The sequence below is a fragment of the Paenibacillus glycanilyticus NBRC 16618 genome, assembly GCF_004000805.1.
Taxonomy (GTDB): domain Bacteria; phylum Bacillota; class Bacilli; order Paenibacillales; family Paenibacillaceae; genus Pristimantibacillus; species Pristimantibacillus glycanilyticus.
On sequence record NZ_BILY01000045.1, the window covers coordinates 1 to 55,648 of the forward strand.

Here is a 55,648-nt window from a genome sequence, read left to right on the forward strand (position 1 = left end):
AAGCGCACATGCACCGCACGCCTTGCGCAGCGTGCGGGCGCATGTGCGCCTATTGCTCGGCATGCCTCACCATGGGGCGCAGCCGCGAATGCGAGCTGCTGGTGCTTGGCATGCCGGCGCCTCTATTAGAGGCCGACGGCTCCATCCCGGCCGACCTGCACAAGTGGCAGCTAAGCCCCGCGCAAGCGGCCGCCACGGAATCAGCGCTTCAGTTCATCGAAGCGCCAACTTTGCCCTACCAGCCGCATCAGAACAAGGAGTTCCTCCTCTGGGCCGTCACGGGGGCCGGCAAGACGGAGATGATATTCCCGCTGGTCGAGTCGGTCCTCTCACGCGGCGGGCGGGCGCTGATCGCCACTCCGCGCCGCGATGTTGTCATTGAGCTGGATCCCCGCATCCGCAGGGCGTTTCCGCAGGCACGGGTCGTTACTTTATACGGAGGCAGCGAGCAGCGCTGGGAAGCGGGAGACATTACGCTGGCAACTACGCATCAATTGATGCGGTTCCATCAAGCTTTTGATCTCGTCATTATCGACGAGCTTGATGCGTTTCCCTACCACGGCGATCCGATTTTGCATTACGCGGCGGATAAAAGCCGTGCGCCGCATGCTCCCAAGCTGCTGCTTTCGGCGACGCCACCCACCGAGCTGCAGCGGCGGGTGAAATCCGGCCAATTGCCCCATGCCAGAGTGCCTGTCCGCTACCATCGCCATCCGCTGCCCGTTCCGGTCCTGCTTCGCACGCCGTCCGTCGCTAAGCTCCTTCAGACGAGAAAAATACCGAGAGCGCTGCTCGCAGCCCTTAGTCATTCCCTAAACCGCGGCGCTCAGCTCTTTATATTCGTCCAGCGGATCTCGCAGGTTGAGCCGATGGCCAAGCTGCTGAGCGTTCTGCTTAAGCAATCCGCGGTCGAAGGGACCTCGTCCCAGGATCCGGACCGGGCTGACAAAGTAAGCCGATTCCGCAAAAGCGAAATTCGAGTATTGGTCACCACAACCATCCTGGAGCGGGGAGTAACCATTCCGCGAAGCGATGTATATATTCTAGACGCAGACGGGCGGTTGTTTGACGAGGCCTCGCTGGTTCAGATGGCGGGGAGGGCCGGTCGTTCGGGAGATGATCCGAATGGATTTGTCTATTTTTGCGGCAGGGAGCGAACGGGCGCTCAAGCTGCAGCCGTCAGCCAAATTCGCGGAATGAACCGGATTGCCCGCAAACGGGGATACCTGCTCCCGGAGGAGCAGGCTAATTCATGGCGGTGGAGCAAATTATTCAAGCGTTCCAACTAACCTTCTTTTGACCGTCAAGCAGAAGCGCTTATTTTCTCCTCATAGCTCGTTGCCTTACGCCTATCCACTAGCTGCACTTTCATCAAATTGCTAAAACAACACCGGCAAAGGAGACCACTCATGCATGCGCCAATTCATCAAGCAACTATTTCAACGTTCTACCTCCGAGCTGCGTCACTCTTTTCATTTTCTGAATCCCAGTTCGGGAGAATGCCCTTTTTGCGGAAAAGGGTTAAAGCAGAATCCGCCAAGCCTGTCATCACCTCATTCCGATAGCAGGAAAACGTATCTCTCGTATCTCCCGCCTGCTTTTGCCCGTTCCGTCTGCTCCTCTTGCCTTGCGGCCATCCCCTGGCTTACTCCAATCAAATGCCGCGTTTGCGGCAGGGGGATCACTTGCCCCGACTGCATCCGCCGGACGGACGCCATGTTTATCGCGAACCGAAGCGCCGTCCAGTACAGCAGCGAGATGAGAGAGTGGCTGGCTCAATATAAATACCGCGGCAATGAGAGGCTGGAGCCGCTGCTCGCCCAAATGATGTTCCCGGCATTTATAGCCGTCACGAAGGAAGCGGAAAAACAAAGCTTTTTAACTCAACTCTCCCCAATCCCGATCTGGGATGCCGTTACTTTCGTGCCGGTCAGCTCGGAGCGGGCAGAGGAGCGGGGGTTTAACCAAGCCGAGCGATTCGCTTCTATTTTGGCCAATCAGCATCAGCTCCCATTGTATGATCTGCTCGTCCGGGAACGGCATACCGGGAAACAAAGCTTCAAGACCCGCCTGGAGCGAATGAAGGATACACAGCGTTTGTTCCATGCCAACCCGCATGCGATGGCGCTTTTACAGAACGATGTCCTAAGTTCCCCTATGAACGCTCAATCGCGGTCTATACGAATTCTTCTCGTTGACGACATCTACACAACCGGCAGTACGATTGGTGCCTGCGCTGCAGCGCTGCATCAGCATTCGGAGGTCCCGCTCGACATTTATTCGCTTACGTGGGCCAGATCCTAGCAGCAGAAAGACCTTTTGCAAGATTACTAGTGAAAAAACTCCCAATATCCGTTAAAATAACCGTAACAACCTTTTGATTGCTGGAATGGGGAATCGATGATGAATGTAGAAAACTGCCCTCGGTGCGGTAAGATTTTCGCGAAAAACTTCCGTGATGTCTGCCCTGCATGTATCCGTGAAATTGATAAAGAATACGAATTGTGCTCCACGTACTTGCGTGAACAAAAAGGTGCGGTCATAACGGAACTGCACGAAGCGACCGGCGTTTCGATTAAACAAATTACGAAGTTTATCAAAGAGGGCCGGATTTCGCTTCTGAACGCCCCTAATTTGATGTATCCTTGCGAAGTTTGTGGTACGCTCATCCGTGAAAATAACATTTGCACCAATTGCCGCGCGCGTCTGCTCAAGGACACTCAGCACATGCACGAGGATGAGGCAAGGAATGCCGCGCTTCGGGCGGAAGAGAGAGTTTCGTACAAAGGTATCGATAAATATAAAAACAGGCAAAATTAATGTTAGTCCCATAACTTGGCCTATTCATTTTCCAACTAGCTGAACCGATAATACTGTTAAAGGTTATCGGTTTTTTCTATTGTGGAACCAAAGAGGTGATTATTCATGAAGATAAATGAAACGAATCGGATCGGCGCATACAACCCCTACCAGAAGCAAATGGAACAGCGGATAGATGGTGCAAATAAGAAGAAACAGAAGGATATCGTAGAGATCTCCGCGGAGGCAAAGGAAATGCTCTCTACCAGTCAAACGAATAGTCCTGAACGGCAGAAGCGTCTTGAGGAATTGAAGCAATCCATTTCGGCGGGAACTTACAAGGTAGATGCCGGCAAAATCGCAGACAAGCTGCTTCCATACCTGAAGGGATGATCCTTAAATGAACGAACATATCAGGCAGATTTTAATCACCCTGCAGGAGCTGCTGGATGCGCATCGTGAGCTTATCGGGCATGCCAACGAGAAGACGGAAGCCATCCGCTCGGAAAACGTGGAAGCGGTATCCCTTATTACGAGCCGCGAGAAAAAAAGCGTGCAGCGTATCGTTGACCTGGAACAGACCCGTCTGCTTCAGGTTGGACGGTTTACGGTTGAACAAGGCCTTCGCAATATGCGCTCCCTGAAGATGGAGAAGCTGATTCAGATGGTCTACCATGCAGAGCAGAAGCTGGAGCTTCAGCAGATGTGGCGGGAGCTGTCCGCCGCGATCAAGGAGCTTCAGGATGTCAATACGTTTAATCAGCAGTTGATCCGGATGAACCTGGACTATCTGCAATTTACGCAGGACCTGCTGCTTGGTGCCCCTGAGGACGAGGTTACCTATCACCGCGCCGTACAAGGAATGAATGTGCAGCGTGCTAGTCGCTATAATCTCAAGACTTAAGAGAGAGGACAAGATACGATGACATCAACATTTCATGGTCTGGAGACCGCGAAGCGGAGTATTTTCACGACGCAGACGGCGCTGAACACGACGGGTCACAATATATCCAATGCGAATACGGCCGGCTATTCCCGTCAGCGGGTTAATTTTTCGGCTACTCGTCCAATTGAAGCTTACGGTCTTACGCATTCTACAGCAGCTGGCCAACTGGGAACCGGTGTAGAAGCGGCTTCCATAACGCGGGTAAGAGACAAGTTCCTCGACAGCCAGTTTTACAGCGAGTATAAATGGCTCGGGAATTATACAGTTCAGTCAGATACGCTCGAGAAACTGGAGACCATCGTGAATGAACCGAGCGATACCGGCCTACAGACCGTGATCTCGAACTTCTGGAATAGCTGGTCGGACCTCAGCAAGACGCCTGAGAGCGCGGATGGCCGCGCCGTACTGGTTGAACAGACGAAAGCGATGATGGACGCTTTTAACTATACATACAAACAGCTTAACGATTTGAAATCCGACTTGACGGAAAACGCTCAAATCAACCTCGACAACCTTAAGTCGGTTTCTAGCACCATTGCCAACCTGAACGGACAAATTCAGCGTATTGAAGGCATTGGCGATGACGCTAACGATTTGAGGGACCAGCGTGACAAGCTTGTGGACGAGTTGTCCGGTCTGGCGAATATTAAGGTGTCTGATTTATCTGACGGTTACACGATCACAATGGGCAATGTCACTTTGGTTGCTGGTAAATCCGCGGCAGGGTCGCAGGGATTAACGCTGGACGATATGACGGCGGCAATCGAGAATGGCGATCTGAATAACGGAGCCATCTACGGCACGATGCAGTCGCGCGATAAATATGTTCAAGGCTATGTTGACCAGCTGAACCAAATGGCCAATACCATTGCCAATGGAGATATTGAAGTAACGATTCCTAAAGGCTCGGTCCTTCCTGAAGGTACCGTACTTAACGGAGTTACGTATGCAGGAGCAAACCGTACGCTTACGGAAGACCTGAAAGTAACGGTTCAAGGTCTTAACGGCTTGCATCAGCTCGGCTATACGATGAACGGGGAACAAGGCGAGCCGCTGTTCACCGACGCGGATGGCAATACCGATAATTTAACCGCGGAAAATATTCAGCTCAATCCAAAGATCGCAGCAGACCCTACTCTACTTGCAACCTCTATGAAAGTGACCTTCAACGCCGATGGCACGGAGACGGTTGTATCGGGTAACAACTCGATGGCCGTTCTGATGTCGCAGGCCCGGGACACGAAGTTTGCGTTTGATGCTACGGACAAAAATACGATTAACGGATTCTTCCGCGCCGTAGTTGGCCAATTAGGCGTGCAGTCCAAGGAAATGCAACGGCTGCAAACGAATCAGCAAACGATCGTAGATCAGGTGGATTCCCGCCGTATGTCGGTCAGCGGGGTCTCCCTTGACGAAGAAATGTCCGATCTCGTGAAGTTCCAGCACGCCTATAACGCATCCGCGCGCGTGATGACCGTTATTGACGAGACGCTGGACCGCATTATTAACAGCATGGGCCGCGTCGGCCTGTAATCGACTAGATAAAGCCGGAGGTGCAGCCACATGGCATTACGCGTAACGCAAAGAATGATGTCTTCCCAAATGCTTGGCAACATAACGAACAATCTTAACAGTATGAATAAGCTGCAAAACCAGCTCGCTACAGGTAAAGCGATTAATAAGCCTTCCGATGACCCAATCGGGATTACTTTCGCTTTGCGTTATCGCGGCGAGATTTCTTCAAATGATCAGTACACATCCAATGCAGATGCCGCACTATCGTCCCTGGAATATATGGATACAACGATTGGACAGGCTACGGACATTGTTCAACGTTTCCGTGAGTTAATCGTAAAAGGTGCAAATGGTGCTTTGGAACAAACCAGCATGACTGCCATTCAAACAGAGGTATCTCAACTGTATAACCAAATGGTGGAGATTGGTAATGGACAATTCAACGGGAAACAAATGTTTAACGGCGAGCAGACAGGCATTAAACCTTATTCTACCCTTGGACTAGCCCAGCAGTCTGATCCATCAGCAGATCCTCCGGTATTGAAAGCCTTCAGCAACCAGACCGACACCGGAAGCATTCAATACGAGTTGTCTCCGGGAATGACTATGGATGTAAATATTACAGGCAATGATGTGTTTGGTGCTCCGGTTACGGATGAATCCGATACGACAAGCGATAACTTGTTCCAGCTTATGCACCGTGCTTACGATATGCTGGGATCTGGTGATCAAGAAGGTTTGACGAGTCTGCTTGGCCAGATTGATACGCGAATGAACACGATGCTGACGGCAAGAGCTCAGATTGGAGCACGTGTTAATCGTGTGGAAATCGTACAAGGAAGGCTTTCTGGCGTGGACATTAATCTCCAGCAGATGCAGCAAAAGGTGGAGGACGTGGATATGGCCGCTGCTATTACAAACATGACCACATTGGAAAACGTATATCAAGCCTCCTTGTCTGCAGGAGCTAAGATCATTCAACCGAGTCTTGTTGATTTCCTAAGATAGGGTGGTTAAATGGCTATTGGACAAATTCAAATTCACCAGCAGCCTGCCCTTATTGGGATTCAAGTAAGGCCGGCAGAGCAACATATTGAGCAGCCACAGGCTACGATCGACATGCGTCAGATTCAGGCGAAGTTGTCTATTGAACAACCTATGGGTGTACTGGAAGTTAACCAGGAGCGGGCATGGGATGCGCTTGGACTAGCAAATAATCTGGAAGTATCCAGCAGAATCTACTCACAGGCTAAAGAGATTGCGCTGCAAGGTATTTCGCGTCGCATGGAAGAGGGGCGGCAACTAGCAGATATTGCGCATGTGAAGAGTAACCCTGTAGCAAGTCTGTCTAAAGACTGGCGGATCGAAGGACCACCGATGCCTGTTACAGGGCAGGCTTCAGTGGATAACGTGGATGTATCCTTTACGCCGGGCAAGGTACAGATATCGGTTGAGCAGGGCGGTGTCGAATTAAACGTCACGCCTAATCGCCCCATTCATGAATATACGCCGGGGAAAGCGGAAATTTACATGAGGCAGTACGCCTCCGTGCAGATAACTCCGCCAAGCATCGACACCGTTTTATAGGATTTTACATTGCTCATAGAATTAGGTTTAATAACTATAGGCCTCTTATGCGTATCTTTATACGGGGCCTGTAGTTTTCTTTTTTATATATTGGAGACGAAGAGGGGATTCGATTGACTACATACCAGTTCGATAACGGAATACCGGGCTTTGAACATCTGCGGCAATTTGTGTTGTCCGAGGTTGAAGGAGAATTGCCGGTCAGGCTGATGCAATCCGTGGAGGACGAGAATATCGCGTTTCTTATTGCCAGTCCCTTTTTCTTTTATAACGATTACGAATGGGATTTGCCGGACTCTGTTGTGCAAGAGCTGAAGCTGGATGACGAGAAGGATGTTGAGGTCTGGTCCGTTGTGACTCTCAATAAAGATCCGAATAAATCCACGATAAATTTGCTGGCGCCGATTGTATTAAACAAGACGACGAAACGCGGCAAGCAGCATATCATTCACGATCATGCTTATAGCTCAAGAGCGCCTTTATATCAAGCCTAAGGAGGAGTGTTATGCTCGTATTATCTCGTAAGACGGATGAATCGATTATGATTGGCGGCAATATTGAGATTGTCGTGCTTGGAGTCGAGGGCGAGACGGTAAAGCTGGGTATTCGCGCGCCAAAGGATATTGAAATATTTCGCAAGGAACTGTACATGAACATTCAAGCTTCTAACCGGGAAGCGGCAAGCAGTCTGCTTGCTATTAACGATGTTGTTCAGCTGTTAAAACAAAATCGCTCAGACAAATAAAAAAGAACAAATAAAAATAGAAAATTTTGTTTTTCCTCTATAAAAAATCCCGAATGCTGTCGATATAAATAATAAGCGCGGGGGAGGGGCGGCCGACCCTTTCACCGTAAGCTTCCGCAAGGATGCGGAACTAACAGACATTCAGGGAGGAAATAACAATGCGTATTAATCACAATATTGCAGCTCTTAACACTCTGAGCCAGCTGAACAACGCTTCTAGCGCTCAAAGTAAATCGATGGAAAAACTGTCTTCCGGTCTTCGTATCAACCGTGCAGGTGACGATGCAGCTGGTCTGGCAATTTCCGAAAAAATGCGTGGCCAAATCCGCGGTCTGGACATGGCTGCTAAAAACTCGCAAGACGGTATTTCCCTTATCCAAACAGCTGAGGGCGCACTGAGCGAAACTCACAGCATTCTGCAACGTATGCGCGAGCTGGCTAACCAATCCGCAAACGGTACAAACACAGATGCTGACCGTGGTGCATTGCAAGACGAAATGAACCAATTGACTTCCGAAATCAACCGTATCGGCAATACAACTGAGTTCAATACTCAAAAATTGCTTCAAGGTGATGGAAAAGCTAACCTGGCTAAAACAGGCCTTGCTGCAACAACATCTACTGCTGGTGCAACTACTTACAATCAAGCTTCGCAATCGACAACCCTGGGAGCATTAGTAGCTGCTACCGATACTGGGAAATCCGCAACGTTTACATTGAATGGCCAACAAATTAAAGTGAACTTTGTACAAGATACATCAATTACAAATAACTCTGCTTCGGTAGATACTACCAATGCGACTGCAAATGAAATTACAATTAAGCTTAATGGTACTGTTACTGCAGCTAATAGCGGAACTGCATTGAGCTCTGCTTTAAATGCTGTTATCGGGAAAAATAGTGAATTAGCAGGTAATTTCTCCGCATCTGATGCAGCAGGTGTACTTACAGTAGCTGCAACTTCGACAGGAAATGCAAAAGGTGATGCAGGTAAAATTGCTGCTATTAGTTTCTCGGCTGCATTAACTAACGCCCCTACAGCCGGTGGACTTGCTGCGGTTGGTACAACTGTTAATACTCAAGAAGTTCAAACAATTGACTTCGCATCTTTAAATGGTGCAGGTGTTGGTGCAGCTGATACTACAACGGATGCAGCTCTTAAAGCTCTTGTAGGTAAAGGCATGACTATCGCTGGACAACAAATCGAATTCTACAACGCTAACGATGGCGAATATAAAGGCAGTGCAATTGGCGTTAACATCAGCACTGCTTTAGCAAATGCTGAAGCAGCTGACGGCGACAAAGTTAAAGAACTTGTTAAAAACATTGCAGCTCAAATCGGCTCGAAAGTTCCTGGCGTTACAATTGCTCAAGACGCAACAACTGCAACTAAACTGAACATCACTGATGCTACTTATGTAGGTGCAGACGGCAAAGGTAAAATTGCAATCACTGACGGTGGAGTACAAAAAGATTTCGCTACTTCCTTCCAAATTGGAGCTAACACTGGCCAATCCATGAGCCTTGAAATCTCCGATATGCGTTCCAATGCCCTGGGCATCACTGGTAAAGCTGGAGATGCAGGCTTCACAAAAGCTAACTCCGTTACTAACGGTACAGATGACGTTAAGAACGAAGCTGCACTGAATATCTCCACTAAAGAAGATGCTGCAAAATCTATCGCGATTCTTGACAAAGCAACTGCTTCCGTATCCAGCGAACGTTCCAAACTGGGTGCTGTTCAAAACCGTCTGGAGCACACGATCAACAACCTGGGTACAGCTTCCGAGAACCTGACTGCTGCTGAATCCCGTATCCGTGACGTTGATATGGCGAAAGAAATGATGGAGCAAACGAAGAACTCGATCCTTGCACAAGCTGCTCAAGCTATGCTTGCTCAAGCGAACCAACAGCCGCAAGGCGTACTTCAACTTCTCCGTTAATTTTTAACCATAACGGAATTAAGAGAGACCTTAGGCGACTAAGGTCTCTTTTTTATAGGGCTTACTTGCAAAATACCTATAATAATCGCTTTTTCATATGCCGATATAATAGGTAACCTCAATCTGGCAGGAGGAAAATTCGGATGAGTTCAAATTTCTCTATCTCAGGATCGAATTTTCCATCGGAACGAATTTCAGCATCTGAAGCACCAAAGAGTATTCCAAGCAAAGAAGATTATGCGGAAACTTCGGTACAGATGGAAGCAGCTGCTCAAGGGGCGCCCACCTATAACAGCTTTGAAGATGTTAAGATGGCGGAGTTGCGCGGTGAAAAGATAAGCATCGGTGAGCAGCAGTTATTCAAAAATATTGAGCAGGCTGTTAAGGCTATGCGCGGAAGGCCAACGGAACTGCAATTCGATGTACACAAAAAAACCCATCTTGTCGCAGTAAAGGTGAAGGATAAAGAAACGGGCGAAGTGTTAAGAGAAATCCCGCCGGAGAAATCGCTGGACTTTATCGCAAAGCTATGGGAAATGGCAGGCTTAATTGTTGACGAGAAACGGTAACGATCAGGAGGGATAAGAGTGAGTACTTTACGTGTAACCGGATTAGCATCGGGTATGGATTATGAAAGCATGATTAAACAGATCATGGATGCCCAGCGCGTCCCACTAGACAAGCTCAACCAGAAGAAGCAGATTAACCAGTGGAAGCAGGACGATTATCGGGCGATCAATAACAAGATTCTGGATTTTAAAAATGCTGCATTCGATATGAAGCTGCAATCCGCTTATTTGACGAAAACTGCTTCTTCCTCAAATACAAATGTCGCTACGGTAACAGGAACGGCGACAGCGATTGAAGGTTCATACACCTTGCAAGTTGAACAACTGGCCAAATCAGCTACGCTTAAGAGCGGAACTTTAACGGGCGCAACCATTGGTAAGGATACAACGATTACCGTCAATGGCGTTAATGTTGAAGTTAAGAGCGCAGATACCTATCAGGATCTGGCCAATAAGATCAATGCGGAGTCCGTAAAAACAGGGGTAAAGGTTGCTTACGATTCTACTTTAAAAACAATGTTCTTCTCCTCTACCAAAACAGGTGCGGCTGCGGACATTGATCTAAGAGGCGCGGATGTAACCTCCATCTTAGGCGTATCCACCAACGGTACGGCAACAACGACAACGGGAAATGTTAAGTTGGCTGCAGATACTTCGTTGGCCTCTTTAGCTGGCAAATCCATCTCTCTAACAATTGATGGTCAAGCCGCACCATTCAAGTTCGACATTACTTCCACCACAACGGTTGGAGATCTGATGACCAAGATGAATGACTCGTTAAAGAATACGGGCGTCTCCGTATCTTTGAACTCGGATGGCAACCTGGTTGTTGATAACCCGGTTAAAAGCAAAGCGATTGATTTCACTACAGGTTCGGATACAACAGTTTTGGATGCTTTAGGCTTAACGGGAGCAACAAACAAGGATACGGCATCCGTTTATCAAACGGGCCAAAACGCTAAAGTGAAGTTTAACGGCGTAGAAGGCGAATACGACTCAAACACTTTCACAATCGCCGGCCTGAGCATTACGGCGAAGTCGGAAGGGTCTGACGTAACAAACATTGGTGTTACACAGGACGTTGATTCTGTTTTTAACAAAATCAAATCCTTCGTAGATAAGTATAATGATCTGATCAGCTCGATCAACTCGGAATTATCTGAAGAGAAGTATCGCGATTATTCTCCGCTGACCGACGCTCAGAAGAAAGAAATGACCGATGATCAGATTAAGCAATGGGAAGACAAAGCAAAAAGTGGTATGCTGGCTAATGATTCCGTTCTTACATCAAGCCTGTATTCGATGAGACAAGCTTTTTCTTCTTCTATTAGCGGTATGGCGTCCGGGCAATTAAAGAACTTATCCGATATTGGTATTTCAAGCTCATTAATTAGTGGGACGGCTGTTAGCGGCAGCTACATGGACAAAGGTAAGTTGTACATTGACGAGACGAAGTTAAAACAAATGATTGCAGAGAAACCGGATGAAGTCATGGCTTTGTTCACCGCAGACGATAAAGATAGTAAATCTACTGCCGGAGACGGTGTCGCAACAAGGCTGTACAATCAAACAAGCGCCATATTTAGCCAGATTGTTGATAAAGCTGGGACAAGCACTTCCGTTAAGAATACATTTGTCCTTGGTAAAGAATCACTTGACCTGGATAAGCAGATTTCAGCTTTATCCACCAAGTTGGCTGATATGGAAGACAGGTACTACAACCAATTTACCGCAATGGAAAAATACATCAGTCAGATGAACGCTCGCAGTAGTAGCTTAGCATCATTGTTAGGAGGCTAATAACCTATGCAATACCAACCGCGCAATCCATACATGCAGACATCGGTTCAGACGGCTAATCCGGCTGCTTTGCTTATCATGCTTTATGACGGGGCGATTCGTTTCTGCCGTCAGGGCATTGAAGCTCTCAAAGAGCGGCGGAATGCGGATGCGCATACGAGTCTCATGAAGACGCAGGAAATCATTAGCGAGTTCATTATTACCCTGGACCGTTCGAATCCGGTATCGGAAAGCTTGCTGCTGCTTTACGATTATTTCAACCACCGGTTAATCGAAGCCAATACCCGGAAGGATGCCGCACCGGCCGAAGAGGTGCTTGGGCACCTGATCGACCTGAAGGCAACGTGGGTGGAAGCGGCCAAGCAAGTCAATCAAATGGCGGGACAAGCTAATGGAAGCTCTTTTACAGCGACTCATTCTACTGTCGTCTAATTTGGTTGAGCGGTTGGACAGCGCCGATCTGGAACAGTTCGACGAGTACATGCGGCAGCGAGAAGAACTGTTCCTGGAGCTGGAGCAGCTGGTTGTCCCGGCGGAGCAAATGGCCGTGCTCCGGCTGGAAGCCGACCGGTTAATTTCCATCGAGTCCGTGATCGTGGCGAGGATGGTTACGCTTCGTGACGAAGCGAGGCAGCAATGGGACAAAATCCAGCAGGGACGCCGTTCCCAGGCTAGATACGACTCTGCTTACGGCGGCGGAGACAGCCTTTTTTTTGACGCCAGAAGGTAGAAAATGGGGCTGTCTAAAAAAAATGTATTCGCTTACAAGGAAATATTGACAATAGTGTGTCAATGGTGGTATATTCGACTTGTGGGCCATAACATAACTAAGACGCCTCACAGTATTTGAAGATGAAGGGACTGTTTATGTATGCAAGGTAAAGTTAAATGGTTTAACGCAGAGAAAGGTTATGGATTTATCGAGACTGAACAAGGCGGCGACGTATTCGTTCATTTCTCCGCAATCCAAGCTGAAGGCTTCAAAACGCTCGAAGAAGGCCAAGCGGTTGAATTCGACATCGTAGAAGGCGCTCGCGGTCCACAAGCTGCAAACGTAGTCAAACTGTAATCATCTAGGCTGACTCATTCAGCCACATTATATGGTTCGATTGACAAGTGCCTATTCTAAGCTCCGGGAAACCGGGGCTTTTCATTTTTTGTAGCCCCTTTTTAACTGTCATGATCCATAGCTTATCCACATATTAATGAAGAAACAGATTCAGGCCGATCCTTCGAATATATTATCTGAAAATTCATAATAAATAAAAAACTATTTTGAAATAGGCTACAGCCTATGTTATAATAAGAATACGTAAAGGAGGAATGCCCCATGAAATACATCATTCGAGGTCATCGTATTCAAGTGACAGAAGCTTTACGAGAGTATGCTGTGAAGAAGATCAGTCGATTGGAAAAGTATTTTGAAGCTCCTGCCTCCGAAACAACCGTCACGTTGTCTGTTACCAAAGGCAAACACGCGGTGGAAGTAACCATCCCGCTGGTCGGCGTCATGCTGAGGGCGGAAGACAAGAGCGAGGATATGTACTCCTCCATTGATGTTGTGGTGGACAAACTGGAACGTCAAATTCGCAAACATAAGACTAAGATGAACCGTAAGTTCAGGCAAGAAAGTGGCGTCAAGGCTCTGTTCAAGGAAGGCATCAGCCAGACAGCCGTATCCGTTATGGATGAGGAAGACGAACTTGAGCTCGTCCGGACGAAGCGCTTTATGCTGAAGCCGATGGACGTTGAAGAAGCCATTTTACAAATGAACATGGTTGGACATAACTTCTTTGTATTCTCCAATATCGATAATAAGGAAGTGAACGTTGTTTATAAACGAAGCGACGGGAAATACGGCCTGATCGAGCAAGTATAAATCTGAACCCAGCCATTATTTCACCATTCTTACTTATTAAATTGCCAATCACGGCCTTTTCTCCGACGGGGAAGAGGCCTTTTATATGGATGTATACCTGCTTATTGCTGGAAATGAACGCGATGCGTTGCGGGCGTCACGACAAACTGTTACAATTTAAGGCAAACAGGCGTATTTATGAAAGGGGAAGACCATGCTCGGACTAGTGAAAAAAATATTCGGTGATGCGAACGAGCGCGAGGTCAAGCGTCTCACGCGTACGGTAGAAGAAATTAACGGACTTGAGTCCAAGATATCGCCGCTGTCAGACGATGAGCTGCGTAATAAAACGGAAGAGTTCAAGGGGCGTCTTGAAAAAGGCGAGGATATTGACTCGATTCTGCCGGAAGCTTTCGCGGTTGTGCGCGAAGCATCGAAGCGTACGCTTGGCATGCGCCATTTCGACGTACAGCTGATGGGTGGTATGGTGCTGCACGAAGGCAAGATCGCAGAGATGAGAACCGGTGAAGGTAAAACGCTCGTTGCGACGCTTCCTACTTATCTGAACGCGCTGCAAGGCAAAGGCGTACACGTTATTACGGTCAATGATTACCTTGCATCTCGCGACAGCCAGATCATGGCTGAACTTTATAATTTCCTCGGACTGACTGTCGGCTGTAACCTGCATGGCTTGACGCATGAAGAGAAGCAAGAAGCTTATGCCTGCGATATTACTTACGGAACCAATAATGAGTTCGGCTTTGACTATTTGCGCGATAACATGGTGCTGTACAAAGAGCAAATGGTTCAACGCCCGCTTTATTATGCAATCATAGACGAAGTGGACTCCATCCTGGTCGACGAGGCGCGTACGCCGCTGATCATCTCCGGACAAGCACAAAAATCGACGGAGCTGTATTATGCCGCTGACCGTTTCGTCAGCCGTTTGAAAGAGGAAGAGGATTACACGGTTGATATTAAGCTTCGCAACGTAACGCTGACGGAAGCCGGCGTTGAGAAAGCGGAGAAAGCATTCGGCATCGAGAACTTATTCGATCATGCGAACGTAACGCTGAACCATCACGTGCAACAAGCGCTTAAAGCGCATGTCATCATGAAGCGCGACGTGGATTACGTGGTTAACGAAGACGAAGTCGTCATCGTTGACGAATTCACGGGCCGTCTGATGGCGGGCCGCCGTTACAGCGACGGTCTGCACCAAGCGATCGAAGCGAAGGAGCAGTTGAAGGTTCAGAACGAGAGCATGACGCTTGCGACGATTACGTTCCAGAACTACTTCCGTATGTACCGCAAGCTGTCGGGCATGACCGGTACGGCGAAGACGGAGGAAGAAGAGTTCAAACGGATCTACGGTCTCGAGGTTATTCAAATTCCGACAAACCGCGCTTTGATCCGTAAAGATATGCAGGACGTGGTCTACAAATCCGAGAATGGCAAGTTTAAAGCCGTTGTTGAGGAAATCGTAGAACGTCACAAGAAGAACCAGCCGGTACTCGTGGGTACAATCTCCATCGAGAACTCGGAGCGTCTCTCCGACATGCTGAAAAAGCGCGGCGTGCAGCATAAAGTACTGAACGCGAAGTTCCATGCGGAGGAAGCGGAAATCATCTCCCGCGCGGGTCAAGCGGGCGCGGTTACGATCGCGACAAACATGGCGGGACGCGGTACGGACATTTTGCTCGGCGAAGGCGTTCATGACGTAGGCGGTCTGCACATTATCGGTACGGAGCGCCACGAGAGCCGTCGTATCGACAACCAGCTGCGCGGTCGTGCCGGCCGTCAAGGCGACCCGGGCTCCTCGCAGTTCTATCTCTCCCTTGAGGATGAACTGATGCGCCGCTTTGGCGCGGAGAACATTATGGGAATGATGGACCGTCTGGGTCTGGAAGAAGACCAGCCGATCGAGAGCCGCCTCATTACGCGTGCCGTTGAGTCCGCTCAGAAGCGCGTAGAGGGCAGCAACTTCGATACCCGTAAAGTCGTCTTGCAATATGACGACGTTATGAATCAGCAGCGTGAAGTGATTTACAAGCAGCGCCGTGACGTATTGTACTCGGAGAACATCCGCGAGATCGTTATGGAGATGATCGTACCGGTTATCGAGCATGTGGTTGAAGCCCATACGGAAGGCGATATTCCGGAAGAGTGGGATCTGCAGGAAATCGCGGATTACGCGAACTCGAACCTTCTCCCTGAAGATACCTTCTCGAAGGACGATCTGTGGGGCAAAGAGAAGGAAGACATCATCGAGCTTATCAAGGATAAGGTTGTTGCTTATTACGATGAGCGCGAGGCTGAGCTTGGCGCCGAAACGATGCGCGAATTCGAGAAGGTTGTCGTACTGCGCGCGGTAGACAGCAAATGGATGGATCACATCGATGCGATGGATCAGCTCCGCCAAGGTATCCACCTCCGTGCATACGGCGGTACGGATCCGCTTCGCGAGTATCAGTTCGAAGGCTTCGAGATGTTTAAGGAAATGATCTACAGCATCCAGGAAGAAGTCGCGAAGTACATCATGAAGGCACGCGTGGAGAGCAACCTGGAGCGTCAAGAGGTTGCGCAAGGCCAGACGACGACCAACAGCCCTGCGGAAGCGGAGAAACGCCCTGCGAAGCGCGAAGAGCGTACGGGACGAAACGACCTTTGCCCATGCGGCAGCGGCAAGAAATACAAAATGTGTCATGGCATGGGTAAGTAACACCTGACCTAAGCCATTCGCATAAGGTAACATACACGGTTAACGCGCCGGTCAGCCCATAGCGGGCGAACGGCGCGTTTTATGCGGTCTGCACGGATTTACCGTGGCCTGGCCGCGCATACTTAATTTTGAGGTGAAGCTACGCGATGATAGAAACAAACGTAAAACAGGATTTGCGTGAAGTGGCGAAGCGGCTCCAAGAACTCAGGGGGTCTCTTTGACTTAGATCTGAAGCTGGAGCATATCGCAAACTTTGAAGAGAAAATGACTGCCCCGGATTTCTGGGACGATAATACGAAAGCGCAGGGCATTATCTCGGAGCTGAATGCGATTAAGTCGGTCGTTGAGCATTACGAACGTCTGAATACGGAATGCGAAGATCTACAGACACTGATTGAGCTGGCTGACGAAGAAAGCGATGATTCGCTGGAGGCCGAAGTCATTGGAGGCATTGCTTCCCTGAACGAAAAGGTGAACGGCTTCGAATTGCAGCTGCTGCTGAATCAGCCGTACGACAAGCTGAATGCCATTCTCGAGCTGCATCCGGGTGCGGGCGGTACCGAGTCGCAGGACTGGGGGCAGATGCTGTACCGGATGTACACGCGCTGGGCGGAGAAACGGGGCTTCAAGGTTGAAGTGCTCGATTACCAGGATGGCGATGAAGCGGGCATTAAAAGCGTAACGATTGCGGTCAAAGGCTACAATGCCTACGGCTATTTGAAAGCGGAAAAAGGCGTTCACCGTCTTGTCCGCATCTCGCCGTTCGACTCGTCAGGCCGCAGACATACGTCCTTCGTATCCTGCGACGTGGTACCGGAGATTACGGAGGATATTGAAGTCGAGATCCGTACCGAGGATCTGAAGGTTGATACGTACCGCGCGAGCGGCGCCGGCGGCCAGCACGTCAACAAGACGGAGTCGGCGATCCGGATTACGCATATCCCGACCGGGATTGTCGTAGCCTGCCAGCAGGAGCGTTCGCAGATTCAGAACCGCGAGCGCGCGATGAATATGCTTCGTTCGAAGCTCTACGAGCGCAAGATCGAAGAGCAGCAAAAGCATCTTGCCGAAATTCGCGGCGAGCAGTCGGATATCGCATGGGGCAGCCAGATTCGTTCGTACGTGTTCCATCCGTACAGCATGGTGAAGGATCACCGGACTTCGGTGGAGACAGGCAACGTTGGCGCCGTAATGGACGGCGACCTTGATGCTTTTATCGACGGCTATTTGCGCAGTCAGATTCGTCACGACTAAGGAAACGGCAAGTTTATATGCATAGCTTTGGGGAAGAGCTCCAACACTTATAAAGGTTGGAACTCTTCTTTTTTGTGCGTAATGAGAATGATGTACGTTGGAAAGTCATGCGCTGCATGAATAACATAACAGAGGTTGAACGACAGAGAGGCGGCATGGTAATCCATGGACAGCAAGAATAACGAAGTAAAAATTTCAAAACGCAACCGGCGTCCGGCAGGCAGGAAGGCGACGCCGCTTGATGTCGTCTGGAGCTTTTTGCAGGTCATTATCGGTTCGTTTATAGTAGCGCTCAGCTTTAATCTTTTCCTTGCACCGAATGGAATCGCTTCCGGCGGTGTGTCGGGCATATCGATCCTTGTGCATAAAACGCTTGGCATCACGCCGGCCTATACCCAATGGGCGCTTAATATTCCGCTCTTCCTTGCGGGGCTGCTCCTGCTCGGCAAACGTTTTGCGCTCAAAACCTTGCTTGGCACCATCGTGCTTCCTTTATTTGTGCTGCTTACGGCAGACTGGTCGCCTCCTACCGATAATATGCTGCTTGCGGCAATCTATGGCGGCATTGGCGTAGGGATCGGGCTTGGTATCGTATTTCGCGGGCGGGCTTCGACCGGAGGGCTTGATCTGGCTGCTCAGATCCTGCACCGTTATACCGGTATTCCGCTTGGGCTTGCGGTAGCTTGCTTTGACGGATGCGTGATCGCGGCGTCGGGCATATTTATTTCTCCGGAGGCGGCTTTGTATGCCTTGATCGGACTATTCGTTACCAGCAAGACGATTGATATTATTCAAAGCGGCATACCGCTGTCGAAGGTTGCTTTTATTATAAGCGATCATGCGGATCTTCTTGTCAATGCGATCCTGCATGACCTGGACCGCGGAGTGACGAGGCTGGACGCGCATGGCGGCTACACGAACGAGAAGCGTCAGGTGCTGATGGCCGTTGTCGGGCAGATGGAAGTAGCCAAGCTGAAGCAGCTGGTAAGAGCGGTGGATCCGGGCGCTTTCGTCATTATAAGCAACACGGCGGAGGTTGTGGGACAGGGGTTCAAATCGGAATAAATTGTACGGAAAATGACATCTTTTTTACATTGTATTAATATGAATACGACTGTATAATAATACGAAACAACGTAATATTTCCATGTGAACCTGATTCATGTACAATATAGATTTAGATGATCTACGTAAGTTGAATCCATGCTTCGGGTTCAACTTCTTTTAAGGGAGAGAACGTGTATGAGCGAGAAATTGAAGGTTGCGATCGTCGGCTCTACCGGTTATGGCGGTATTGAGCTTATTCGTTTGTTGGCTAGCCACCCGTTGGTGGAGATTACGTCGGTTATTTCCTCGTCCAGCGCGGGAATGCCGATTGCAGAATGGTTCCCTCATTTGACGGACATTCAGACGGCTTTGCTTGATGACGTGGATCCGCAAGGGATTAAAGCGAAGGCTGACGTCGTCTTTACGGCAACGCCGGCCGGAGTTGCGGCTAAGCTTGCTCCGCAGCTGCTGGATGCCGGCCTGAAGGTCATTGACCTGTCCGGCGACTTCCGTCTGCAGGATACGGCTTTATACGAGAAATGGTATAAAAAAACACCGGCGGATGAGCAATACCTGAAGCAAGCTCTCTATGCTCTCCCTGAGATTAACGGTGACAAAGCGCAAGGCGCTTCGTTTATTTCGAACCCGGGCTGTTTCGTAACGTCAGCGCTGCTTGGTCTTGTCCCTGCCGTGAAGGCAGGATGGATTGATCCTGCGACGATTATTATCGACTCGAAATCGGGCGTATCCGGCGCAGGCCGCGGTGCAAGCCTCGGTACGCATTACTCCGAGCTGAACGAGAACTTCAAAGCCTACAAAGTAAATCAGCATCAGCATGTTCCTGAAATCGAGATGGTGCTGTCTGAAGCAGCGGGCCGGGAGGTTGTGACCACGTTCACGCCGCATCTGGTGCCGATGACAAGAGGGATCCTGTCGACCATGTACGCTACGGTGAAGGGCGAGCATAACGCCGCTGATTTTATTGAACTCTATAAGCAATTCTATGAAGGCCGCCAATTCGTTCGCATCCGCAAGGAAGGCGTACTGCCGCAGACGAAGGAAGTATGGGGCTCCAACTATTGCGATATCGCTTTTAACTACGATGAGAGAACGGGCCGCATTACGATTATTTCGGTCATTGATAACCTTGTGAAAGGCGCTTCGGGACAAGCGATTCAGAACCTCAACCTGATGATGGGCTGGGATGAAGGCCTTGGCCTGCAGTTCGTGCCGGTATATCCGTGATCTTGAACATATGGCGTTAAGAATTTTCTTTATACTTATAAAGTTTTAAATTGAGCAATTATTCGTACAAGGTGAAGGAGAAACGAGGAGAAATGGGACAGGTGCAACAAGCTAAAGCGCTGTATTCGGTCGTCTCGGACGGATCGATTACGACTCCTAAAGGATTCAGAGCCGGTGGTCTCCACTGCGGCCTGAAGAAGACAACCCGCCATGATCTTGGCGCAATCGTATGCGAGGTGCCGGCGGCATCCGCCGGCGTCTACACTACAAACGTGTTCCAGGCAGCGCCAATCAAGGTGACGCGGGAGAGCATTGAATCGGATGGCTTCCTGCGCGCCGTTATCGTGAACAGCGGCAATGCCAACGCGGTAACGGGCAAGCAAGGCGAAGACGATGCTTACGAGATGCGTTCGCGTTTTGCCGAGTCTATTGGCGTGTCCGCAGATCAGGTTGCGGTCGCTTCGACGGGCGTGATCGGCGAGAACCTGAAGATGGATAAGGTGCGTGCGGGGATCGACGCGCTTCCGGCCAAGCTGGAGGCGGACCGCGATGCGGCGGACGGCTTCTGTCAAGCAATCCTGACCACCGACCTTGTGCAAAAAATGGTATGCGTCTCGGTTGAGATCGACGGCCAGACGGTACATATTGCCGGCGCGGCCAAAGGCTCCGGCATGATTCATCCGAACATGGCCACTATGCTAGGCTTTGTGACTACGGATGCGGCAATCGGCAGCGAAGCGCTTCAAACCTTGCTTCGCGAGGCGACAAACTATACGTTTAATATGATTACGGTTGACGGCGATACAAGCACGAACGATATGCTGGTGGCTATGGCAAGCGGCCTTGCCGGCAACAGCGAGCTGACGCCGGAGCATGAAGGCTGGGCAGCTTTCTCGGCTGGCCTTCGTTATGTATGCGAAGTGCTGGCAAAAGCAATCGCCCGCGACGGCGAAGGCGCGACAAAGCTGGTTGAAGTGCAAGTGCACGGAGCAGTGAATGACGAAGCGGCTACGGCGATTGCGAAGACGGTTATCGGCTCTTCCCTGGTGAAGTCCGCGGTATTTGGCGCTGACGCGAACTGGGGCCGGATTATCGCGGCGGTAGGCCGCGCAGGCAAGCCGGTAAATCCGGATACGGTAGACGTTCGAATCGGCGATATCGTGACGCTGGAAGGCTCCCGTCCGGTTGCTTTCGACGAAGATGCGGCACTGGAATATTTGAAGGGCGATACGGTTGTAATCCGCGTCGACCTGCATATGGATAACGGCACGGCAACGGCTTGGGGCTGTGACCTGACGTACGATTATGTCCGCATTAACGCGGCATACCGTACGTAACGCTAGGGCAGAGGAGAACGGATTAACTTATGGCACAACGTTTTGTAATGAAATGCGGTGGCAGCACGCTGGCTGCGCTTCCCGATTCCTTTTTCGGCGAGCTGCGCGAGCTGCAAGAGTCCGGCGTTCATCCGGTTATCGTCCATGGCGGCGGTCCGGCGATCTCCGAGACGCTGACGAAGCTTGGCATTGAGACGGAATTCGTAAACGGCCTGCGCAAAACCAATGATGCTGTGCTCGACGTGGTCGAGATGGTGCTTGCGGGCCGAATCAATAAAGAAATCGTCCGTAAAATCCAGACAAACGGCGCGAAGGCGCTTGGTCTCTCCGGTGTAGACGGTTTGCTGATCCAGGCAAAGCCGGTGGCTAACAGCGCGGAAATCGGTTTTGTCGGGGATGTAACGGATGTGAATGCGGAAGTGATTGAAGGCGTTATGGCTATGGGCTATATGCCGGTTATCGCTCCGATTGGGATTGATGCAGGCGGTCAGCGCTACAACATCAATGCGGATACGGCAGCAGGGGCTGTTGCTTCCCATCTTGGCGTTCCGCAAATGATCGTAGTAACGGACGTTCCGGGCATCATGCGTACGGTAGATGGTGAGAAGAAGGTATTGCCTTCCGTCACCGTAGCCGAGATCGAAGAGATGATTGCAAGCGGAGAGATTTACGGCGGCATGATTCCGAAGGTACGCGCGGCGGTGCAGTGCATTCAAGGACGCGTTCGCGAGGTTGTTATTGTCAGCGGCGAAGAGCCGGGTGTTCTTAGCCGGGCCGTGCGCGAAGGCGGCGTAGGTACAAGAATCGTACAGGAGTAGAGAAAGGCGGTTAAAGTCGATGAGCGAGACGAAAGTAGCGGCAGCGCCCGAGCAATCCTTGCTGCCAACGTATGCGAGATATCCAATCGCGCTTGTGAAGGGCGAAGGAAGCTGGCTGTGGGATGATAAGGGCAACAAATACCTCGATTTCATGAGCGGTATTGCCGTAACCAACCTTGGCCATGCGCCTCAAAAAGTAAAAGAAGCTCTGATCAAGCAGTTGGATGAGCTGTGGCATGTGTCCAACCTGTTCCGCATTCCGAATCAGGAAGAGGCAGCGCATCTGATCACTTCGAACAGCAGCGGCGATGCCGTCTTCTTCTGTAACTCCGGTGCGGAAGCGAATGAAGCAGCGATCAAGCTGGCTCGCCGTTACCAGCAGAAAGTGCTGAACAACGGAAGATACGAAATTATTACGTTTGAATCCTCCTTCCACGGCCGTACGCTGGCAACTCTGACGGCAACGGGACAAGAGAAGGTGAAGGAAGGCTTTGCGCCTTTGCCGGAAGGGTTCAAATATATCCCTTATAACGATATCGAAGCTTTAAAAGCGGCGATCTCCGATAAAACAGCGGCAGTTATGCTCGAATTGATCCAAGCGGAAGGCGGTATCTTCCCGGCGGATCAGGCATTTGTCGATGATCTGGTGAAGCTGTGCGAAGAGAACGGAATTCTGGTCATCATCGACGAGATCCAGACCGGTATGGGCCGTACGGGCAAATTGTTCGCATATGAGCATTACAGCATCGAGCCGGATATTTTCACGCTGGCAAAAGGTCTCGGAAGCGGGTTCCCGGTAGGCGCGGCGGTTGCGAAGGAGAAGCTTCGCGAAGCTTTTGGCCCGGGCAGCCACGGCTCTACCTTTGGCGGTACGCCAATCGCGACGGCAGCGGTGAAAGCAACGGTTGAGACGATTGTAGGCGAGAACCTGCCGCAGCGCGCGGCTGAGATGGGCGCTTATCTGATGGATGAGCTGAAGAAGGCGCTCGCGGGCAATTCGTTCGTGAAGGAAGTTCGCGGCCAAGGTCTGATCGTTGGAATCGAATGCGTGGAGCCGGTTGGCTCCGTTTTGACGGCGGCGCAAGAGCAAGGGCTGCTCGTCATCTCCGCAGGACCAAACGTGGTGCGTCTTCTGCCTAACCTTCTGGTGACGAAGGAAGAGATCGACCAGGCTGTGGCAACACTAAAGCAATTGCTTGCTAACGCGGTTAAAGCCTAAGGCTTGAAATATAAATAGAGGATTCAGGAGGGTTACACAATGGTAGATACAGTAAAGGAAGATTTGGCGGCAAGCCTAAAAGGCCGGGATTTCCTTATGCTTCTGGATTACACGACGGAAGAAATCCGGTACCTGATCGATCTTGCGATTGATCTGAAGAAGAAGCAAAAGGCCGGCGAGGTTTATCAACCGCTGAAGGGCAAGACGCTCGGCATGATTTTCGAAAAATCGTCCACCCGTACCCGCGTATCGTTCGAGGTTGGCATTTACCAGCTGGGCGGCCAAGGGCTGTTCCTGAGCGGCAACGACCTGCAGATCGGCCGCGGCGAGCCGATTCTGGATACGGCGCAAGTGTTGTCCCGTTACCTGGACGGCATCATGATCCGTACGTTCGCTCACCGCAACGTGGTGGAGCTGGCGCGCGGAGCAACAATTCCGGTTATTAACGGACTTACGGATCTGTCCCATCCATGCCAGGCGCTGGCGGATTACCAGACGATCCTCGAGCACAAAGGACGTCTTGATGGGCTGAAGCTGGCTTACATCGGCGATGGCAACAATGTTGTTCACTCCTTGATGATGGGCGCTGCGAAGCTGGGCGTTGATATTTCCATCGCGACGCCTGAAGGCTACGAGCCGGATGCGGATCTTCTGAAGCAATCGATCGACAACGCGCAGGAAACCGGCGCTCGCATTCACCTGTGCCGCGATCCGAAGGAAGCGATTGCCGATGCGGACGTGGTATACTCGGACGTTTGGGCAAGCATGGGTCAAGAGTCGGAGCAGAAGGAGCGCGAGCTTGCTTTTGCCAACTTCCAAGTGAACGAAGCGTTGGCGAAATACGCGAAAAAGGATTACCTGTTCATGCACTGCCTGCCTGCACACCGCGGCGAAGAAGTCAGCGAGGGCGTTATCGACGGACCGAACTCGATTATTTTCGACCAGGCGGAAAACCGTCTGCACGCGCAAAAAGCGATTATGGCAGCAATCATGTAGCATTGAAATAGCTTTTAATAACTCAAAGGGGTGCTAGGAGAAATTATGGCGAAGGAAAAAATTGTACTGGCCTATTCCGGCGGTTTGGATACGTCCATCATTTTGAAATGGTTGAAAGAAACTTATGATGCTGAGATCATTGCTTTTACGGCTGACATCGGTCAAAAAGAAGAGCTCGACGGCCTTGAGGCAAAAGCTCTGGCAACCGGCGCCTCGAAGGTATACATCGATGACCTGCGCGCTGAGTTTGCAAGCGACTTTATTTTCCCGATGTTCCAAGCGGCAGCGCTGTACGAAGGCCAATACCTGCTTGGCACATCCATTGCCCGTCCTCTGATCGCGAAGCGTATGGTTGAGATCGCACGCGCGGAAGGCGCTACGATGATCGCGCATGGCGCAACAGGCAAAGGCAATGACCAAGTGCGTTTCGAGCTTGGCGTAGCCGCTCTTGCACCGGACATCAAAGTAGTCGCGCCTTGGCGTGAAGAGCGCTTCCGGGAAGAGTTCCCTGGCCGCGCGGAAATGATCGCTTTTGCCGAGAAGCATGGCATTCCGGTAACGGCATCGGCTTCCAAGCCTTACTCGACGGACCGCAACCTGCTGCACATCAGCTTTGAGTCCGGCATGCTCGAGGATCCTTGGTTCGATCCAAGCGCAGAGTCCAACGAAGAGATGTACGTGCTGAGCGTTTCCCCGGAGAGAGCTCCGGATCAAGCGGAATACGTAGAGCTTACTTTTGAAGCAGGCAACTGTATCGCGATCAACGGCGAACAGCTGAGCCCGCTGCAAGTGATGGATAAATTGAACGAACTGGGCGGCAAGCATGGCGTAGGCCGCGTGGACATGGTGGAGAACCGCTTCGTTGGCATGAAGAGCCGCGGCGTGTATGAGACACCGGGCGGTACAATCCTGTTCACGGCACACCGCAAAATGGAATCCCTGACCATGGACCGCGAGGTGATGAACCTTCGCGACTCCCTGATCTCGAAATACGCGCAGCTCGTGTACAATGGCTTCTGGTTCGCGCCTGAGCGTCTTGCGCTTCAAACGCTTGTAACCGAGTCGCAAAAGAACGTAACGGGCGTTGTCCGCCTGAAGCTGTACAAAGGCAATGTAATCGGCGCCGGCGTGAAGAGCCCGGTGAGCTTGTACAATCCGGATATCGCGACAATGGAAGCCGATCCATCCCAAGCGTACGACCAAGGCGACGCTACGGGCTTTATCCGCTTGAACGCTCTTCGTCTGAAAGTATCGTCCGGCGTAGAACAAAGCAAGAAATAATATAAACCGAATATTCATCTAGGCCGTTATGTGCGATGCATCTAGCGGCCTTTATGGCAATTTCGGGAGGGAGTGTACCAAGTGAGCAAATTGTGGGGCGGACGGTTTACGAAAAAGACCGACCAATTGGTAGAGGAATATACAGCATCCATTATGTTCGATAAAGAGCTTGCCGAAGAGGATATCCAAGGCAGCCTGGCGCATGTCACGATGCTGGGCAAGCAAGGCATTTTGCCTGCGGACGACGTAGAGGCGATCAAGGACGGCCTGCACCGCGTGCTGCAGCGCATCAAACGCAATGATATCGAATTCTCCATTTCCGATGAAGACATTCATATGAATATCGAAAAAACGCTGATCGACGATGTTGGTCCGGTAGGCGGCAAGCTTCACACCGGCCGCAGCCGTAACGACCAAGTAGCAACGGACATGCACTTGTACCTGCGCAAACGCGTCGTTGAGTTCGTGGACATGCTGCATAAGCTGCAATCCGCGCTGATCGAGCAGGCAAAAGCAAACATCGATACCATCGTGCCGGGCTACACGCATTTGCAGCGCGCGCAGCCGATTCTGTTCGCTCATCATCTGATGGCTTACGTTTCGATGTTTGGCCGCGACCTGGAGCGTCTGCAGGACAGCTACAAGCGCATCAACATGCTGCCGCTGGGCGCCGGCGCTTTGGCGGGAACAACGTTCCCGATCGATCGCCATTTCGTCGCCAGCCAGCTGAAGTTCGACCGCGTATACGAGAACAGCCTGGATGCGGTAAGCGACCGCGACTTCATCCTTGAGTTCCTGTCCCACGCTTCTATCATTATGATGCACCTGTCGCGTCTGAGCGAAGAGCTGATCCTGTGGTCAAGCACGGAATTCCGCTTCGTTGAGCTGGATGACGCATTCTGCACGGGCAGCAGCATTATGCCGCAGAAGAAAAACCCGGACGTGCCGGAGCTTGTTCGCGGTAAAACGGGCCGCGTTTACGGCAACCTTGTTGGCCTCCTGACAGTGCTGAAATCGCTGCCGCTTGCTTACAACAAGGATATGCAGGAAGACAAGGAAGGCATGTTTGATACAGTGAAAACGATGCAAGGCGCGCTTCAACTGTTCGCTCCGATGATCGCTACCATGAAAGTGAACAAAGAGCAGATGCGCCAAGCCGTTAACCAGGACTTCTCGAACGCAACGGACATCGCCGACTTCCTCGTTGGCAAAGGCTTGCCGTTCCGTCAAGCGCATGAGGTTATCGGCAAGACGGTATTGTACTGCATCGAGCAGAACAAATACCTGCTTGACCTGACTCTGGAAGAGTTCAAGCAATTCTCGCAGCTGTTCGACGAGCGCATCTACAACGTGCTTCAGCCGGAGCAAGTCGTTAACGCACGTAACGTCTACGGCGGCACGGCAAAAGTACAGGTCGAGGCGGCAATCGCCCGCGCCGAGCAAGTGCTGGAGCAAACAGCGGCTTGGGTAACCGAATACGCCGAGAAAAGCCGTTAATTCGCAATAAAGTTAGCAAAAAGCTCCTGGCCCCGCCATCCTGGCAGGGTAAGGGGCTTTTTTAGTTCCCGCCAAGTGCCCGCACCCTCATGAGGTGGCTACATTGGATTTACTCCAGTAAAAATGACCGATAAGGAATAGAGGGACACGCTACGTTGGATTGGCTACAGTAAATTTCGTCTGAATGGACTCGAATCGTCCAATTCAACAGATTTTACTGTATAGAATCCAACGTAGCTCAAATTTTAAGCTAAAATACCGTATTTCGCTGTACAAAATCCAACGTAGTAACTTTTACTCATTACTCCTTCTACAACAAAGACAATAGTGCTCTCTCGGTTAGTTCATAACGCCTGATTTGTGTTCCTTGCTTGATTGGCTTAAGCAACCCTTTGCTAGAGAGTGCCTGCAGCTTATTTCGAGCCGTCCGAAAATCAACCTGCAGATAGTCGGTAATATCTTTAGGACGAATTGGCCTGCTTAGCTGAAAGGCATATCGCAACATTTCTTTTTCGAGTAATAGAACCGGATCTGGAGAAGAAGCGCTATGTATGAGACGTGGATTAATAATACCTTGGAGCAGCATTCTGCATATCTCAGGCCGATTCTGAACATCATCAAAGGAAAAATGGATCATGGTCCAGCCCATTCCCTTTAAGAACGTATCCCGATTCAACGAATAACTGAACTTCTCCCGGTCCATATCTTTGACATGGCTTTGAAAACCGTCGCATTCAATGCCAAATTTGCCGTAAGGCGGCAGAAAGGCAAAGTCCAAGAATTGCGACTTGCGATTCCAATCGTACACCTCATATTCGGGATGCAAGTGCTCAAAGCTGCCGAACAACGGCCACCATATGTTTTGCAGAACCAGCTTCTCCGCAAAGTTATGTCCACGCGCCAAGCGTCCCTTTCTTTCGCCACCTCTCAATTCCAAATGCCTTGCGAGAAACTGTTGGTGCGCTTCTTCAAATTCAATCATCCTATTCCCTCCTTAAAACATAAAAAAACGCCCTCAGCCAAAAGGCTAAGGACGTTCTTCGTCTGCCAATAGATTACCATATTTTTGCCAATGTGAACAGACACCTCTCTATGAGAGCACTTACGTTGGATTCACTCCAATAAAATTAGCAGAAAACGTTGGTGGGACACTGCTACGTTGGATTCTCTACAGTAAAAGTAGTCTGAATGAGCCTAATTCGCCCCAAAAAAGCACATTTTACTGTATTCAGTCCAACGTAGCGTAAATCCCAAACGAAATCGCCTCTATATACTGTAGGAATTCCAACGTAGCCCGTAAGGGGCCTATGTCATGGGCCAAGTCAAAGCCAAGACTAGCCTATGATAAAGAAAGTGCAGATGCAAACGCTAGGGAAGACTAACATCAGGACAAGAGTCAGTGCCAGTCTAGTGCCAAGAAAGACAGTCAGGCAAAGGCCTGCTAAAGACCGAAAGTAAAGCACGGCCTTCTGGTCCTGCCCAACCTTATCAAATCCCATCCTCAACCACGCCGCCGGAGCTTTGAGAGCCGGACGAACCGCCGGCGCCTGCGGCGACGTGAACAACGATTGGCTGTGCTCTGTACGTGTCATGCGAGATTTTCTCGCGGGAGACCTGTTTGCCGTCCTTGTACATCGTGCGGTAAGTATCCACGACATAGCCGATGGAGCCTTTCTGAACGGTCACGCTTTGACCGGCGCCAAGCGATTTATCCGTTACCTTTTGTACGACAGGCTGCACAGTCTTGACGATGCTCGAGTCAATGTCGTAGCGGATATCCTCCGGCATCGTGCCGAACAGCTTCACCGTCAGCTTGCGGTTCTCCACAACCGTACGGATGATCAATTGCTTGCCGGTCGAGTTGCGGAAGCGGAAGTCAATGGAACCGGACGCGAAGGTCGCATCCTGGCCTTTCGGCAAATAAGCGACCGGAAGGGAGTGATTGCGCCGTTCAACGATATCAATCCCCGCCGTGCGGATAATCGCATTGTACAGCGTGCTGGATACTTGGCAGATCCCGCCTCCGATACCCGGTACAAGCTTGCCGTTAGAAATAACGGGCGCTTCCTTATAGCCGAATTCTTTTTCGGTCTTGGCTACAACATCTCCGTAGGAGAATACTTCGCCGGGTTCAAGCACCCAGTCGTTTAACGCCTTGGCTGTGGAGGTTACGTTATAGGCCCGGCCTTCGGCGCTTGTCGCAAAGTCCGTCGTGAACTCCATGATTTTACGGTCGATGCCCTCATCCTTCAGCTTCTCAAGCGTGATCTCCGGATGAACCGTCTTTACGCCAAGCTGAACGGTCAACGCCTGCTCCGGCTGTCCGCCGAGCTGACTGTCGGGCACGGTGATCCATGAAGCGACCTTTTCCTCGAGTGGAGCAACGTCGATCCGGTAAGCGTCGGTATGGGCGGTATAGACGACCTCATCGTTGTCCGTTATTTTACGCGTGGCATTTACGGGCTTATTGGAGTCAATCCAGTCGAATTCCGAGCGGACAAGCTTGTCGAAGACGGCCGGATCATAGCTTTGCTTCAGCTCAAAGGAAGTAGGGAAATGATAGCGGAATTTCGAGCGGGTCCATACATTTCCGGCGCGAAGCTTTTTGAGCTCCTCCTTCACCCCGACAAATTCGGCGTTATAGCCAATCTCTGCCGCCTTCCACGTTTGACTGCCTTCCGCTTTGGCTTCGGCATTTCCCTCGACGGTAACCGTACGGCTCTCCAGCTGCTGTTCGTATTGGTCCAGCTTTTTCAGAGCATCGTCAATGGACAGCCCCCCGATATCTACCCCTCCGGCCGTAACCTTCTCGGGTACGGTATCCTGCCCGGAATAATAGGATAGGGCGCCGTAGCCGACGGATGCGACCAAGAGCAGCGCAAACACGATAATGACCCACAAGTGCAGCTTTTTCCACATGATAAGACCACCCTTTCCGTTCAAAAATGGCAATGTTTCATGTATATGCAGGAGTTGAAAGGTACTTGTCATTTACCCGTTATTGTTCAAATTCGCCAATAGACGACAAGCCCTGTTTGTCGAAAAACAGGCATATTTCCAGGGAAATCAACAGTGAGAACGTTTATGAGAATTGTGAAAAATGAGGAAATAAGACCCAAAATGAAGGATTTCGTATATCCCTGTCGAATAACTAAGACTGATAAAAAACAGGATGTGATAATGTTGATAGAGATGCAAGACATATGGAAGACTTACACCGACGGTACTCACGCCCTGCGCGGCGTATCCGTTCGAATAGATCGCAATGAATTCGTTTACCTCGTCGGACCGTCAGGCGCCGGCAAATCTACCTTCATGAAGCTGATCTACCGTGAAGAAGTGCCAACGAAAGGCCAAATCTCCGTCAACGGTTTCAATATCGGCAAGCTCAAACCCCGCAAAATCCCGTACGTTAGACGTAATATCGGCGTTATATTCCAAGATTTCCGGCTGCTTCCGAAGCTGACGGTCTACGAAAACGTAGCCTTTGCCATGGAAGTTATCGAAGCGCCGCGCCGCCTCATCAAGAAGCGGACGATGGAAGTGCTCGACCTTGTCGGACTAAAACATAAGCATGCCAGCCTTCCGGCCCAGCTGTCCGGCGGCGAACAGCAGCGCGTCGCTATCGCGCGCGCGATCGTTAATAACCCAACCGTGATCGTAGCGGATGAGCCGACGGGCAACCTTGATCCGGAGACCTCATGGGGCATTATGAACCTGCTCGAGGAGATCAATTTCCGCGGCGCGACAATCGTTATGGCTACGCACAACAAAGAAATCGTGAACACGATGCGCAAACGCGTGATCGCCATCGAGAACGGCAACATTGCCCGCGACGAAGCAAGAGGGGAGTACGGGTATGAGAATTAGCACGCTCCTCCGCCACTTTCGGGAAGGCTTCAAGAACATCATCCGCAACGGGTGGATGTCCTTCGCTTCGATCAGTTCAATCTTTTTCTCGCTGTTCCTGCTTGGCGTATTCGTCTTGTTGGCGCTGAACATCAACAGCATGGCCTCGAATATCGAGAGCCAGGTGCAAATCCGCGTCTACCTGCAGACCGATATCGATCAGCAGAAGACTAACGAGCTGGAGAACAAAATCCGCAAGCTCTCCGATGTCAGCAAAGTCGAGTTCGTGTCCAAGGAAGAGGGACTTGAGCTGCTCCGCAAAAATCTCGGCAAAGACGGCGATGCTCTTTTGGACGGCTACGATAAAGACAGCAACCCGCTGCCGGATTCTTTTACCGTCGAGGTGTTTGACCCTCAGAACATAGCTGTCGCGGCAAGCGAGATTTCGGCGCTGAACAACGGCGATGAAGCGAAGCCGATTACAAGCGTTAAATACGGCCAAGGCACGGTTGAGAAGCTGTTCAAGATTACGAACGCAATCCGTAACATCGGTCTTGTCATTGTTATCGGTCTAGGCGTAACCGCGATGTTCCTGATCTCCACGACAATCAAAATGACGATTCTGGCAAGACGGCGAGAGATTGGCATCATGAAGCTGGTAGGGGCGACGAATTCGTTCATCCGCTGGCCGTTCTTCGTGGAAGGCGCCTTGATCGGGCTTGTGGCTTCGGGCATTACAACCATCGTTGTGTTGCTGGCTTACACGAAGCTGGTGAGCATGAATGAGATGGAATTGGGACTGCTGATGATCAAGCTTATACCGGTAGAGGAATTGGGATGGAAAGTCACCGTTCTGCTGATGGGCCTCGGTACCTTGATTGGGGTCTGGGGAAGTACGTTATCCGTTCGAAAATATTTGAAAGTGTAGGTGACCGCGCAGGTGAGTGTGAAAAAAGGGTTTATCGTCCTAACGATGTTGACTGTATTTTTGTTGCAGCCTGTTGGCGGAAATGCCGCATCCTCCATAGATAAAATCAATAAGGATCTTGCCGCGGCAAAGAAACAGATTGAAGAAGCGCAGAAAATCGCTAAAAACGCAGATGCCAAGAAAGCGGATATTGCCGGGAAGAAGGAAGATGCCCAGCAGGCTATCCTTAAACTAAATGCGCAGTTGGATCAGGTTGCGGACAACCTCAACTACGTGCAGGACCAAGTGGATACGAAGGAAGCGGAGCTTCAGAACGCTGCCAAAGAGCTGGACACGGCCATTGAACAGGTGAAGGAACGGGACGAGCTGCTTCAATCCCGCCTGAAGTTGATGTATGAGAACGGCGCGGTTTCTTACCTTGAGGTATTGTTCAGCGCCACCAGCTTCTCGGATTTTCTTGACCGGTTTGATTCGCTGCACTCCATTCTGAGCCAGGACCGCACGATTCTCGAGCAGCACAAGAAGGATCAAGCGATGGTGGAGGAAAAGAAAGCTAACGTCGAGACGGCTCTTGGAGAAGTGAAGACGATGTATACCAAGCTCCAGAAGTACAAGGGGGAGCTGGATGAAAAAGAGGGAGAAAAAGAAGTGCTGATCGCGAGCTACAACAAGGAAATGGAAGAGCTCGAGGATATCAGCGAGGAGCAGGAGCAGCAGCTGCTTGCCCTTGCTAAGAAAGTATCCGATCTGAACAAGAAGAAAAACGCGATCAAAAAGCCGTATTCCGGCGGCAAGCTGGGAATGCCGCTACGCAGCAATTACCGGATCAGCTCGAATTTCGGTTACCGGATCCATCCGATCACCCATGTGAAGAAGCTTCATACCGGCATTGACTTCGCGGTGCCGCAAGGGACCGATGTTTACGCGGCTGAAGCGGGTGTAGTAATTGTTGCCCAAACTTGGAGCGGTTACGGGAATGCGATTATTATCGACCACGGCAACGGACTATGGACGCTCTATGGTCATCTCCGCAATGGCGGTATCATGGTAGAGAAAGGCCAAAGCGTGAAGAAAGGCGAAAAAATCGGGGAGTCAGGAAACACCGGCAATTCCACGGGACCGCATCTTCACTTCGAAGTCCGGAAAAACGAGGATCCTGTTAATCCGGCGGGCTATTTGAAATAACTTTTGCTTGGAAGGCATACCGGGAATACGGAATTGTTCCGTTTATTCACGAGTATGCCTTCTCCTGCATTAGGAAGAGTTGTAAATAAATACGGACAACTTATCATATACTAATGAGGTTCACTTCAAAACAGGTTAGCGTTAAAGATAGGATGGTGTCGAACGTGTACTTTAAAGGAAGAACCGTATTTGTCCTTCTGCTGATGACGATGGTGGCATCAGTGCTCGTAACATTAACGATAGGCGATCAGGTTTTCTGGGCGTCTAACGGGAAGCAGGCTTCCGTGTCGGCTGCCGCGGCAAGCGAAGGAAGCGGGCTCAGCAAGAAGGAAGAATCGAAGATTAATGCGGTTCTGGGGTTAATCGAAACCAAATATTTTAAGGATATTGACCGGGATGAGCTGGTGGACGGGGCGGTCAGAGGGATGATGGAATCGCTTGACGACCCTTACTCCGTCTATATGGAAAAGGATGTCGCCAAGCAATTTTCCGAGTCTATTGAAGGGTCGTTCTCCGGCATAGGTGCTGAGGTTACGCTCGAAAAAGGCAAAGTCGTGGTCGTCGCGCCTATCAAAGGCTCGCCGGCGGAACGCGCCGGGCTGCTCGCCAAGGATATCGTCTTATCGGTCAATGGCGAGAAGCTGGACGGCTTAACCTTGAATGATGCAGTTGCGAAGATCCGTGGTCCCCGGGGGACAAAAGCGAAGCTTCGGATTGAGCGTGCAGGCAATACCCAGCCGATTGATCTCATCCTTGTCCGCGACGATATTGATGTGGAGACGGTGTACGCGAATCTGCGGAGCGACGGAGTAGGCGTGATTGAGATCCGCCAGTTCTCCCTTAACACGGCGGACCGTTTCAAGGAAGAGCTCGCCAAGCTGGAGAAGCAAGGCATGAAAGGTCTTGTTATTGACGTGCGGAACGATCCGGGTGGCATCCTGCCGGTTGTGGTTGAGATTGCTCAACAGTTCATACCGAAGGGTGAAACGATCGTGCAGGTCGAAGACCGCGACGGTCACCGCGAGAAAACAACCTCGCAAGGCGGCGGCAAAACGTATCCGATTGCCGTTCTGATGAACAAAGGCAGCGCGAGTGCTTCCGAGATTCTCGCCGGGGCTTTGCAGGAGCGGGCAGGGGCAGCTCTTGTCGGTGAAACCTCTTACGGCAAAGGAACGGTGCAAGTTAGCTATAACAAGACGCTTGGGGATGGCAGCCTGGTGAAAATGACGATTGCGAAATGGCTGACGCCGGACGGCAATTGGATTCACCAGAAGGGCATCAAGCCAACCGTGGAGGTACAGCCGCCGAAGCTGTATACGGTAGCAAGGCTTACCTTAACGGAAACCTTGCGCAAGGATATGCTAGGCGAGCAGATTCGGAATGCGCAGGTTATGCTGTCCGGCCTTGGCTACGCGACGCAGCGGGAGGACGGCTACTATAACGCTTCGACCGAACAAGCCGTGAAGGATTTCCAGAACGCTTCCGGACTTCCGGTTACAGGCGAGATCGATACGAAGACGGCGTCGTCTTTGGAGCAGGCCGTAGTGAAATGGATCAAAGATCAGAAGAACGATAAACAGCTGCTGGAGGCAATCCAGGCGGTCAGCAGGAAATAAAGAGGAAACGGCGAATTTATAAAAGGTTGGCTCTAAAGCGGAGTCAGCCTTTTATTTTGGATGAGGATGGGAGTGTAGCGATTGGATGCAGCCAATGCTTTACTAGACCAGTTCGGCCGGGCGATTGTACATTTGCTTGCGCAGCCTTTTTATTATATTGCGGTATTATTTATTATCCTTCAATATACGAGACAAATCAGCTTGGAAAGACGAATGTTCGCCGTAAGGCTGCACATCTGGCCGCGGCTCGTGGCCAAAGCGATGCTGGCCGGGCTTGCAGCCGGGGTGCTCGCATCCGTTGCCGGTGCTTTTATCGGCATAACCTTAACCGGCGACGCCGTTTTATGGCTATGGGGTTCGGCGGTTGTGCTGCTCTTGTTCCGAATTCGCTATCTATGCTTTGCCTACGGCGCGGGAGCGCTGGCGCTTGTGCAGTGGATCGTTGGTTTTACTTCGCTCGAAAATAGTGAGGGATGGCTCGGAGATGCGGCGAATTCGCTTGCCGGACTTGATATGCCGGGAATTTTCGTATTGGTGGCGCTTCTTCATCTGGTAGAAGCTTTCCTTGTTCGGAGACAAGGAAACAAGCTGGCTACTCCGCTTTTCCTGGAAGGGAAGCGGGGGAAGCTTGTGGGCGGCTATATGCTGCAGGGCTTTTGGCCGGTTCCGCTGCTGCTGCTTGTGCCGGCAGCCGGGGGGACATCGGTTGTTGATCTGCCTTGGACGCCATTATTCGGCGGTGATTGGACGCAAGGCTGGACGGTTGTCGCTCTGCCGATGATTATCGGCTTCAGCGAAATGACGCGCGCGATGCTGCCCGAGGCCAAAGCCCGTCATGCGGCAAAAGGGCTTATGTGGTACAGCCTGCTGCTGACCGGTGCGGCGCTTCTCGCCTGGTGGCTGCCGGCGCTGCTCCCGCTTGCCGCTTTATGTTCGCTGCTGCTGCATGAAGCTATCATCTGGCGCAGCCGTGCGGTGGAGTCCGCGCAAAGTCCGCTGTACGTGAATGATCAGCGCGGCTTGCGTATTCTGGGTATCGTGCCGGGTACGCCGGCTGAGGGAATGAAGCTGCAGGCCGGCGAGATTATTTCAAAGGTCAATGGCGCCAAGGTGTTCACGAAAGAGGATCTTCACGAGGCGCTGCAGAACAATTCGGCGATGTATAAGCTGGAGGTGCTGAACAGAGAGGGCGAGATCAAGTTTGTACAGCGGGCCCGGTATGAAGGGGAGCATCATCAGCTTGGGGTTATTCTATCACCCGATGAGCGGGCGACCTATTACGCTTCGGCAGAGCCGGCTACGCTGATCGATCTTTTGCGCCGCGCGAGGACGGCAAAGCGCAGCGGCGGCGGTTACGCGGAAGAGGAAGACCGTTCGGGTACTTTGAATGTTTAAATAGAAATGGGGCTTTTCCTGGGCAGCCGCTTAGGGAAAGCCCTTTGATTTTATGTTTGCATCAGCCTCTATAGACGTCTATAATAGAGGGGAACACACATTCGGATAGGCTATGCGCGTATGGATTCGACCGCGGGACGGTGCTGCTTCTTCTAAGTTTCAAGGACGCTGATGCCGTTTACGCTTATATATATTGACTATAATGATTGATGAGTAAGGGAAACGGGGTGGATGACGCAAGTGAATGAGATTTCAGAGCAATTATTTCAATTAAAGTCGGACTACACGCCGCAGGGCGATCAGCCGGGAGCCATCAGAAAACTTATTGAAGGCGTGAAGAACGGCGAAGCCAAGCAAACCTTGCTTGGCGCGACGGGTACGGGCAAGACGTATACGATTGCCAATACGATAGCGCAGCTTAACCGGCCGACGCTGGTTATTGCCCATAACAAGACGCTCGCGGCACAGCTGTGCAGCGAGTTTAAGGAGTTCTTCCCGGACAATGCGGTAAGTTATTTCGTCAGCTATTATGATTATTTTCAGCCTGAGGCTTATATCCCGTCTACGGACACTTACATTGAGAAGGATTCCAGTATTAACGATGAGATCGACAAGCTGCGCCACTCCGCGACCAGTTCATTGTTCGAACGCAGGGACGTTATTATCGTAGCGAGCGTTTCCTGCATCTACGGTCTCGGTTCGCCTTCCGAGTACGGCAGTCTGGTGCTGTCGCTGCGGGTAGGCATGGAGAAGTCCAGGGATACGATTCTTCATAAGCTTGTGGATATTCAGTACCAGCGTAATGATATTAACTTTATCCGCGGTACGTTCCGCGTCCGCGGCGATATTATAGAGATTTTCCCGGTAGCCAATAATGAACGGGCGATTCGGGTCGAGCTGTTCGGCGATGAGATCGAACGGATTACGGAAATCGACGTGCTTACCGGCGAGATCGTAAGTGAACGCGATCATGTTGCCATATTCCCGGCGTCTCACTTCGTTACCCATGAAGAAACGATGAAGATTGCGCTTGGCAATATCGAGCGTGAGCTGGAGGAACGGCTTGCGGAGCTAAGAGAAGAAGGTAAGCTGCTGGAGGCGCAGCGTCTGGAGCAGCGTACGCGCTATGACCTCGAAATGATGGCGGAGATGGGCTTCTGTTCCGGCATCGAGAACTATTCGGGACCATTGACCTTCCGGGAGCGCGGGGCAACGCCGTATACGCTGATGGATTATTTTCCGGACGATATGCTGATCGTCATTGACGAATCGCACGTTACCCTGCCGCAGATTAGGGCTATGTACAACGGTGACCGCGCGCGGAAGGAAATGCTCGTTAATCACGGCTTCCGTCTGCCATCCGCACTGGATAACCGGCCGCTGCGCTTCGAGGAATTCGAGGAGAAAGCGAAACAGCAGATTTATGTGTCGGCGACACCGGGACCTTACGAGCTGGAACATTGCCCAACGATGGTTGAGCAGATTATCCGACCGACCGGCCTGCTGGATCCGATTATTGAGGTGCGTCCGACAAAAGGTCAAATCGATGATCTGTTAGTCGAGATCCGCGACCGGATAGCCAAGGATGAACGCGTCCTTGTCACTACTCTGACGAAGAAGATGGCCGAGGATCTGACGGACTATTTCAAAGAGATTGGCATTAAAGTGCGTTATCTGCATTCCGATATCAAGACGCTGGAGAGGATTGCCATCCTTCGCGATCTGCGTCTCGGTACATTCCATGTGCTTGTGGGTATTAACCTCTTGAGGGAGGGGCTAGATTTGCCGGAAGTATCCCTTGTAGCGATTTTGGATGCGGACAAAGAAGGCTTCCTTCGTTCCGAACGCTCGCTGATTCAGACGATTGGGCGGGCAGCGCGGAATAGCGATGGCCGGGTTATCATGTACGGGGATAAGATTACCGATTCCATGGATAAGGCGCTTAAGGAGACGGAGCGCCGTCGTACCATCCAGATTGCTTATAACGAAGAGCATGGCATTACGCCTCAGACGATCCGTAAGAAAGTGCATGATGATATAAAGGCGACGAAAGTGGCCGAGGAGAAGTCGGAATATTTGACTGGCGTAGGCTCCGAGAAGATGACGAAGAAGGAACGCCAAGCTTTGCTGCAAAGGCTGGAAGCCGAGATGAAGGATGCGGCGAAGAATTTGCAGTTCGAGAGAGCTGCGGAGCTGCGTGACGCGTTGCTGGAATTGAAAGCGGAGATGGGCTAGAGACAAGGAATGGGAGGAACGTAAGAAGTGGCTAGTGACAAGATTGTAATCAAAGGGGCTAGAGCCCACAATTTGAAAAATATCGATGTTACCATACCCCGCGACAAATTTGTCGTCCTGACGGGACTGAGCGGCTCCGGTAAATCCTCGCTTGCTTTCGATACGATTTATGCCGAAGGCCAGCGTAGATACGTAGAGTCGTTGTCTGCTTATGCCCGGCAGTTTCTCGGGCAGATGGAGAAGCCGGATGTTGATTCCATTGACGGCTTGTCTCCGGCTATCTCCATTGACCAGAAGACAACTAGCCGCAACCCGCGATCGACGGTGGGTACGGTAACGGAAATTTACGATTATTTGCGTTTGCTCTTTGCCCGGGTCGGAAGACCGCATTGCCCGGATCATGGCATCGAGATTACTTCGCAGACCGTTGAGCAGATGGTTGACCGTATTATGGAATATCCGGAGAGGACGAAGCTGCAAATTCTGGCGCCGCTTGTTTCCGGTCGTAAGGGTGAGCATACGAAGCTGCTTGCCGACATTCAGAAGCAAGGCTATGTCCGTGTCCGGGTTAACGGCGAGCTTCGGGAGCTTAGCGAGAAAATCGAGCTCGAGAAGAACAAGAAGCATAATATTGAAGTCGTTATCGACCGTATCGTGGTGAAGGCGGATATTCAAGGCCGGTTGGCGGATTCCTTGGAAACCGCGCTGAAGCTGGCTGACGGCCGTGTTATTGTTGATATTATTGACCAAGAGGAGCTGCTGTTCAGCTCCAACCTGGCTTGTCCGGTATGCGGATTTAGCATTGAAGAGCTGGCCCCTCGCATGTTCTCTTTCAATAGTCCGTATGGTGCCTGCCCGGATTGTGACGGTCTTGGCGTGAAGATGATTGTTGACCCGGACCTGCTTGTTCCGGATCTGAGCAAACCCATAAATGAAGGGGCATTCGAAGCATGGGCGGGAAGCACGTCGAATTATTACCCGCAATTCCTGAGCGCAGTGTGCCAGCATTATCATATTCCGCAGGATGTACCGGTATCGGATTTGTCAGCCGATCAGATGAAAAAGCTGATGTTCGGTACAGGCGGAGAGCGAGTACGCTTCGTGTACGAGAATGACTTTGGCCACCGGAAGGAAGCTTACGTTCCTTTCGAGGGTATTGTTCATAATCTGGAGCGCCGCTACCGGGAGACGGCTTCCGATGGCATCCGCGAATATATTGAAGCCTACATGAGTGCCAAGCCATGCGGTACTTGCAAAGGCCATCGTCTGAAGAAAGAAAGCCTTGCCGTTACGATTAACGAACAGAATATTTCCTTTGTGACTTCGTTATCGATTGGCGAGGCGCAGCGTTTCTTTGATTCCCTTACCTTAAACGAGAAAGAGCAGAAGATCGCTCACCTCATTCTGAAAGAGATCAACAGCCGCCTGGGCTTCCTTGTGAACGTTGGCCTGGAATATTTGTCGATGAGCCGTGCCGCAGGCACCTTATCCGGCGGAGAGGCACAGCGGATTCGTCTGGCTACTCAGATTGGTTCCAGTCTGATGGGCGTTCTGTATATATTGGACGAGCCAAGCATTGGTCTGCATCAACGCGATAATGACCGTCTTATCGAAACCCTGGAGCATATGCGCAACCTGGGCAATACGCTTATTGTCGTCGAGCATGATGAAGATACGATGCTTGCCGCCGATTATATTATTGATATTGGCCCTGGCGCAGGTATTCACGGGGGAATGGTAACCGCCGAGGGAAGTCCTGAGGAAATTATGAAGGACGATAACTCTCTGACCGGCCAATATTTGAGCGGGAAGAAGTTTATCGAGGTTCCGCTTGAGCGTCGTAAAACCGGAGAGAAGTGGCTGGAGATCCGCGGGGCCAAGGAAAATAACCTGCGCGGCGTTAACGTGAAGATTCCGCTAGGTATCTTTACGGCTGTTACCGGCGTATCCGGTTCTGGTAAATCTACACTCGTGAATGAGATCCTGTATAAGACGCTGGCCCGCGACCTGAACAAGGCGAAGGTGCGTCCAGGCGAATACAAGGAATTGCGAGGTCTTGAGCATTTGGAGAAGGTTATCGATATTGACCAGTCTCCGATTGGCCGTACTCCTCGTTCGAACCCGGCTACCTACACGGGAGTATTCGATGATGTGCGTGATCTCTATTCCACAACGAATGAAGCGAAGGTTCGCGGCTACAAGAAGGGCCGTTTCAGCTTTAACGTAAAAGGCGGCCGTTGCGAAGCGTGCAGAGGCGACGGTATTATCAAGATTGAGATGCACTTCCTGCCGGATGTGTATGTCCCTTGCGAGATTTGCAAAGGCAAGCGTTATAACCGTGAGACCTTGGAAGTGAAATACAAAGGCAAAAACATTGCCGAGGTGCTGGAGATGACGATCGAGGACGCAACCAAGTTCTTCGAGAACATTCCCCGTATCCACCGGAAGCTGCAAACTTTGCTTGATGTTGGTCTCGGCTATATGACCTTGGGCCAACCGGCGACAACCTTGTCGGGCGGCGAAGCGCAGCGCGTGAAGTTGGCTTCCGAGCTGTACCGTCGCAGTACCGGCAAGACGCTGTACATTTTGGATGAACCAACAACAGGGCTTCACGTCGATGATATCGACCGTCTGCTTACGGTCCTGCACCGCCTCGTTGATTCCGGAGAATCCGTCCTTGTTATCGAGCATAACCTTGATGTGATCAAGACAGCCGATTATCTGATCGATCTTGGACCGGAAGGCGGCAATGGCGGAGGTACCATTGTTGCATCGGGTGCACCCGAGGATGTTGTTAAAGTATCGGGCTCCTATACAGGCAAGTATTTGAAGCCTATTATGGAGCGGGACCGCGAACGCACGGTGAACCGGCATCGCGCAGTCCAGGAAAGCGTAGCGGCAGGCGCTGTGGAGTAAGTTAAAGGCAAAGGAGACTCTTCTTATCCGATGGAAAGGGAGTCTCTTTTGTATGTTTAGTTATAAATAGAGGCAGAATTGGACAAATTAACTTGCAGAGTATACTGGTAAAACAACGTTTTAAAGAACAAATGTGGGAAAACGTGACAAACTTGTTACGAAATCTGAATCGGACTTGCATGATTTGCCACTTGAAGATAACATAGAGGTAATATAGGCTACGTGCGAATAAAAGGGGGTCACTCGATGTTTTTGGCAGCAGAGGAAGCAGCTAAATCCACCAGCAACATCAATACATTTGACTGGTTCATGCTTGCGTTCACCATTTTAATCTTGATTGGCTTTGTACGTTTAGTAAAAGCTCGCCCTAAGAAAAATGTATTTGCAATCGGATTCACTACGATAGCGTTGCTTTTGTTTCTTTACATAGACTACATTATGATTTTTAAAGTTTGGATGGCATAAATACAAGGCCTGCCGGTTCGCCGGCAGGCCTTATACATTTATAAGCGCCAGCTCATGATCCGAGAGGAAAATGGGCTGGCGCTTTTTGATTTGCCAATTGACATTTGTTAGGTGATCCTTTATCATCTTATTTAACAATCATCTAATTAGACATTTATTAAATTAGTATGTGGAAGGAAGTGAGGTTTCCATGCAATTAGATAAGGTAGTGAGCTATCATAAAGCATTAGCGGATCCGACGCGTATCCGGCTTCTGATTCTGCTGGCAGACGGGGAACTCAATGGGCAGGTGCTGGCGGAGAAGCTTGGCGTAACACCGGCTACCGTCACTCACCACGCGGCCAAGCTTCGTGAAGCAAGCTTGATTAATGAACGGAGAGAGAAGAACACCATTTACTTCTCGCTTAATAACTATTTTATTAAGAATGGCTCTAACGCTGCGGCTAATTTGATTTACCGGATGTCGCAACAGAAAGGAGGAGAAGAACAAATGAACGAGGAATTTGAGCGCGTAAGGCAGTCCGTGATCAAGAACTTCTTCGCTGCTGCAGGTCAACTGAAGTCTATTCCGGCTCAGCTTAAGAAGAAACTGATCGTACTCGAGTATATGGTATCCAAGCTGGAGAAGGGGCGCAAATACACGGAGAGGGAGCTCAACGAATTTATCAAAGGCTTCCACCCGGATTTCGCGACCATCCGCCGCGAGTTTATCATGCACCAGTTCATGTTCCGGGAGAACGAAATTTACGAGCTTAATCCACCGGAGATGTGGGCGAAGTGGGAGACGTTGTCCTAGCCTTTATCTTTGCCTTTATCTTTATCGCATGTAAAAAAACAGCCTGCCCGGCATAAGCCAGACAGGCTGTTTTATTCCTCTTATCATTAATTCAATTGTTTGGTCTTTGTGGTAAATGAGCGGAGCGAAAGTATGTTTCTGGAGAAACGGAGTGTTCGCCTTTGACCGAGGATTTCAACCGCTAAGCGGTTATATTCGAAGAAATCCACGGTCAACAGCGATCGGAAGAAACATACTTTTGCGCAGCGATTGCTTTTACCCCATCAACCAACCCATCGAATTATACCCACCACATATCCCCAACAGGCTCTTTAATCAGAACTTGCTGCAGGTTTTGAACAGCTTTCGAGAAGCCTTCTTCAACGGACATCAGGCCGTCTTCATGCTCGATGCTGACAACGTAGTCGTAGCCAACGAGACGCAGCGTGCTGATGATGTCTGCCCAAGTTTTCAGATCGTGGCCAAAGCCAACGGAGCGGAACTGCCAAGCGCGGTCCAGCATCAGTGTGTAAGACTGCATGTCCGTTACGCCGTGTTTGTTCACGTTGTTGAAATCAATGGAAGTATCCTTCGCATGGAAGTGATGGATCGCGTTTTCGCGGCCCAGGATTTTGATCGCTTCAACAGGGTCAATGCCTTGCCACCACATATGGGATGGGTCAAGGTTAGCGCCAATCGCTTTGCCTGCAGCTTCACGAAGGCGAAGAAGCGTAGCAGGCGTATGAACGGAGAAGCCGCCATGCAGCTCAAGGCCGATTTTTACGCCGTTTTGCTCAGCGATACCGCCGATTTCAGACCAATATGGAATAACTTTTTTCTCCCATTGCCAAGCAAGGATTTCTTGGAAATCGTTCGGCCATGGAGCAACCGGCCAGTTCGGATATTTTGCATCCTCGTGGTCGCCGGGGCAGCCGGAGAAGGTGTTTACAACCGGTACTTCAAGGCGGTTAGCCAGCTCGATTGTTTTACGGATAATAGCGTCGTCTGCGCTGGAAATCGCTTTTTGCGGGTGAAGCGGGTTAGCATGGCAGCTAAGTGCGCTGATAATCAGTCCGCGCGAATCTACCGCCTGTTTAAACGCTTTCAATTTGCCTGCGTCAGCAAGCAATGTATCTGGATCGCAATGTGCGTTGCCAGGGTAACCGCCTGTGCCAAGCTCTACCGCTTCAAGACCTTTGGCAGCGATGTAGTCGAGTGCTTCTTCAAATGGTTTTTGCGAGAAAAGTACGGCAAATACGCCTAATTTCATTATTATTACCTCCTAAGGTTTGGCTGTCCCTATTATAGCATTCTAGTGATGCGTATACCTCATTTTTACGAAAGAAAAACCAAAATCGCATACAAACTAGGCAATTCGAATGAAAGCAATCTTCCCGCCCGGAAAGATAAGGCATTCCGCTTGCGACAGGTGTCAAAAATCACGTCAAATTTAATGGAATAAGAGACTTACGTTTGTCGTGTTTTTGGATATTTAATCAATATGAAAAAAGATGTTTGCCTCGCCTATTTATTTACTTATTATTTAGGTTTTTATCTTACAAATTCTTCTTGTTGTATAGTACTTTGGCATGATACATTTAGAACGTGTTTCCTATAAATGGATTCTTGTTTTTGATTGGATCTGGGAGAGTGATAGAGTGAAACGTAGTATGCTTCGCGCAGGCGCCATCATCCTAACGGGAGGACTGTTGGTAGCCGGTTCAGCGTTTGCAGCGGGAACGGCAACAAGTCCCGGAACAATGAAAATGAGTGCGACCAAGATTAACGGAGAGGTGTACGTCAAGGCATCGTCGCTGACGAGTACTTTGGGAGGTACGGGTGCTTACGATGCATCAACCAAGACTTATGCCTACACTCCTCCGGCAGATGTACCGTCTGTCGTCAGCAAAGTCTCTCCTTCCGTTGTAGGAATCATCGGCAAGCCGGCGGACGGCGGCGATCAGCGTTATGTTCTGGCACATGGGACAGGCGTTATTATGAAAGCCGACGGCTGGATTTTGACCAACGCCCATGTTGTAAAAGACTTGACCAACATTACCGTTGTAACCGCGGACGGCAAGCAATACAGCGGGAAAAGAAGCAATGTCGACGAAGTAAGCGATCTGGCGCTTGTCAAAATCAACGCGACCAAGCTGCCGGTAGCAAAGTTTGCGGCATCGCCGCTGCAAGCAAAAGTCGGCGAGACGGTGATTGCAATCGGCACGCCTGTCTCTTTCTCGCTTCGCAACACGGCAACAACCGGCGTACTAAGCGGCATGAACCGCTCGGTATCTTCCTATTACCGTCTGCTGCAGACGGATGCCGCGATTAACCCGGGGAACAGCGGCGGCCCGCTCGTGAATATGAAGGGCGAAGTGATCGGCATCAATTCCATGAAATTCGTTGATGAGGGCATCGATAACATGGGCTTCTCGATTCCGGTGGATACCGTATCGTACGTAACGGGACATTTCTTCAAGTACGGCTACGTGAAGCGTTCCTCCCTTGGAATCGGGCTGGAAGAGAGCTACGCGGCTATCGTTGGTTTGCCAACCGACGACGGTTTAACCGTTACTTCAGTCAAATCGGATTCTGCCAAGAAGCTTGGCATTCAGGTCGGTGATGTGCTGTATTCCGTTGCAGGCCATCAGATTTCTTCTATTGTAGAAGTGAACGAGCTTTTGAAATCGTATTTGCCCGGCCAACAGGTTGAAGTAACAATGATGATGGATGGCGATTTGGTTACCCGTAAACTGACGCTAACAACGGCTTAATCTTTTATTCCGTTATAAATAGGGAGAGTAGAGAGAATGAAGATGAAACGATTTATGTTTATGCTGTTAGCGGTACTGCTGGTCGTAACGATCGTGCCGGCAGCGGCTTTTGCGGCAGACTCCGCGAGCGGTAACGTAGAAATCCGCCTCAAAACAAACAGCTCGACCGTTACGATTAACGGGAAACAATCGACTGTACAGGCTCCTTTTGAAAAAGCGGGAACAACCATGGTGCCCCTTAGCGTCATCACGAAAGCTTTTGGCGCAAAGCTGAAGCTGCAAGACAACAAAATAATCACGCTGACTTATAACAATAAGACCGTAGTCGTAACGATTGGCAGCAAAACCGTAAAAGTAAACGGTAAAGATCAAACGGTTGCGGTTGCTCCAGTTGTAATCAAAGGTACTACGATGGTGCCGGTACGCGTCATCGTTGAAACTTTTGGCGCGAAGATCGGTAAAGATAAGAAGACGGGCGAAATCGTAATCACCGGTACTATTGCTCAATCCGGCACTAGCAATTCGGGCGGCGGTTCGACTAACCTGGATCCTGACTATGGCAAAACCAAGTTCGGCGACAGCTACTACGGCTGGACAATGAACTATCCGCCAGGTCTTGTGCTTGTTCAACAAAGCGATGACGGAACCTATGCGGAATGGGGCAGCACAACCAGTAAATCCAGCGTCATTGTATCGACGGAGCATTCGGCGGATGTTCTGACCACCAACGAAATCCGCGATAAAATTACCGTGGACTGGATGTACAGCGATGAAGTGGTTGTCGACAAGCGAACCATCACGGTTAACGGCCAAAGCTTTGAAAAAATGGTAACAAGATCATCGAAGCAAGGCATGCTTTTCGAGTACCGGGCTATTCAAAAAGGCGAAACGCTTTATTTTGTAATGGTAGGCGTAGTTGGAACCGATAAGACTGCGCTTGATCCGTACCAGTCGTTGTTGGACAGCTTTACGCCATCTTTCAATAAAGCGGATAATGCGATTAAAGACATCACCAAAGTTAAAGATGGCCTTATGTCTATCAATAACAAAGAATTTGGACTTTCGCTTAAACTTCCGGCAGGATGGTACGGCGTGAAAGACAGCTCGAACCCTCAGTACGTAAGCGAGAACGGCTACTTCTCTTTTAGCATCTCTTCGCTTCAGGCTCAGGACACGGCTGATCAATGGCTTGCCCGCGTACAAAAGCAGATTCACGATGATTTCCTGCCGAATTATATTAAAAACGAGAAGACTTCTTCTATTGTTATGAAGGATGGCAATGCTCTCGTCCTGTCTTATGAGTTCAGCTATGATCAAAAAATCTGGTATACGGCTAATGAAGTATTCCTGGTTGTTGGCAGCTACCGTTATGATCTTAACTTTAACTATGACTCGAAGCTTGGCGCTCAAGGCGATGCATTGTTCAAGTCTACGATGGCAACGGTAGACGTTGACACGGCTTACGTTGAGAAGAATTATGGCCAAATCGAAGACGAGTACGATAACATCGACCGTACGAAAGTGAACACGAAAAAAAGCAGCACTTACGGATACTCTGTAGATTTGCCTGCTTATTGGTTCGGTATTGATACCGACTTTAACAAGGACAATGTGGGATACAGCAATAACTACGGTCATATGTTCATTCAGGTATATGAAGACGTTGACAAGGCATCAGCCAGCGTCGCGTTCCAAAAAGGATTAAAAGAAGACGGTTATAATGTTTCCGAAGTATCGACAACCTTTATTAACGGAAATACGGTTCAAACCTTGGAAATCAAGGATGAACTGGTGCAAGGCATTCCGGTAACCGAGAAGCTGTATTTCTTTGAGAATAAAGGAAATACAATCATCTTCCAATTCGGCGTTAACGAAGCTAATGCGACACCTAGCCAATTAAATGAGTATAATGCGGTTCTGCAATCCGTTAAGTTTTTTTAAAAAATAACCAAGAAGCCGGTTCTCGCCAAGAGAATCGGCTTCTTTTCTCTTCCCTGCCAGTATTGGGTGGTGGCATCTGCTGCCGCGGTTTGATAAACTAGCAATAGCAGGTTTACAAATGGAGGAATGAATGTCGAATGACGATTGATATAAAACGAGAGGATATCGAGCTGCTGGCACCTGCCGGCGACTGGGATTGCATGCGCGCAGCAGTGGCCAACGGCGCGGATGCCATTTTTTTTGGCGTAGAGAAGTTTAATGCCCGTGCTCGAGCAAACAATTTTCGGAGCGAAGAGCTGCCGGAGATTATGGCGTTTCTTCATACCTATGGTGTAAAAGGTTTCCTGACCTTTAATATTCTCGTATTTGAAGACGAGCTTCGCGATGCGAAGCAATTGATAGAGATGTGTATTAATGCCGGCGTAGATGCGGTGATCGTGCAGGACTTGGGTCTTGTGAAAATGATTCGCGAGCTGTCTCCGGACTTCCCGATTCACGGCTCGACGCAAATGACAATTACATCGCCTGAGGCTGTGGAATTCACGAAGCCTTTTGGCATGGAACGTGTCGTTCTCGGCCGCGAGAATAACCTGAAGCAAATTCAAAAAATCGGCGAGCAGGCAAAGCTTCCAATGGAAGTATTCGTGCATGGCGCGCTTTGCGTATCGTACTCGGGCCAATGCTTGACCTCCGAAATGTGGGGCGGCCGCTCCGCGAACCGCGGGGAATGCGCGCAGGCCTGCCGACTTCCTTATGATCTGATGGTAGACGGCGAGCACAAGCCGATGGGCGATGTTGCTTACCTATTATCTCCGAAAGATCTGGCGGCTATCGACCTGATTCCGGAACTGATTCAAGCCGGCGTAACTTCTTTTAAAATTGAAGGCCGTCTGAAAAGCCCGGAATATGTAGCTAACGTAGTAAGCAAATATCGCCGTGCGATTGACAGCTATTTTGCCGGTGATCTTACGGGTCCTTCCAAGGAGGAAGTCCGCGAGCTGCAGCAAAGCTTCTCCCGCGGCTTCACCCATGGTTTCCTGAAAGGAACAAACAACAAACAGCTGGTAGACGGAACCTTCCCGAAAAGCCGCGGCGTTTATCTGGGCCGTGTGGAGCGTATTCTCCGTGATGCGGTGACGATCCGCCTGGAAGCTCCGCTGAAGCGCGGTGACGGTATCGTATTTGACGCCGGCGATCCAACGAAGAAGGAAGAGGGCGGACGCGTCTACGACCTGCGCCGTCATGGCCAGAAGATCGAAGGCGAAGCGCAGGAAGGTACTCTTCTTGAGCTCGTTGCCGGACGTAATGACGTTGACCTGCGTAAAGTCCATGTCGGCGATAAGATCTGGAAGACGAATGACCCAGCTCTCGACAAGCGTCTTCGCGCAACGTTCGAGACCGAGAAGCCATACCGCGTATTCCCTCTGCATCTGAAAGTAACCGGTGTGGTTGGCGAACCGCTCCGCACCTGGTGGACGGATGTACAGAAGGGGATCACGGTAGAGGTTGAATCCGAGCTGATGCTGGAGCAGGCGAATAAACGCCCGATGGACGCTGCGCTGCTTGAAGACCAGCTTGGCCGCCTTGGCGGCTCGCTCTATCAGCTGGACCAACTGGAGGTCGCGCTTGAGGGCGATGTTATCGTACCCGTACGCGAATTGAACCGGATGCGCCGCGAAGCGGTTGAGAAGCTGACGGGCGAACGTCCGAAACCGCCGGTATACGTGAAGCATATGATCGATCCGCTTGAAGATGCGCCTAACGCAGTCGCAAAAGCCAAGCCATCCAAGCAGCAGGTATCCGATCCGAAATTGACGGCTCTATGCCGCAATCTGGAGCAGGTGGAAGCGGCTGTTCAGATGGATGTCGAGATGATTTATGCCGACTTTGAATTTATTAAGCAGTTCCCTGCGGCAATTGAAGTGGCAAGACGCGCAGGCAAGCCGATTGCGCTGGCTACGCCGCGTATTCATATGCCGGGAGAGAACGGCTACCATGCGAATATACTGAAGCTCCAGCCGGATGCCGTGCTTATCCGCAATACGGGTGCTTTGTACTACTACCTGCGTGCGCGCGCGGAGAACCCGGGCAAGCCGTTTCCTAAGCTGATCGGCGATTTTTCGCTCAACGTAGCGAATCACAAAGCCGTTGAAGTTTTTGCGGAAGCGGGTCTGGATCTGATTACCCCGTCTTACGACCTGAACATTCAGCAGATGGTGGATATGCTCGAGCAATCCGATACAACGCGTCTGGAAGTCGTGATTCAGCAGCATCTGCCGATGTTCCATACCGAACATTGCGTTTATTGCACGTTCATGAGCGAAGGGACCGACTACACAAACTGCGGACGTCCTTGCGAGGATCACCGCGCATCCCTTCAGGACCGGATCGGCATGTCCCACCCGGTACGCGTAGACGAAGGCTGCCGCAATACGGTGTACAACGCAATCGAACAGTCGGGCGCCGAATATATTCGCAACTTCATGGAGCTAGGCGTACCTTCCTACCGCGTTGAGTTCTTGGAAGAGACGGCGGACAAAGTACGCGAAGTGCTTGGCTTGTACCGCGACGCTCTGGACGGACGCATTAGCGGCACAAAGGTATGGAAAACGTTAAAAGCAACGAATCAGCTCGGCGTTACGCGCGGGCAGCTCGTGAAATAAGGAGAACCGCCTTTATGAGTGGAGCATGGTACAGCGGCTGGAGACATGTGTTCAAATTAGATCCGGAGAAGGAAATCTCGGATGAGGCTTTAGATGCCGTCTGTATGTCCGGGACTGATGCGATCATAGTTGGCGGCTCCAGCGGCGTTACGTTTGAAAATACGGTTGACCTCATGGCGCGCATCCGCCGCTATGAGGTGGACTGTGCCCTCGAGGTTTCGACCCTCGACGGGGCCGTTCCCGGCTTTGACGGTTATTTTGTCCCGATTGTCCTTAATACGGACAAGTCGGAATGGATCATTGGCCGGCAAATCGAAGGACTCAAAGAATACGGCTCTTTTGTACCTTGGGAAGAGACCGCTTCGCAGGGCTATATTATCCTCAACGGCGAAGCGACGGCCGCTGCCGTTACGGGCGCCGATACGGAACTGGACGAGACGGCTTTGGTGGCCCATGTGCGCATGGGTGCGAGGCTGTTGCATCTTCCGGTTATTTATATCGAGTATAGCGGGCGTTTTGGCGATATGTCCTTGGTCCGCGCAGCGAAGGATGCGGCTCAAGGGGCGCAGCTCTTCTACGGCGGAGGCATTCATAATGCCGATACCGCCGAGCAGGCTGCTCAAGTCGCCGATACGATTGTGGTAGGCAATATCATCTATGCCGATCTGGAAGCGGCGCTGTCGACGGTGGAGGCTGTACGCGCCGCAGCACGGGGATGAATGAACAAAGCTTGCGCGAAGCAAGCTGGTGACAGAAGCTTTTCCAAGAGATGCAGGGCATCGCAGAGCTATTCCGAGAGCGTAATGACAAGCTTTAGGAATAGCTTTTTATTTGCAAATTGACACATTACAGGCCGTTGTCTACACTATCAGTAAGAAGCGAACAAATGCGAACAGAACTTATAAATAAGGAGTACATTCATGTTTAATCCGATAAATATTGATCAAGCCGTACAGAAGCTGAACCCTCCTCAGAGGGATGCCGTTCAAGCGACGGATGGACCATTGCTTATCATGGCGGGAGCGGGCTCCGGCAAGACCCGCGTCCTTACTCACCGTATTGCCTATTTAATCGAGAAGAAGCGGGTTGCCCCTTGGAGCATTCTGGCCATTACCTTTACGAATAAAGCGGCCAGAGAGATGCAGGCGAGGGTAGCGGCGCTGATTGGCCCTTCCGGTCAGGATATTTGGGTCTCTACCTTCCACTCCATGTGCGTTCGGATTCTCCGCAGGGATATCGACCGCATCGGCTTTACCTCCAATTTCTCGATCCTGGATTCCGCCGACCAGCTGTCGGTCATTCGCAATTGCATGAAAGAGCTTAATATCGACGTGAAAAAGTTTGAACCGAAAGCCGTTCAGGCTGAAATCAGCGGCGCGAAGAACGAGCTGATTACGCCGGAGCGTTATGAGCAGAAGATAGGCGACTATTTTACCGATATTGTGGCGAAAGTATTTAAGATGTACCAGAAGCGGCTGAAGAGCAACAACTCGCTGGACTTTGACGATCTGATCATGACGACGATTCAGCTGTTCAAGGAAATGCCGGAAGTGCTTGAGTTCTACCAAAACAAATTCCGTTATATCCATGTGGACGAGTATCAGGATACGAACCGCGCGCAATACATGCTTTGCCGCATGCTGGCTGACAAGCATCACAATATTTGCGTTGTCGGCGACAGCGACCAGTCGATCTACCGCTGGCGTGGAGCGGACATTACAAACATCCTGAACTTTGAGGATGACTATCCGGAAGCCCGTACCATTATGCTCGAGCAGAATTACCGTTCTACGGCCAACATTCTGGAAGCGGCAAATGCCGTCATCAAGCTGAACTCGGGCCGCAAGCCGAAGAAGCTGTGGACCGACCAAGGAGAAGGCGACATGATCACCTTGTACCAAGCCGACTCCGAGCATGATGAAGGGTATTTCGTAACCGGCACGATCAGCAAAAACGTGAAAAGCGGCCGCAGGTACGATGACCATGCGATTCTGTACCGCACGAACGCCCAGTCCCGCGTAATCGAGGAAATTCTGATCAAGTCGGACATTCCGTATCAGATTGTCGGCGGCATCAAGTTCTATGACCGCAAAGAGATTAAGGATTTGCTCGCTTACCTCAGACTGATCTCCAATCCGGACGACGATATCAGCTTGCAGCGGATCATCAATGTTCCGAAGAGGGGAATCGGCGATACGACGGTAGCGAAGCTGGCGGAAGAAGCCGTTCGTCAAGGCACGTCTATCTTTAACGTGCTTGGCAATCTGCAAGGGATAGATCTGAACGCCCGGGCACAGGGCCTGCTGCATGAATTCCGGGATATGATCGATAATCTAACGCAGATGGTCGATTATCTGTCCGTAACCGAGCTGACGGAGAAAGTGTTGGAAATGTCGCAATACCGCATGGAGTTGCAGCGCGAGAAGACGCTTGAGTCGACTGCCCGCCTCGAGAACATCGACGAGTTCCTGTCCGTTACGATGGACTTCGAGAAGCGCAACGAAGACAAGACGTTAGTCGCTTTCCTGACGGATCTTGCCCTTATCGCGGATATTGATTCCATGGACAAGGATGATGACGGAAAACCGGCGGACAACAATTCCGTTGTTCTCATGACGATGCATAGCGCGAAAGGCCTGGAGTTCCCGGTTGTCTTTATTATCGGGATGGAGGAAAGCATCTTCCCGCACAGCCGCGCGTTAAACGATAACGAAGAGCTCGAAGAAGAGCGCCGCCTTGCTTACGTAGGGATTACCCGCGCGGAGAAGCAGCTTTACCTGACTTGCGCGCGCAGCCGGACTCTCTTCGGCCGCATCAGCGCCAACCTGCCTTCGCGTTTCCTGCAGGAAGTACCGGACAACGTGAAGACGCTGGCTTCGCCGGGCGGTACGATCGGCCGCTCCGGCAGCTTTGCCGGCGGCGCAAGCCGCTCAAGCTTCGGCAGCAGCGGTGGCGGAGCCAGCTTTGGCGCAGGGCGCGCGCCATCCTTCGGCGCTTCCGGCGCCGGAGCCCGCACCACGGGACCATCGGGGGCGGGAGTGCGCGTGAGCACGCCGCTAGACGCCGCCGCGAAAGCGGCGTCTACCGCCGGATCGGCCGCGGGGAATGCCGCGGACCGGAACTTCGTTGCCGGCGACAAGGTTGCGCACGGCAAATGGGGCGAAGGCGTCATCGTTTCCGTCAAAGGGACGGGCAACGATATGGAGCTGCAAATCGCTTTCCCTGCGCCGGTTGGCGTCAAACGGCTTTTGGCCGGATTTGCACCAATAACAAAAGTCTAAATGGATGGAAGGATGGGACCCTCCCATGGAAAACCAGACGGCAACGCCTGAGCAGCTGACCCGCATGCAAGAGCTGGCGGCGGAAATCTCCGCCCATAATTATTCGTATTACACGCTTGACCAGCCCACTATTAATGACGCGGATTACGACAAGCTGTACGATGAGCTGGTGGCGCTGGAAGCCGCTACCGGCATTGTACTGCCCGATTCCCCTACGCAGCGCGTTGGAGGAGAACTGCTCAAAGGCTTTGAGCCCCACCGTCACCGGGCCCGCTTATGGAGTCTCGACAAGGCGCAGGATACCGAAGACCTCCTGGCTTGGAATCAGCGGGTATTGAAAGCCATCAATGACTATAACGCGAAGCATCCGGAGGAGGAGCCTCTTCCGCAGCCCAACTATGTCATTGAACTGAAATTCGACGGCTTAACCCTTAACCTGACTTATGAGAACGGCCAGCTTATTCAGGCATCCACCCGCGGCAACGGAACCGTAGGCGAGGGGATTCTGGCACAGGTGAAGACCATTCGCTCCGTACCGCTGACTATACCTTTCAGAGACGGAATTATCGAAGTGCAAGGGGAAGGCATTATGAACCTGTCCGTTCTGGAGCGATACAACCAGACGGCGGCAGAACCGCTTAAGAATGCGCGCAATGCAGCAGCAGGCGCTCTGCGCAACCTGAATCCGAAAACAACGGCGGAGCGAAAGCTGAATGCTTTCTTCTATAATGTCGGATTTGCGGAAGGCGTTTCGTTCTCAAACCACCGGGAGATGCAGCAGTTTTTGAAGGATAACTTGTTCAAGGTGAATCCGTATGCCTTGTATTTCGATACGATTGAAGAAGTGCAGGAAGAATTGCTGCGGATTGCCGAGAAGCGCCTGGAGCTTGATTTCCTGATCGACGGCGCGGTAGTGAAGCTCACGGATATGCGTACTCGGGAGGCGCTTGGCTATACGGATAAGTTCCCTCGCTGGGCGGTCGCCTTCAAGTTTGAGGCGGAAGAGGCGGCAACGGTGCTGGAGTCTGTCTCCTGGGAAGTCGGCCGTACGGGCAAAATCACGCCGGTAGCAAGGGTTGAAGCGGTTGAGCTGGCGGGAGTAACGGTACAGAACTGTACGCTTAACAATATCGGAGACATTGAGCGGAAGAACCTGAAGTATGCCTTGGGCACGCTTGTATCCATACGCCGCTCGAACGACGTAATCCCTGAAATACTAGGCAAAATAGACGAAGAGCCGGGTCAGGAGATCGTATTCCCAACTGTCTGTCCGGCATGCGGCACCGAGCTGGAGCAGCGCGGGGCGCATCTATTCTGTAATAATAAGCTTGGCTGCCGTCCTCAAATTATCGGACGGATCACCCATTTCTCCTCCCGCGACGCGATGGATATCGAAGCCTTCAGCGTAATGACGGCAGAGCAGCTGTATGCGGATTGCGATGTTCATGACCCGGCGGATCTCTATGCGCTTGGCTATGACGATTTGATTAAGCTGGACCGATTCGGCGACAAAAAAGCGCGCAAGCTGCTGGATGCCATCGAAAAATCCAAAGACCGCGATTTGGCGGCTTTCCTCTTTGCCTTGGGAATTCCGAATACCGGGAAAGCAACGACAAAAATGCTGGCCGACCACTACGGAAGCCTTGATGCGGTTATGTCGGCAACGGCTGAAGAGCTTGTAGGCCTGCAGGATGTCGGCGCCATTGTAGCGGACAGCATCGTGAACTATTTTGCCGATCCGGTTATCGCTGCAAGCATTGCCCGTATGCGTGAGCTTGGCGTAAAAGCCGAAGCCGAGCAGCCGGTTATTGTTCGCCAGGACAGTATCTTCAGCGGCAAGACCGTTGTATTAACGGGAACCTTATCGAAAATGTCGCGGGATGAGGCGGCCAAAAAGCTTGAAGCCTTTGGCGCCAAAGTCAGCGGCAGCGTCTCGAAAAAGACGGACTTCGTTATTGCGGGCGAGAGCGCGGGCAGCAAGCTGACCAAGGCCCGTGATCTTGGAATTACCGTAATAGAGGATGAAGACGAATTGCTCCGCTTATTAGGCGAAGCATAAGTTTTCGCAGTATACCAGTGCGTCGCGGGTCTTTGAAAAAAGGCTTGCGGCGTTTAATTTATGACGCGAAAGTTAAATGTCATTTATTACAAGTTGTATTTCAAAATCAGACATGGTATATTACTTCTTGTCGCTTCGGAAGACACGACATCAATAGCGAAACACATCGAAGTAAATAAAAATGTGAAACAAGCTGTTGACAAAGGATAAAGAAGCTGATAACATAACATCTTGTCACGACAAATTGTGACAAACAAGTTCCTTGAAAACTGAACAAATGAATCACGTCGATTCAAACAAGTTTTAAATAGCTAGTTAAGTAATGAGCAAGTCAAACACTTTAATGGAGAGTTTGATCCTGGCTCAGGACGAACGCTGGCGGCGTGCC

Annotated in this window: 45 protein-coding genes; 42 read left to right on the forward strand and 3 right to left on the reverse strand. The window is 50.9% G+C overall.

Annotation, left to right across the window (positions count from 1 at the left end):
* From PGL01S_RS26375 to argH, 27 genes are all read left to right on the forward strand, one after another.
* A partial coding sequence (locus PGL01S_RS26375) for an ATP-dependent helicase ComFA (RefSeq protein ID WP_127497983.1) occupies positions 1-1,289 on the forward strand: 1,289 nt, incomplete at its 5' end.
* Positions 1,290-1,413: 124 nt separating this feature from the next.
* A complete protein-coding gene (locus PGL01S_RS26380; RefSeq protein ID WP_127497985.1) occupies positions 1,414-2,304 on the forward strand; it encodes a ComFC family protein in 891 nt (296 codons plus the stop codon).
* 99 nt (positions 2,305-2,403) lie between these two features.
* A complete protein-coding gene (locus PGL01S_RS26385) occupies positions 2,404-2,820 on the forward strand; it encodes a TIGR03826 family flagellar region protein (protein WP_244935760.1) in 417 nt (138 codons plus the stop codon).
* A 105-nt stretch (positions 2,821-2,925) separates the two neighbouring features.
* Positions 2,926-3,192, forward strand: coding sequence for a flagellar biosynthesis anti-sigma factor FlgM (flgM, locus tag PGL01S_RS26390; protein ID WP_116393603.1), 267 nt, complete (start codon positions 2,926-2,928; stop codon positions 3,190-3,192).
* A 7-nt stretch (positions 3,193-3,199) separates the two neighbouring features.
* Positions 3,200-3,703: a flagellar protein FlgN gene (locus PGL01S_RS26395; protein ID WP_127497989.1), complete on the forward strand. Its 504-nt coding sequence runs from the start codon at positions 3,200-3,202 to the stop codon at positions 3,701-3,703.
* An 18-nt stretch (positions 3,704-3,721) separates the two neighbouring features.
* Complete coding sequence (flgK, locus tag PGL01S_RS26400) at positions 3,722-5,278, forward strand: flagellar hook-associated protein FlgK (RefSeq protein ID WP_127497991.1); 1,557 nt, start codon at positions 3,722-3,724, stop codon at positions 5,276-5,278.
* 30 nt (positions 5,279-5,308) lie between these two features.
* Positions 5,309-6,268, forward strand: coding sequence for a flagellar hook-associated protein FlgL (gene flgL / locus PGL01S_RS26405; RefSeq protein ID WP_127497993.1), 960 nt, complete (start codon positions 5,309-5,311; stop codon positions 6,266-6,268).
* A 9-nt stretch (positions 6,269-6,277) separates the two neighbouring features.
* Complete coding sequence (locus tag PGL01S_RS26410) at positions 6,278-6,847, forward strand: DUF6470 family protein (protein ID WP_127497995.1); 570 nt, start codon at positions 6,278-6,280, stop codon at positions 6,845-6,847.
* Between the two features lie 113 nt (positions 6,848-6,960).
* The gene (gene fliW, locus PGL01S_RS26415) at positions 6,961-7,341 is read left to right on the forward strand and encodes a flagellar assembly protein FliW (RefSeq protein WP_127497997.1); all 381 of its coding nucleotides are present in this window, start codon (positions 6,961-6,963) and stop codon (positions 7,339-7,341) included.
* An 11-nt stretch (positions 7,342-7,352) separates the two neighbouring features.
* Positions 7,353-7,592, forward strand: coding sequence for a carbon storage regulator CsrA (gene csrA / locus PGL01S_RS26420; protein ID WP_015847302.1), 240 nt, complete (start codon positions 7,353-7,355; stop codon positions 7,590-7,592).
* Positions 7,593-7,750: 158 nt separating this feature from the next.
* On the forward strand, positions 7,751-9,535 hold the full coding sequence (locus PGL01S_RS26425) for a flagellin N-terminal helical domain-containing protein (RefSeq protein ID WP_127497999.1): 1,785 nt from the start codon (positions 7,751-7,753) through the stop codon (positions 9,533-9,535).
* A gap of 143 nt (positions 9,536-9,678) precedes the next feature.
* Positions 9,679-10,104 carry a flagellar protein FlaG gene (locus PGL01S_RS31315; RefSeq protein WP_244935759.1) on the forward strand — a complete coding sequence of 142 codons (426 nt, stop codon included), beginning with the start codon at positions 9,679-9,681 and terminating at the stop codon, positions 10,102-10,104.
* A gap of 18 nt (positions 10,105-10,122) precedes the next feature.
* On the forward strand, positions 10,123-11,904 hold the full coding sequence (gene fliD / locus PGL01S_RS26435) for a flagellar filament capping protein FliD (RefSeq protein WP_127498001.1): 1,782 nt from the start codon (positions 10,123-10,125) through the stop codon (positions 11,902-11,904).
* Positions 11,905-11,910: 6 nt separating this feature from the next.
* Positions 11,911-12,336, forward strand: coding sequence for a flagellar export chaperone FliS (fliS, locus tag PGL01S_RS26440; protein ID WP_116393595.1), 426 nt, complete (start codon positions 11,911-11,913; stop codon positions 12,334-12,336).
* Positions 12,296-12,634, forward strand: coding sequence for a hypothetical protein (locus PGL01S_RS26445; protein WP_127498003.1), 339 nt, complete (start codon positions 12,296-12,298; stop codon positions 12,632-12,634). Before fliS ends, PGL01S_RS26445 begins: the two co-directional genes overlap by 41 nt.
* A gap of 141 nt (positions 12,635-12,775) precedes the next feature.
* The gene (locus PGL01S_RS26450) at positions 12,776-12,973 is read left to right on the forward strand and encodes a cold-shock protein (protein WP_015847290.1); all 198 of its coding nucleotides are present in this window, start codon (positions 12,776-12,778) and stop codon (positions 12,971-12,973) included.
* 261 nt (positions 12,974-13,234) lie between these two features.
* Positions 13,235-13,783: a ribosome hibernation-promoting factor, HPF/YfiA family gene (hpf, locus tag PGL01S_RS26455; protein WP_116393593.1), complete on the forward strand. Its 549-nt coding sequence runs from the start codon at positions 13,235-13,237 to the stop codon at positions 13,781-13,783.
* A 193-nt stretch (positions 13,784-13,976) separates the two neighbouring features.
* Positions 13,977-16,484 carry a preprotein translocase subunit SecA gene (gene secA / locus PGL01S_RS26460; RefSeq protein ID WP_127498005.1) on the forward strand — a complete coding sequence of 836 codons (2,508 nt, stop codon included), beginning with the start codon at positions 13,977-13,979 and terminating at the stop codon, positions 16,482-16,484.
* Positions 16,485-16,630: 146 nt separating this feature from the next.
* A protein-coding gene (gene prfB, locus PGL01S_RS26465; protein WP_116393591.1) for a peptide chain release factor 2 occupies positions 16,631-17,738 on the forward strand; the annotation gives its coding sequence in 2 pieces (ribosomal slippage) (positions 16,631-16,702 and positions 16,704-17,738; 1,107 coding nt in all).
* Positions 17,739-17,903: 165 nt separating this feature from the next.
* Positions 17,904-18,803: a YitT family protein gene (locus PGL01S_RS26470; protein ID WP_127498007.1), complete on the forward strand. Its 900-nt coding sequence runs from the start codon at positions 17,904-17,906 to the stop codon at positions 18,801-18,803.
* 177 nt (positions 18,804-18,980) lie between these two features.
* Positions 18,981-20,030, forward strand: a complete 1,050-nt coding sequence (argC, locus tag PGL01S_RS26475) for an N-acetyl-gamma-glutamyl-phosphate reductase (protein WP_116393589.1) — start codon at positions 18,981-18,983, stop codon at positions 20,028-20,030.
* A 92-nt stretch (positions 20,031-20,122) separates the two neighbouring features.
* Positions 20,123-21,367, forward strand: a complete 1,245-nt coding sequence (argJ, locus tag PGL01S_RS26480; RefSeq protein WP_127498009.1) for a bifunctional ornithine acetyltransferase/N-acetylglutamate synthase — start codon at positions 20,123-20,125, stop codon at positions 21,365-21,367.
* 29 nt (positions 21,368-21,396) lie between these two features.
* Positions 21,397-22,185, forward strand: coding sequence for an acetylglutamate kinase (argB, locus tag PGL01S_RS26485; RefSeq protein ID WP_127498011.1), 789 nt, complete (start codon positions 21,397-21,399; stop codon positions 22,183-22,185).
* A gap of 19 nt (positions 22,186-22,204) precedes the next feature.
* On the forward strand, positions 22,205-23,404 hold the full coding sequence (gene argD, locus PGL01S_RS26490; RefSeq protein ID WP_127498013.1) for an acetylornithine transaminase: 1,200 nt from the start codon (positions 22,205-22,207) through the stop codon (positions 23,402-23,404).
* A 39-nt stretch (positions 23,405-23,443) separates the two neighbouring features.
* A complete protein-coding gene (argF, locus tag PGL01S_RS26495; protein WP_127498015.1) occupies positions 23,444-24,400 on the forward strand; it encodes an ornithine carbamoyltransferase in 957 nt (318 codons plus the stop codon).
* A 45-nt stretch (positions 24,401-24,445) separates the two neighbouring features.
* Positions 24,446-25,681 carry an argininosuccinate synthase gene (locus tag PGL01S_RS26500; protein ID WP_116393584.1) on the forward strand — a complete coding sequence of 412 codons (1,236 nt, stop codon included), beginning with the start codon at positions 24,446-24,448 and terminating at the stop codon, positions 25,679-25,681.
* An 81-nt stretch (positions 25,682-25,762) separates the two neighbouring features.
* Positions 25,763-27,178 carry an argininosuccinate lyase gene (argH, locus tag PGL01S_RS26505; protein ID WP_127498017.1) on the forward strand — a complete coding sequence of 472 codons (1,416 nt, stop codon included), beginning with the start codon at positions 25,763-25,765 and terminating at the stop codon, positions 27,176-27,178.
* Positions 27,179-27,488: 310 nt separating this feature from the next.
* Here argH and PGL01S_RS26510 read toward each other — a convergent pair whose 3' ends face one another.
* Both PGL01S_RS26510 and PGL01S_RS26515 read right to left on the reverse strand, forming a co-directional pair.
* Positions 27,489-28,160 (reverse strand): putative endonuclease domain-containing protein, encoded by a 672-nt coding sequence (locus PGL01S_RS26510; protein ID WP_127498019.1) that lies wholly within the window; start codon positions 28,158-28,160, stop codon positions 27,489-27,491.
* A gap of 506 nt (positions 28,161-28,666) precedes the next feature.
* Positions 28,667-30,097 (reverse strand): VanW family protein, encoded by a 1,431-nt coding sequence (locus PGL01S_RS26515; protein ID WP_127498021.1) that lies wholly within the window; start codon positions 30,095-30,097, stop codon positions 28,667-28,669.
* A 264-nt stretch (positions 30,098-30,361) separates the two neighbouring features.
* On the opposite strand from PGL01S_RS26515, the gene ftsE reads away from it, so the two are divergent.
* The 9 genes from ftsE to PGL01S_RS26560 all read left to right on the forward strand — a co-directional run bounded on the left by ftsE (position 30,362) and on the right by PGL01S_RS26560 (position 42,563).
* The gene (ftsE, locus tag PGL01S_RS26520; RefSeq protein ID WP_116393610.1) at positions 30,362-31,048 is read left to right on the forward strand and encodes a cell division ATP-binding protein FtsE; all 687 of its coding nucleotides are present in this window, start codon (positions 30,362-30,364) and stop codon (positions 31,046-31,048) included.
* The gene (gene ftsX, locus PGL01S_RS26525) at positions 31,038-31,955 is read left to right on the forward strand and encodes a permease-like cell division protein FtsX (RefSeq protein ID WP_127498023.1); all 918 of its coding nucleotides are present in this window, start codon (positions 31,038-31,040) and stop codon (positions 31,953-31,955) included. The genes ftsE and ftsX overlap by 11 nt, the downstream gene beginning before the upstream one ends.
* 12 nt (positions 31,956-31,967) lie before the next feature.
* Positions 31,968-33,140: a murein hydrolase activator EnvC family protein gene (locus PGL01S_RS26530; protein ID WP_127498025.1), complete on the forward strand. Its 1,173-nt coding sequence runs from the start codon at positions 31,968-31,970 to the stop codon at positions 33,138-33,140.
* A gap of 164 nt (positions 33,141-33,304) precedes the next feature.
* Positions 33,305-34,756: a S41 family peptidase gene (locus PGL01S_RS26535; protein WP_127498027.1), complete on the forward strand. Its 1,452-nt coding sequence runs from the start codon at positions 33,305-33,307 to the stop codon at positions 34,754-34,756.
* Between the two features lie 81 nt (positions 34,757-34,837).
* A complete protein-coding gene (locus PGL01S_RS26540) occupies positions 34,838-36,151 on the forward strand; it encodes a PDZ domain-containing protein (RefSeq protein WP_127498029.1) in 1,314 nt (437 codons plus the stop codon).
* A 231-nt stretch (positions 36,152-36,382) separates the two neighbouring features.
* Complete coding sequence (gene uvrB / locus PGL01S_RS26545) at positions 36,383-38,386, forward strand: excinuclease ABC subunit UvrB (protein ID WP_174806605.1); 2,004 nt, start codon at positions 36,383-36,385, stop codon at positions 38,384-38,386.
* Positions 38,387-38,413: 27 nt separating this feature from the next.
* Positions 38,414-41,302, forward strand: a complete 2,889-nt coding sequence (gene uvrA / locus PGL01S_RS26550) for an excinuclease ABC subunit UvrA (RefSeq protein ID WP_127498033.1) — start codon at positions 38,414-38,416, stop codon at positions 41,300-41,302.
* A 246-nt stretch (positions 41,303-41,548) separates the two neighbouring features.
* On the forward strand, positions 41,549-41,767 hold the full coding sequence (locus tag PGL01S_RS26555; protein WP_116393576.1) for a hypothetical protein: 219 nt from the start codon (positions 41,549-41,551) through the stop codon (positions 41,765-41,767).
* Positions 41,768-41,957: 190 nt separating this feature from the next.
* Positions 41,958-42,563 carry a DUF2087 domain-containing protein gene (locus PGL01S_RS26560; protein ID WP_127498035.1) on the forward strand — a complete coding sequence of 202 codons (606 nt, stop codon included), beginning with the start codon at positions 41,958-41,960 and terminating at the stop codon, positions 42,561-42,563.
* 280 nt (positions 42,564-42,843) lie between these two features.
* Here PGL01S_RS26560 and PGL01S_RS26565 read toward each other — a convergent pair whose 3' ends face one another.
* A complete protein-coding gene (locus PGL01S_RS26565; protein ID WP_116393574.1) occupies positions 42,844-43,812 on the reverse strand; it encodes a sugar phosphate isomerase/epimerase family protein in 969 nt (322 codons plus the stop codon).
* 388 nt (positions 43,813-44,200) lie between these two features.
* On the opposite strand from PGL01S_RS26565, the gene PGL01S_RS26570 reads away from it, so the two are divergent.
* From PGL01S_RS26570 to ligA, 6 genes are all read left to right on the forward strand, one after another.
* Positions 44,201-45,316 (forward strand): S1C family serine protease, encoded by a 1,116-nt coding sequence (locus PGL01S_RS26570; RefSeq protein ID WP_127498037.1) that lies wholly within the window; start codon positions 44,201-44,203, stop codon positions 45,314-45,316.
* A 36-nt stretch (positions 45,317-45,352) separates the two neighbouring features.
* Entirely contained in the window at positions 45,353-47,257 is a 1,905-nt protein-coding gene (locus tag PGL01S_RS26575; RefSeq protein ID WP_127498039.1) for a copper amine oxidase N-terminal domain-containing protein, read from the forward strand.
* 137 nt (positions 47,258-47,394) lie between these two features.
* On the forward strand, positions 47,395-49,920 hold the full coding sequence (locus PGL01S_RS26580; RefSeq protein WP_127498041.1) for a U32 family peptidase: 2,526 nt from the start codon (positions 47,395-47,397) through the stop codon (positions 49,918-49,920).
* A 14-nt stretch (positions 49,921-49,934) separates the two neighbouring features.
* A complete protein-coding gene (gene pcrB / locus PGL01S_RS26585; RefSeq protein ID WP_127498042.1) occupies positions 49,935-50,639 on the forward strand; it encodes a heptaprenylglyceryl phosphate synthase in 705 nt (234 codons plus the stop codon).
* A 201-nt stretch (positions 50,640-50,840) separates the two neighbouring features.
* Entirely contained in the window at positions 50,841-53,201 is a 2,361-nt protein-coding gene (gene pcrA / locus PGL01S_RS26590; RefSeq protein ID WP_127498044.1) for a DNA helicase PcrA, read from the forward strand.
* Positions 53,202-53,226: 25 nt separating this feature from the next.
* Positions 53,227-55,260 (forward strand): NAD-dependent DNA ligase LigA, encoded by a 2,034-nt coding sequence (gene ligA, locus PGL01S_RS26595; protein ID WP_127498046.1) that lies wholly within the window; start codon positions 53,227-53,229, stop codon positions 55,258-55,260.
* Positions 55,261-55,648: the final 388 nt, after the last annotated feature.

Excerpts from the sequence above, each read along its gene's own strand:
- PGL01S_RS26380 (WP_127497985.1), top strand. The coding sequence starts at position 1,414 with ATGCGCCAATTCATCAAGCAACTATTTCAACGTTCTACCTCCGAGCTG.
- PGL01S_RS26385 (WP_244935760.1), top strand. The coding sequence starts at position 2,404 with ATGAATGTAGAAAACTGCCCTCGGTGCGGTAAGATTTTCGCGAAAAAC.
- flgM (WP_116393603.1), top strand. The coding sequence starts at position 2,926 with ATGAAGATAAATGAAACGAATCGGATCGGCGCATACAACCCCTACCAG.
- PGL01S_RS26395 (WP_127497989.1), top strand. The coding sequence starts at position 3,200 with ATGAACGAACATATCAGGCAGATTTTAATCACCCTGCAGGAGCTGCTG.
- flgK (WP_127497991.1), top strand. The coding sequence starts at position 3,722 with ATGACATCAACATTTCATGGTCTGGAGACCGCGAAGCGGAGTATTTTC.
- flgL (WP_127497993.1), top strand. The coding sequence starts at position 5,309 with ATGGCATTACGCGTAACGCAAAGAATGATGTCTTCCCAAATGCTTGGC.
- PGL01S_RS26410 (WP_127497995.1), top strand. The coding sequence starts at position 6,278 with ATGGCTATTGGACAAATTCAAATTCACCAGCAGCCTGCCCTTATTGGG.
- csrA (WP_015847302.1), top strand. The coding sequence starts at position 7,353 with ATGCTCGTATTATCTCGTAAGACGGATGAATCGATTATGATTGGCGGC.
- PGL01S_RS26425 (WP_127497999.1), top strand. The coding sequence starts at position 7,751 with ATGCGTATTAATCACAATATTGCAGCTCTTAACACTCTGAGCCAGCTG.
- PGL01S_RS31315 (WP_244935759.1), top strand. The coding sequence starts at position 9,679 with ATGAGTTCAAATTTCTCTATCTCAGGATCGAATTTTCCATCGGAACGA.
- fliS (WP_116393595.1), top strand. The coding sequence starts at position 11,911 with ATGCAATACCAACCGCGCAATCCATACATGCAGACATCGGTTCAGACG.
- PGL01S_RS26445 (WP_127498003.1), top strand. The coding sequence starts at position 12,296 with ATGGAAGCTCTTTTACAGCGACTCATTCTACTGTCGTCTAATTTGGTT.
- PGL01S_RS26450 (WP_015847290.1), top strand. The coding sequence starts at position 12,776 with ATGCAAGGTAAAGTTAAATGGTTTAACGCAGAGAAAGGTTATGGATTT.
- hpf (WP_116393593.1), top strand. The coding sequence starts at position 13,235 with ATGAAATACATCATTCGAGGTCATCGTATTCAAGTGACAGAAGCTTTA.
- secA (WP_127498005.1), top strand. The coding sequence starts at position 13,977 with ATGCTCGGACTAGTGAAAAAAATATTCGGTGATGCGAACGAGCGCGAG.
- PGL01S_RS26470 (WP_127498007.1), top strand. The coding sequence starts at position 17,904 with ATGGACAGCAAGAATAACGAAGTAAAAATTTCAAAACGCAACCGGCGT.
- argC (WP_116393589.1), top strand. The coding sequence starts at position 18,981 with ATGAGCGAGAAATTGAAGGTTGCGATCGTCGGCTCTACCGGTTATGGC.
- argJ (WP_127498009.1), top strand. The coding sequence starts at position 20,123 with ATGGGACAGGTGCAACAAGCTAAAGCGCTGTATTCGGTCGTCTCGGAC.
- argB (WP_127498011.1), top strand. The coding sequence starts at position 21,397 with ATGGCACAACGTTTTGTAATGAAATGCGGTGGCAGCACGCTGGCTGCG.
- argD (WP_127498013.1), top strand. The coding sequence starts at position 22,205 with ATGAGCGAGACGAAAGTAGCGGCAGCGCCCGAGCAATCCTTGCTGCCA.
- argF (WP_127498015.1), top strand. The coding sequence starts at position 23,444 with ATGGTAGATACAGTAAAGGAAGATTTGGCGGCAAGCCTAAAAGGCCGG.
- PGL01S_RS26500 (WP_116393584.1), top strand. The coding sequence starts at position 24,446 with ATGGCGAAGGAAAAAATTGTACTGGCCTATTCCGGCGGTTTGGATACG.
- PGL01S_RS26510 (WP_127498019.1), bottom strand. The coding sequence starts at position 28,160 with ATGATTGAATTTGAAGAAGCGCACCAACAGTTTCTCGCAAGGCATTTG.
- PGL01S_RS26515 (WP_127498021.1), bottom strand. The coding sequence starts at position 30,097 with ATGTGGAAAAAGCTGCACTTGTGGGTCATTATCGTGTTTGCGCTGCTC.
- ftsX (WP_127498023.1), top strand. The coding sequence starts at position 31,038 with ATGAGAATTAGCACGCTCCTCCGCCACTTTCGGGAAGGCTTCAAGAAC.
- uvrB (WP_174806605.1), top strand. The coding sequence starts at position 36,383 with ATGACGCAAGTGAATGAGATTTCAGAGCAATTATTTCAATTAAAGTCG.
- PGL01S_RS26555 (WP_116393576.1), top strand. The coding sequence starts at position 41,549 with ATGTTTTTGGCAGCAGAGGAAGCAGCTAAATCCACCAGCAACATCAAT.
- PGL01S_RS26560 (WP_127498035.1), top strand. The coding sequence starts at position 41,958 with ATGCAATTAGATAAGGTAGTGAGCTATCATAAAGCATTAGCGGATCCG.
- PGL01S_RS26565 (WP_116393574.1), bottom strand. The coding sequence starts at position 43,812 with ATGAAATTAGGCGTATTTGCCGTACTTTTCTCGCAAAAACCATTTGAA.
- PGL01S_RS26575 (WP_127498039.1), top strand. The coding sequence starts at position 45,353 with ATGAAGATGAAACGATTTATGTTTATGCTGTTAGCGGTACTGCTGGTC.
- PGL01S_RS26580 (WP_127498041.1), top strand. The coding sequence starts at position 47,395 with ATGACGATTGATATAAAACGAGAGGATATCGAGCTGCTGGCACCTGCC.
- pcrB (WP_127498042.1), top strand. The coding sequence starts at position 49,935 with ATGAGTGGAGCATGGTACAGCGGCTGGAGACATGTGTTCAAATTAGAT.
- pcrA (WP_127498044.1), top strand. The coding sequence starts at position 50,841 with ATGTTTAATCCGATAAATATTGATCAAGCCGTACAGAAGCTGAACCCT.
- ligA (WP_127498046.1), top strand. The coding sequence starts at position 53,227 with ATGGAAAACCAGACGGCAACGCCTGAGCAGCTGACCCGCATGCAAGAG.